Genomic DNA, 57,671 nt, shown 5'->3' with positions numbered 1-57,671 from the left:
GCGGGGAGGGCGGTAGCGGCGGCGCGACCGGCAGCGGTGGTAGCGGTGGTGCAGGCGGCAGCGGCGGCGCGACCGGCAGCGGCGGTAGCGGTGGTGCAGGCGGCAGCGGCGGCGCGACCGGCAGCGGCGGTAGCGGTGGTGCCGGCGGCAGCGGCGGTGCAGGCGGCAGCGGCGGCGCGACCGGCAGCGGCGGCGAGGGCGGCAGCGGCGGCGCGACCGGCAGCGGCGGCGCGACCGGCAGCGGCGGCGCGGGCGGCACTGGCGGCGCCGGGCCGGATTCGACGCTCGTCGTTCACTATACGTTCGACGAGGAGGCCGGCCTCGTGGCCCACGACGCGTCGGGGAACGGGCATGACGCCACGCTCGTCGGGAGCGCCGGATGGACGACCACCGGGCGAAACGGCGGCGCGCTCAGCCTGCAGGGCGCTGACCCGTACGTCGATCTCCCCGACGGGCTCACGGACTCCCTCGACGATCTCACCATCGCGACCTGGGTCAGGCTGAGCAGCATCGACATCTGGTCTCGCATCTTCGATTTCGGTGGCAACGGGTTCATGTATCTCACGCCGTCCGACGCCACCGGGGCCCTGCGCTTCTCGGTGTACGAGAACATGCACGAGGCGATCGTGACGGTCCCGAACCCGCTGCCCGTCGACGTCTGGAAGCATGTGGCCGTGACGATCGCGAGCGGCACGTACCGGATCTGGGTCGATGGTATCTCCGTCGCGTCGACCACTCCGGCTCCTCCACACGACGTGAAGCCGTCCCAGCTCGCGCCCACGGCGAGCAACTACATCGGCAAGTCGCAGTTCCCGGATGCGTTGCTCAAGGGCACCATCGACGACTTCCGGATCTACGATCGCGCCCTCTCGGCCGACGAGATCGCAGCCCTGGCCGCGCCGTGAGCGCGGTCCGGGCCGCGCTGTAGCCATTCGAAATCACGAAGGCGGCTTGTGGCACGGTGATCGCCAAGTCGCCCGCCCCATGGCAGGGAGCAACGCGGCGCCGGGAACGGGCTCGCCCGAGCACGACCACGCTCCGCGCCGGCCGACGGAGACGGTCCTCCACGCGATCGTGCGCGAGCACCTCGAAGCATTCCGCGCCCACGCCCGTGAGAGCTACGAGCGCGCTCTGCCTCGCTACGTCGAGCAAGCCTTTCGTGACTACCTCACGTGCGGCGTGTTCGCCCACGGATTCCTCCGTCTCCATTGCGACGCGTGTCACCCTGGTCCGCTGCCGTCGCCGATCTGCCGTGGAAGCGGGGGGCGCCGATTGGGGCTTGACGTCTCCGAGATGTTTGGATTTCCTTTCTCCACCATGGAGACGGCTTTCCCTCGCTTTCGACTCGTCGCAGCGACGGCGCTCCTCGTCGCGGCCGCCGCGGCCTGCAGCAGCGAAGATGCCGATCCTGGCACGCCAGGGTCGTCGGGCGGCTCGCCGCCAGCCGGCGGTCCGGGAGGGACGGGTGGAGCGGCCGCGAGCGGCGGTGGTGCGGATGCAGGCTCGGGCGCCTCGAGCGCCGGAGGAGCTGGCGGCGTTTCTACGGGAGGGTCGTCAGCCGTCAGCACCGGAGCAGGGGGCGGCGGATCGGCAGGCACGGCATCGGGGGGGTCGGGAGGGTCGGAGCCCGAGACGGGCGATCGCTCGGTGGAAGGCACCTGCGCGCGCTTCAACGCCGACACCGCCGACATGAGCGAAGGCACGTGGAGCGGCTCGTTGGATCCCGAGTGCGACCCGGGAGACATCTCTGCCGACGGTCGAGCGAATGCGCTCCGGCTCTTCAACCTGTACCGCTGGCTGGCGGACTTGCCCCCGGTCGTGACCGAGCCCACCCGCGACGCTCAGGCCCAGGCCTGCGCGCTCATGATGGCCGCGAACGATTCGCTGTCGCACGAGCCGCCGGAGAGCTGGAAGTGCTACTCGAAGACAGGCGCGGACGGCGCGAGAACGAGCAACATCTCGAGTGGCCCCGGCGTCGAGAGCGTCCTGGGCTATTTGATCGACCCCGGGAACGAGTCGACCTTCGGCCACCGTCGCATCATCCTTTCGAACGATCTCGGTCCGATCGGCCTCGGCTCTACCGGGAAGAACGGCGCCTCCTGCATGCAGAACACCGGAGGGACGGGGCGCGCCGGGAAGGAGTGGACGGCCTGGCCTCCGCCCGGGGTGTTCCCGATGCAGGCGTATGGCGACCGCTGGAGCTCACTCGGCGAGACCGGCTGGTCGATCCAGAGCGAGGACATCGAGCTCGAGGACGCCGAGGTCACGATCACGAACGGCGGAGCCCCTCTGGCCGTCGACGTGGGGCCGCTCCAGGGGCGCTACGGCTCCACGAACGGCATCCGCATCGTGCCGAACGGTTGGGACCCTGAGGCTGGCCAAACCTACTCCGTGAGCGTCTCGGGGATCTCGGCGACCATCGCCTACGACGTCGTGTTCGTCGACTGCGAGTAGAGGATTCTCGTTGCCCTTCAGCTCGGGACCGCGAGCGTTCGGGCGCGGCGCGGGATCTGTGGCGCGATGCCGGCCCGATGGTGGATACTGGCGCTGGCCTCCACCCTCTTCGCCGCGATGACCCAAGCTGCCACCTACGTCTACGTCTCCAACGCCGAGAGCTGCGAGATCTCGGTGCTGCGCCTGGACCCCGCCGACGGGTCGCTGGCGCCCGTACAGACCGTCAGCGTCGAAGGCCAGGCCGGCCCGCTGGCGGTCTCGCCGGACCGGCGCTTCCTCTACGTCGCGCTGCGCACCGAGCCCCACGCGGCGCAGAGCTTCGCGCTCGACGCGGCGAGCGGGCGGCTGAAGCCGCTGTCGACGGCGCCGCTGCCCGACAGGATGTCGCACCTCATCACCGATCGCAGCGGTCGCCACCTCTTCGGCGCCTCCTACGGCGGTCACAAGACAAGCATCAGCCCGCTCGGCAGCGACGGCGCGGTGGGCGAGCCAGCGGTGGTGTTGCTCCCCGGCCGCCACGCGCATGCCACGCTGGTGGATCCGTCGAACCGCTACGTCTTCGTCAGCGCCCTCGGCTCGGATGTGGTGGTGCAGTGGCGCTTCGACGCGGCCACCGGCCGGCTCACGCCCAACGATCCGCCGACGCTGCCGGTGCGTCCTCAGGCCGGCCCGCGCCACCTCGTGTTCGCTCCCGACGGGCGCTTCGTCTACCTGCTCAACGAGCTGGACGCGAGCGTCGACGTCCTGGCCTTCGACGCCGAGCGCGGGACGCTGGCGCCGGCGCAGCGCCTCTCCACGCTGCCCGAGGGCTTCTCTGGCAAGCCCTGGGCGGCCGACGTGCACCTCACGCCCGACGGCCGCTTTCTCTACACCTCGGAGCGCACGTCCAGCACGCTGGCCGGCTTCAGCGTCGATGCGCAGACCGGCCGCCTCAGCCTGGTCTCGCACGCGCCCACGGAGCAGCAGCCGCGCGGCTTCCGGATCGACCCCAGCGGCCGCTGGCTCGTCGCCGCCGGGCAGCTCTCGCATGCGGTGCGCGTGCACGCGATCGACCGCGCGAGTGGCCGGCTCACGCCCTTGAAGGCGTGCCCGGTTGGCCGCGGCCCCCACTGGGTGGAGATCCTGAGCTTCCCCTGATTGGAGCGCATGACCCTGATTGAGCCGGAGGTCGTTCACGTTGGATCCTACCGCCTTCGGCTGCCCGAGTTCTGGTACGAGCAGGGTGACGTCCGCGAGAAGCCCGGCTTCTTCGGGTACAACGCCGTCGCCATCGTCGGGGTGAGCTTCGACTTCTACGTCATCGTCGGGCGGGGGCGGGACGAGGAGGAGCGACGGCGGCACGTCGACGGGTTCGTGAAGGGTAAGGCACCGTTGCGTCACCTCCGCGAGAGCACGAGCTGGCAGGGCATGGCGTTCGAGCAGCACCGATTGGAGGAGTGCACGAAGCTCGCCCCCGGGGCGGTGTACGAGCTGTTCCTTTGCGAGGCCTACGGCGACCTGCTTCTGTTCGGTTTCGGCTTCGTCGCGCCGCTCGAACAGGAGGAGTCCCTGCGGATGCTCTTCATGACGATGGTGAGCGGCGCCATCGTGGAGCGGGGCTATTCGCTCCACGGGGAGGGCGCCGGGAGCGGTGGTGATGGCGGCGCTCCACGCGCCGCCGCAAAGCCCAAGCGAAGCTGGTGGACCCTGTTCCGGTGGCGGTAGCAGCAGTCAACCAGGCTCAAATGCCGGGCTGACGAGGTCAGGGAATGGATGCGCGCCGCCCTCGGTCATGCCGCGCGGCGGCGCGCACGCGTTCGGCGGTCGATGGAGTCGTGAAGCGTGGCGCCCTCGTGCTCCCGCGACCGGGAGCGCCGATCACAGTAGAAACGCGTAGCTGACCGTCAGGCGCATCTGCATCCCCCAGCCGCCGCGGCCCTCGCGGCCGTCCGGGCGGGGCAGGTCGTCGAGGCGCGTCACGCGGAAACCGAGGATGTCCATGGTGACGATCCCGTGCTTCGTCATGGTCGCGTCGAAGCCGAGCCCCGCGTGGCCGCCGAGGTACGAGCGGTCTTCGCTCCAGCCCTCGCCGAGCAGGATGGCGGTGCCGATGTTCGCGCCGAGGCGCACGTAGGGCGACATCCGCGAGCCGAACGGGTGGATCGAGAGGTAGGGCCACGCGTAAAACTCGTGGCGGTACGCCTCGAGCTCCGGCGGTAACGGCTGCCCGGAGCTCATTTCGTCGTCGGCGCCGAGGGTATAGGTGCCATCCACGCCGAAGCCGACGTAGGGCCAGGGCTGGAGGCGCACGCGCGCGCACTGGAGGAAGCGGACCTCTTCATCGGCAATGCCCAGCTGGAAGCCGATGCACCCGCCCACGCCGAGGTACGGGCGGAACCGGTAAGTCCAGATTTCGCCGCCGCCGCCGGAGTAACGCGGAGTCGGGGCCGGGGTCGGCGCGGGCTGGATGGGAGGCGGCGGCGGGGGGGACGGCGGCGGCGGGGGCGGCGGGATCTGACCCTGGGCGTGGCCGCTCGCCTGGCCCTGGGCGCCGGCGCCGGCCTGGCCCTGGATGACCACCTGGGGGATCCATTTACCCGTCCAGGGATCCCACACCACCGTGCCCCGTGTGCCGCCCTGAGCGCCGGCGCCGGCGTTGCCACCCGCGTTGCCCCCGGCGCTGCCCTGCGCGGGCCTGGGTGGAGGGCAGTTGGTGCCCCAGCAGAGCTGCGCGCGGGCTTCGGGCGCAGCCGCGAGGAGCGCCGCCACGGCGGCGGCAGCGCAGAGCCTGGCGCGGAGGCGCCGAAGAGAAGAAGGCGTGGTGTTCATGAGGTTCAGCGAGGAAGAACGCGTCTGCTTCACGAATACGCTGCCGACCGCGGAAGCTTACCTCGAAACCGCCGCCGCTTCGCCGGCCGCGAGGTCCCGGTCGGCCCGGGCGAGGCGCGAGGCGGTGGTCACGGCAGGATCGCGACGCGCCGAGGTGGGCGTCGGGCGCAGCGGCGGTCGAGCGCGCTCACTTCGCCCCACCTATCCGCCTCGAGCGTGCCAAGGTCTGGACGACGACGTGAGTGAGCGCTCCCTCCCGGAGCTCCTCGAGCCGACGAGGGCGGCGACCTCAGCCAGCCTCGATGTCTCTCAGGTAGGCGCAAAACATGTCGGCCATGGCGTTGGCGTAGGCCTCGATCTCTTCGGGGGTTCGAGGACTCTCCGAGAAGTGCTTCCCCACCGTGCTCAGCGTCGATGTGATCATGTCGCCGGCCAGAGCACGCGTCTCCTCGGATACGTTGGGTAGCGCCTCCTGCATGAAGAACTGGATCGTGCGGTCTCCCGACGCCCTCGCCTCCTGTGCCTCGGGCGCATCGCGATAGAGCGGGGCGGCGTCATTGAGGGCCACGCGCGCCTCGGCCTCCTCACATTCGGAGCGGATGAAGGCGTGGACCAGGGTGCGCAGTCGTTCAAGCGGAGGTCTCTCGACGTCCTCGAGGATGACGCGCAGCAACTCGGTCGTGTCCCGCCATTCGTCGCTCTGGAGCCGGAACAGGAGCGCCGCCTTGTTCGGGAAGTACTGATAGAGCGACCCGACGCTGACGCCAGCCTTCTCGGCCACCCGCGCCATGGTGAAGCGCTGCGCTCCTTCCTTCGCCAGAACCTGAACTGCGGCCTCCAGAACCGCGGCGACGAGTCCGGTCGAGCGAGCCTGCTTGGGCTGTTTTCTTGAGGAAATCTGGGGACTTCGTCGGTCGGGCATGGCGGGCGGACCCAATGCGAATCGCGAACCTGACGAATTAGTCGTATTCCTACTCAGGCGCAAGGACGCGCTGACCCCAGCCGGAGACCTACAGGACCACCCGACTACCACCCCGCTCGCGCCCCTGCGATCGATGCTGCGCTCCGGCGCCTTCGCGCCGACGACATCGAGCGCGATGCCGCCGCCGTACCCGACGTGCCACCCACTGCAATTCGCGTCGCGAAGCCCGCGCCCGGCGTGGACACGCGGGGCGCCGTCGAACTCGGATGAACCGGGAAACTGAAGCACAGACAACCAGACAAGGAGAAGGAATCGTGCGTATCTTCATTACAGGAGCCTCTGGGTTCGTCGGGTCCGCGGTCGTTCGCGAGCTCATCTCGGCTGGCCACGACGTCGTGGGGCTTGCTCGTTCGGACTCGGCGGCGAAGGTCATCGCCGACGCCGGCGCCGTCGTGTACCGCGGGGACCTCGAGAGGGCGGAGAGCCTGGAGCGCGGCGTCTCCGAGGCCGACGCCGTCATTCACACCGGCTTCAATCATGACTTCTCGAAGTTCAAGGCGAGCTGCGAGGACGATCGGAAGCTGATCGATGCGCTCGGCTCGGCGCTCGCCCGCTCGGAGCGACCGCTGATCGTCACGTCGGCGATCGGCGTGCTTCCCCCTGGAAGCGTCGTCACCGAACAGACGATGCCACTCTCGCCGAGCCCCAATCCGCGCGCAGCGACCGAAGAGGCGGTGCGCGCGCTGATCGACCGTGGGGTGAACGTCTCCGTCGTCCGCCTCCCGCCGTCGACGCACGGCGAAGGTGACCACGGCTTCGTTCCGATGTTGATCAAGATCGCCCGCGACCAAGGGGCCTCAGCCTACGTCGGCGAGGGGCTCAATCGATGGCCGGCCGTGCATCGGTTCGACGCGGCGAAGGTCTATCGCCTCGCGGTCGAGCGGGCGACGCGGGGGGGCTACTACCACGCGGTCGCGGAGGAGGGCGTGCCGTTCCGACAGATCGCGGAGGTCATCGGCCGACGCTTGAAGGTGCCCGTCGTCTCCAGGAGCCAGGAGGAGGCCGCCGCTCACTTCACCTCGTTCTTCGCGCATTTCGTGGCGATGAACGTGGCGGCGTCGAGCAAGCAGACGCAGGAACAGCTGCAGTGGCGACCGACGCTACCGGGCCTGATCGCGGATCTCGACGGGCCTCACTACTTCGCGTGAGGGCTCATGACGAACGTGATGATCGACGACCTCGTTCGAGGCAACATGACGAATCGATCGCATTCTGATCGTGTGGCGCGAAAGCCTCGACTTCAGACCGGAGACGTTTCGCGCCTGCGGAGGACCGCCGGCTCTCAGCCGAAGGCCTCGGCGACGATCCGGCCGACCTCGGCGTGCGCGGCGTTGCGCGCGTCGGCGCTCGCCGACGGCGCCTTGATGAAGCTCGCGATGACGATCGGCGCGCGCGACGGAGGCCACGCGACGGCGACGTCGTTCGCGGCGCCGTTCTCGCCCGTCCCGGTCTTGTCGCCGACGACCCAGTCTTTCGGCAGGCCCGCCCGGAGACGGGCGAGGCCGGTGGTCGACCGGACCATCCACCCCACGAGGCGCGCCCGCGAAGCCTCCCGGAGGGCGCGATCGCCGACCAGGAGGACGCGACTCGTATCGACCATGGCGTCGGGGGTCGTCGTGTCGCGGGGATCGTCGGGGATGTCCGTGTTGAGGGCCGGCTCGTTGCGATCGAGGCGCGTCACCTGGTCGCCGAGGCCGCGGAGGTAGGCGGTGAGGCCGGCGGGGCCGCCGATCTGCGCGAGGAGGAGGTTGGCGGCCGTGTTGTCGCTGACCTCGACGGCCGCGGCGCAGAGCTCCTCGACGGTCAGGCCGCCCTCCGCGAGGCGAGCGCGCGTGACCGGCGCGTGCTCGAGGAGATCGGACGCGCGGTAGGTGACGCGGCGGTCCAGCGTGAGCTGGCCCTGGTCGACCCGCGCGAGGATGCTCGCCGCGAGCAGCGCCTTGAAGGTGGAGCACATGGCGAAGCGCTCGGCGGCGCGGTGACCGACGCGGGCGCCGGTCGCCGTGTCGAGCGCGGCCACGCCGAGGCGGCCGCCGAGCTGCGCCTCGACGCGCGCGAGGGCCGCCGCGGCCTGCGCTTGCGGCCCGGGTGACGCTGTTTGCGACGAGGTGGTCGGAGCGGTCGCGGCCGCCGGGGAGGCGCTCGCCGAGCTCGCGCTCGACGCCGTGGCGCCGGTGGGCCGCGGCGGCTGTGCCCCTCCGCAGCCGATGAGGAGGATAGACGCGGCTCCACCGAGGAAACCGCGGCGTGACGAGGGCGGAAGTTCTTTCATGCGGGCTGACGTACGCCCGCGAAGCGAGGTGTATTCCCGCGGCGCTGCTGCCCCGCGCGGCTTGCTGTCCCTGCGCGATGGAGCGAGCGTGCCCCATGCCGAGAGGAGCCCCGCGCCCGGGGCGAGCGCACGGAGAGCTGCCGCCGCGCGCCGACGTCCTGGTGCTCGGCGGCGGCCCTGCCGGCGCTTCCGCGGCGATCGCGCTGCGTCGCCGTGGCCTCTCGGCGCTCGTCGTCGAGCGCGCCGAGGGGCCGGGCGCGCGGCTCGGTGAGCACATCGCCCCGCCCACGCTCCCGCTCCTCTCGCGCCTCGGCGTCCTCGACGGGGTCCTGGCTGGAGGGCACCGGCGCTCGGCCGGCGTCCGGTCCGCGTGGGGCGAGCCCGAGCTCCGGGACCGCGACTACATCGCCTGCGCCGAGGGCGAGGGCTTCCACCTGAGCCGCGCCTCGTTCGACGCCATGCTCCTCGACGCCGCCGAGGCGGCCGGCGCGCGCGTGATCCGGGGGGCTCACCCGCCGCCCCTCGTGAGGCGCGGGCCTTCGGGCTGGGTCGCCCGCATCGGCGGCGACGAGCTCACGTTCTCCGTGGTCGTCGATGCGACAGGGCGGACAGCGTCCTTCGCCCGAGCGCAGGGGGCGCGGCGGCGCGCCTTCGATCGGCTCGTCGGCGTCGCCGCCTTCCTCGCCCCGCGCGACGCCGTCGCGCTCGATGACGCGCTGTGGATCGAGGCGGTCGAGGGCGGCTGGCTGTACTCGGCCCCCCTCGCGGGCGATCGGCTGGTCGTGACGCTCTTCGCGGACGCCGACGCCCTGGCGGCGTGCGGCCCGGCGGCGCTCGCCGGCGCGCTCCTCGCGCAGAGCACGCACACGGCCGCGCGCATCGCGCCGTTCAGCCCCGCGCGCGAGTGGCACGTGCGCCCGGCGTGCAGCGAGGTGTCCGACCCGATCGCGGGGCCGGGCTGGCTCGCCGTGGGCGACGCCGCCACCGCGCGCGATCCGCTCTCCTCGTCGGGCATCGCGCACGCCCTGGAAGACGCGATCGACGCCGCCGCCGCCATCGAAGCCCACCTCGGCGGCGACGCGCAGTCCCTCTCCCGGTACGCTGCGGCCCGCCGCCGCGCGTTCGACGACTACCTGTCGACGCGGGCTCGATACTACCGGCTGGAGCAGCGCTTCCCGGGCTCACCCTTCTGGCGAAGCCGGTGGTGGTCCAGCCCGGAGGAGGCGCCGGTCTCGCTCGATCCGCGCGCTCGCCTCCGCCTCGCGCCCCGCGGCTTGCAGCGGGCGCGCGGCGCCTCCCCGGAGCTGCCGGCGGGCGTGGACGTCGAGGCGCTCTGCAGCGCGGCCGAGCGCGGCGCGCCGGCGCACGCCATCGTCGCGGCGTACCGGGCAGCCCACCCGGCCGGCGCGTCCGATCGCGCCGTGATCGTGGCCGTGCAGGCGCTGCTCGCGCGCGGGATCTTCGAGTCGGTCGGGTAGGGGGGGGCCCGGAGGGGACCGCGCGCGGGCGGGCGGGGGTCGAGCGAACCGACCCCCGCGGTGCTCAGTGCAGGAAGCCCTTGCCGCGGACCCTCCTCCCGACCTTGGCCTCTCTGGCGATGCGCGCCTCAGCCGTCGCGGGTCGGGGCGTGTCAGCGGCCGCGGCCCGGAGCACGTCAGCTGTCCGGCGGGGCGTGTCAGCGGCCGCGGCCCGGAGCACGTCAGCTGTCCGGCGGGGCGTGTCAGCGGCCGCGGCCCGGAGCACGTCAGCTGTCGCGGCCCGGCGGGGCGTGTCCACCGCTGCGGCCCGGAGCTCGCCAGCGGCCGCGGCCCGGAGCTCGCCAGCGGCCGCGGCCAGGGGCGCGGCCTCCTCGGGTGGGGCGCCTTCCAGCTGCACCAGCGTCTCGCCTGGCATCGGGCAGCCGCGGTTGATCCATGTGACGACCACGTCGCGGTAGCTCCTGTCCTTCCTGTCGGGCGACATCGCCTGGAACGCCCTCGACATCGGGCCGTTCCCCGAGAGCATCTGCATGACCAGCGCGCTCCGGCCGGCCGACCAGGGCACCACCCAGCCGTTGCCCGGATCTGCGAGCACCCGCATGAGCGTCAGCGTGCTCGTGTCGACCTCCTCGGGCTTCTCGGGCAGCTGGCCGGGCAGCTGCTCGTTCCGCGCTCTGCGCTGCTCCTCGGGCGGCTCCTTGGCCGGAAAGCGGGGGCGCTCGAACCAGGACGACAGCGATTTCACCGGGCACTCGCCCGGCTTCGCGTCCGGGTCGGCGAGGAGCACGCCGTGGCCTCCCGCGCCGGCCTGCCGCTCGCGGAAGGTGTCGAGCAGCCGGGCCATGGCGAGGCCCGCGTCGTACTTCTCCACGGGCCGCTCCTCGCCCCCGAGCGCGCGCGTCCAGTCCTTCCACACCTCGATCTGCTCGTCGGTGAAGACCTTGTACATGGGCCCTTCGAAGCTCGTGAGCTGGAAGAACGGGCTCAGCTCCGGCTCGCCTTCGACGATCATGCCCGAGCGCCGCAGCTCCCCGAGGAGTCCCTCGGGGTCGTCGAACCAGTTGTTCAGCAGGTTCGGGCCGAGGCGCTTGGTCCCGTGGTTGCGGCTCGCATAAGGCCTCTTCTGCTCGATGATCGCGACGACCTGCTCCTCCAGCGACTTGAGCCTGGTCTTGCGCCTCCTCATCTCGATCTTCTCCTGGATGTCCTGGTACAGCGTGCCCGTGGTCGCGAAGGCCACGTAGCCGTTCCAGATCCGCCGCCAGGTCTCCTGCACCGCCTCCTCGCCGCCCTGGACCCGCACGTTGTCGAGGTGGAGCTCCACCGCGGTCCTGGCCTGACCGCCGTGGCCGGAGACGGCGTTGTCGATGGCGATGTGCAGCTCGTAGAAGTGCGGGTCGATCCCGTAGCTACGGAGCTGCTTCCGCGTCATGACGAGCGAGGGAGCCTCCCACTCGAGCTGGAGCGTCATGCCCAGGATCTCGGGGAGAAAGTCCTCCGAGAACTGGGAGATGGCGAGCTGGAAGACCCCCGCCGTGTAGGCGGAGTCGAGCATCTTCGGGTTCTGCGCGTAGGCCTCGGACTCGACGGGCGGCAGGTAGAATCCGACGCTCTGGAGCAGCGAGGTGTAGATGTTGCAATGGTTCTTCGCCGGATCGCCGTTGCCCACCTCGTCGGACCAGATGGAGAAGAGGAGGGCGTGGACCTCGTCGATCGGGCCGGCGCGCGTCACGTTGCGCAGCCAGGCGCCGTCGAGCTGGTTGAACGGCGCGAACTGGTAGAGCCGATCGAGCATGTCCTCGTACGACTGGATCAGCTCGTCGGTGGTCGGGTCGTAGCTCGCGCCGTTGTCGACGTGCTCGTCGTAAATGGCCTCGAGCCGGGCGGCGAGCGCCTCCTTGCTGTACCTGAAGGGCAGGTGGAACGACAAGCACCCCGGCGACCGCTGCAGCGCCTCGGCCTGGGCGAGGAAGTCGAGCGCGAGCTCCCGCGCCTTGGGCAAGAAATCCTGGTTCTGCTCGATGTTCAGCAGGATGTTGAACCACGCCCGGTGGTTCTCCGCGACGTTGCGGCCCACGAAGGGAGCGCGCTCGGTCTCGACGAAGACCTCGTCGCCGTTCCGGCCCTGCTTTCGCACCACGAAGCCGAGCTGGTGCCAGAGCTCGACCATATCGTTGTCGCCGACGTAGTCGGGCTGCTCCTTGTCCTTGCTCCTGCCTTCGCTCTGGCTCTGGTCCTCTTCCTCTTTCTCTTCTGCGTTCGGCCGGAGGCCGCGATCCCAGCGAACGCGGCCGTCGAGCAGCTCCAGCAAGGTGCCCGGTGTGTCGTTGTCGCCGATGCGCGCCGAGATGCGCTCGAACTCGGCCTCGGTCGCGACGTCATCGGGCCGCTGCGCGGGCCACCAGTGCGTGTTGCAGTCGTAGAAGTCTGCCTGCCACGGGAGGGCCATGTACTTCGTGACGTCGCCGGGCCCGAAGGAGGGCGACAGCCGGAACCGCTCGCCCCACGAGCGCAGATCCGCGGCGATGTACGTCATCTCGATGCCCGGGTAGAAGGGCGCGCCGACACACCGCTCGAGCGCCGCGCGGTCGAGGGCCTCCGGCTGCTCGTGGACAGGGTAGCTCTCGAGCCGGGCCCTCGGCGCATGGCGCTCACCCGGCGTGAAGTCCCCTTCCGCCCAGCGGCGGAGGATCTCGTACTGGCTGGGGAGCAGGGTCATCCACTTCGTCGGGTCGCCCTGCTCGGGATCGCCGCCATCGCCGGCCAGGATGGGCATGAACTGCGCGTAGGCCTGTGCCTGGGCCTGCTCCCCGGTGGCGAGCGGCGTCTTGACGCGCGCCAACGCCGGCGCCGCATCGGCCTGCCCGGTGGCGAAGAGGGCGACGTCGCCGCTGGCTGGAAGGGCGCGCGCCGTGAGGTCCTCCGGGTGGAAAGGGACCCCGGCCGGGGCGCGGATTCGCTTGAAGACCTCCTGGCGGAGCGGCGCCGACCCGGCGCCCGGGCTGGCGAGCTGCTCCTCGACCTTGGGGTCGAGGAAATCGCCGCGGCGCCCGGGGCCGTGGCCGCGCAGCGCGTTCGCGTTGACCCAGCGCAGCGCGGCGATGCGCTGGAGGATCGGCGCGACGTCTCGATGAAAGGAGACCTCCGCCGGCGGGGCGGGGAACCATACCTCGCGCGCGACGTCGTGGAGCGTCACGATGTTGGTGAGGTCGGGCGCGAAGTCCGGCGGAGCGACGATGACGTGGGCGTCGCCGCGCACCTCGATCCGACGGTTGCCCGCCACGACGGTGGCGCTCACCGGTCCGTCGGAGGTGTCGTCGTACCAGCCCACGTTGTTGGCGTAGTTGTTGGGTGGCTGCCCGGTCCGTGTCGTCGCCGGATTGCCGACGGGGTTGTCCGGGAGCGCCGAGGCCGACTTGCCGAAGCCGCCGAGGACGAGCAGGCGGCCCTCGGCGTCCGTCTGCAGCTCGCCGAGGGGGACGTTCCGCGTCTCGTACGTGCCCTGTCCGAGCGGGTAGCGGAAGGCGCCGCTGTCGAAGCGGTGCGCCGCGCCGCGCACGCTCCTGCCGGTGATCTCGCGCGGCCCCGGCCGGATCTCGAGGCCCGCGCGATCCTCGCCCTTGACATCGGGATTGCGCTCTCCCTTCTCCGGATCCTTGTACTTGCCGGCAAAGTAGGTGAAAGACGCCTTCTTGTTGGCGAGCTCGACACGCCACGTGATCGTCGCGTGGGCGGCGGTCAGCTCGCCGAGGGCGCGGCCCTCTGCGTCGTAGGCATAGACGCGGAAGCGGGCAGCCTGGCGCTTGACCCGGCCCTGGGCGTCCTTGTAGCCGCCCGGGACCGCGGCGGGCGCGCCCGGGTTCTCCGGGCCGATGAAGAAGGCATCCGGGCTGTTGCCGACCCGGGCGACGCCGAGCCCCGGGTATATCCTGCAATAAGCGATCAAGCTCGTGTCCATCATCTCCCCTTCAAGGATCTCGATCACCCACGGTGAAGCGCGCCGTCGTCGGATGCGCCTCGCGAGAGCGGCTCTCCGGCGCGCCCGTCGCTCGATCGGGTGATTCTCGGTGACAGCCATACCACGGCCGCGCTGGACGCCGTGAGCGCCGATGTTCATCCAGTCATGGCGACCAGACAGAGCAGCGAGCGCCCTGAACGCTCGAGCTCGCGGAGCGCGGCGCCGCGCGCTCGAGCCCTGCGCCGCTCTTGACAGGCAGTGAGGGGGCCGCGTAGGGTCGAGGCACACAGCCGGAGCCTCTGTCCGCTGCGTGCGGTGCGCGCCTATGCAGCCTTCCGACAACATCTGCGCGGTCGCGGAGGTCGCGGCGGGACCAGAGGCCGCTCCGGCGCCGAACGGCACGACGCTCGGCTGGGATGGGCCGCCGGCCACACTGCTGCACTCCAGCCGCTCTCCGGCCATCCCTGGCTATGAGCTCGTGGAAGAGCTGGGCCGGGGAGCGATGGGCGTCGTCTACCGGGCCCGGCAGCTCTCGCTGGATCGGTTCGTCGCGCTGAAGGTGATCCTCGCCGGGAAGCACGCCGGCAAGCGGCAGCTCACGCGGTTTCGTGTCGAGGCCAGGGCGCTGGCGTCGCTGAGCCACCCGAACATCGTGCAGATCTACGATGTCGGCGAGGCCGAAGGGGTCCCCTATTTCGCGCTCGAGCTCGTGGAGGGAGAGACGCTGGAGCGGAGGCTCGATCGCGGGGCGTGGTCGGTGCGCGAGGCGGCGCGGCTGGTGCGGACGCTGGCGGAGGCGATGGCCGCCGCCCACCAGCGGGGCATCGTCCACCGCGATCTCAAGCCCAGCAACGTCCTGCTCGCGCGCGACGGCTCGCCCAAGATCAGCGATTTCGGGGTGGCCAAGCGGCTGGAGGGCGGCGCTGGGGAGACGCAGACAGGAGACCTGATCGGCACGCCCCTCTACATGGCTCCGGAGCAGGCCCAGGGCCGCAGCGCGGACATCGGCCCCGCGGCCGACGTCTACTCGCTGGGGGCCATCCTGTATGAGCTGCTCGCCGGCCGCCCGCCCTTCGTCGGGAACGGCCTTGTCGACCTCCTCCACAAGGTGCTCCTCGAGCCGCCGGTGCCCCCGAGCCGCGTGCAGAGCGGCCTCCCGCTCGACATCGAGGGGATCTGCCTCAAGTGCCTCGAGAAGGAGCCGCACCAGCGCTACCCCAGCGCGGCCGCGGTCGCCGAGGATCTCGAGCGCTTCCTCAGGGGCGCGCCGGTCCGCGGGCGCCCGCGCTCGACGTGGGAGCGTCTGGAGTCAGAGCTCTACTTCAAGAACATCGCCCTTGCCGAGCGCGAGTGGGCCGGCGGCCAGATGCAGCGCCTCGACGATCTGCTCAACGCGTGCCCCGCGTCGCTGCGCGGCTGGGAGTGGCACTGCCTCCTCGGGCTCCGCCAGGGCAAGCTGCTCACCGTGCGCGGCCACGAGGACGTGATCTACTGCGTCACGTTCAGCCCGGATGGCCGTCAATTCGCCACGTCGAGCGACGATCAGACGGTCCGCATCTGGGACGCGGCGACGGGCTCGCCGGTCCGGATCTTCCGCGGTCACACCGATCAGGTCTATGCCATGCGCTTCAGCCCGGACGGCGAGCGCCTGGCCGCCGCCAGCCAGGAGGGCATCGTCCGCGTCTGGGACGTCCGCGCCGGCTCGACGGTGCACCTCTTCCAGGGCCACACGGACGTCGTCGTGAGCGTCAGCTACAGCCCCGATGGTCGCCTCATCGCGTCGGCGAGCGACGATCACACGGTGAAGCTCTGGGACGCCGGCACGGGGAGCGAGATCCGCACCTTGCACGGCCACACGGACATGGTGAACAGCGCTGTCTTCAGCGCGGATGGGCAGCTCGTCGCCTCGGCCAGCTACGACCAGACGGTGAGGGTCTGGGACGTCGCGACTGGCCAGGAGCGGTATCGCCTGTGCGGTCACTCCGCGTTCGTGTGGGCGCTCGCCTTCAGCCCGGATGGGCGACATCTGGCCTCCGGCGGCGGAGACAAGATCGTCCGGATCTGGGACGCAACGACGGGGCAAGAGGTGCGCGCCCTGCGCGGGCACAGCGGCGGCGTCTTCAGCCTCGCCTTCAGCTCGGACGGGGCGCGCCTCGTCTCCGGCAGCGGGGACAAGACGGTGCGTATCTGGGACACGGCCACGGGCCAGGAGGCGCTGACGTTGCGCGCGCACGCCGACACGGTGAACTGCGTGGCCTTCAACCGCGACAGCTCGCTGCTCGCGTCGGCGAGCGACGATCGCACGGTGCGCGTGTGGAGCGCGGCGACGTCCGACGCGTCGAACGACGCCGTGCCGATGACGCTGCACGGCCACGACGCGAGCGTCCACGCCGTGGCGTTCAGCCCGGATGGGCGGCAGATCGCGTCGGCCGGCGAGGATCGGGCGGTGCGGCTGTGGGACGCCGATCAGGGGGAGTGCGTCTGGAGCGTGTCCAGGCACGCCGCGCTGGTGACCAGCGTGGCGTTCAGCCCTGACGGCCGGGTCCTGGCGTCCGCGAGCGCCGACAAGACGATCTCCCTCTGGGACACGGAGGAGATGAGCGGACTGCCCCTCTCCACGCTCCGGGGGCACACCGATCGGGTCTATGGCGTGGCGTTCAGCCCCGACGGCCGCGCCATCGTCTCGTGCGGCTGGGACCGGACCGTCCGCGTGTGGGACGTGGCCTCCGGCGAGACGAGGCGGGTGCTCCGCGGGCACACCAACTGGATCTGGAGCGTCGCCATCAGCGCCGACGGGCGGCTCCTCGCGTCCGCGAGCACGGACTGGAGCGTGCGCTTGTGGAGCCTGGCCACCGGGGAGGAGCTGCGTGCCCTGCGTGGACACACGCTGAAGGTCCTCAGGGTGACCTTCAGCCCCGACGGGCGGCGTGTCGCCTCGGCGAGCGCGGACCAGACGGTGAGGGTCTGGGAGGCGGAGACCGGCGCCGAGGTCTGCGCCCTGCGCGGGCACACGGAGCGCGTGTACAAGGTCGCTTTCAGCCCGGATGGCCGCTGCCTCGCCTCGGCGAGCGAGGACCAGACGGTGAGGGTCTGGGACGTCGCTGCCTGCCGGGAGCTGCGCACCTTTCGCGGGCACACCCAGGCCGTCAACAACGTGGTCTTCAGCCCCGACGGGCGCCGGCTCGCCTCCGCCAGCGATGACGGGACGATCAAGGTCTGGGAGGCGGCGCTGCGCTGAGCTCGGCGCCGTGGCCGCGCAGGCAGCGGTCGACTCGCCGCCGGAGCCTCGCCGCTCGCCGGCGCTGACGCTTCGTTCACGATCACGATCGAGCGGGAACGCCATCGTCAAATTCACCGCCTCGTGCTGCGCTCCGCTCCTCGCTCCTCGCTCCTCGCTCCTCGCTCCTCGTGCTCGACTCCTCCACGGAACGGTCAGTCGCCGATCGTGTTCGCGCCGTTCAGGAGCGGTACGCCGAAGTTCGGCGTTCCGTCTGCGTTCCATTCGAGCCGCTGGACGCGCGTGTGACGGTTCGGGTCGTAGAGCGGGTCCCCCGTGATCTTCTCGTAGTTTCGCGCGTGGTACACGAGCACGTCGATCGATCCGTCCGCCGAGGTCGTGAACGAGTTGTGGCCCGGGCCATAAAGCCCGTTTGCGCTGACGAACACTGGATTCTCGTTCTTCGTCCACGAGGTGGCGCTCAGCAGGTCGCCCGTCGCGCTCGCCGTGAGCAGGCCGAGGCAGTAGCGGGCGTCCGTCGCGCTCGCCGAGTAGCTGATGAAGACCCGCCCATTCCGCTCGAGCACGGCGGCACCTTCGTTGACCGCGAACCCCGCCGTCTCCCAGGCGTGCTCGGGTCTGGCGATCCGCACGTTGGGGCTGGCCAGCGTCCACGGGTTCACCATGGCCGCGATGAACAAGCTGCTGTTGTCGCCCCCGACGCCGGGGTCCTCCTGCGCCCACACGAGGTACCGCTTGCCGTCGTGCTCGAACGTCGTCGCGTCGAGCGCGAAGGTGTCCGAGTCCGTCACGATCTGCCCTCGCTCGGTCCACGTGCCATCCATCGGGTTGGCCGATGAGCTTTCGAGCGCATACATGCGGATGGCCCAGATGTCGGTCGAGCTTCCGGCGGCGAAGTAGATGTACCACTTGCCGTCGATGAAATGTAGCTCGGGCGCCCAGATGTGCGCCGCCATCGGGCCGGTCGCGTGCTTCGTCCAGACGACCTTCGGGGGCGCGCTGGCCAGGCCTCGTATCGTGGTCGCGCGCCTGATCTCGATGCGATCGTACGTCGGCACGCTCGCGGTGAAGTAATAGTAACCGTCCGTGTGCCGCTTGATGTGGGGGTCAGCGCGCTGCGAGATCAAATAGCCGAGCGGTTCGAGCGCGAACGACGCCTCCGAGCTCTCGATCGCCGTGCCGTCGAGCGCGTGCGCATAGATCTGGTCGTTCAGGCTCCGGAGATAACGTGTCGCGTCCGAGTACCACTGCAGCGAGACCATCGTCGGATCCCCGTTCAGCGCGGGCACGATCCGGAACGTGGCGTCCCTCCGGAACGTGGTGGTATCCGTGAACACGTCGATCCACAGAAGGTGACTCCTCTCTTCGGATGGGGTCTGCCAGAGCCCGTCAGCCCGGTTGGACGTCTCATTCTGCGGCGGGTACCGGGTCGAATTCACGCTGTCGACGTGCAGGTAGCGACCGCCGAAGCCCACAGACTCGAATGACACCAGCGTCGGATCATCCGGGTTCGCGAGGCCGGGCACCACTCTCCACTGGAAGTCGGCAGGGACCTGGTTGTTTGCCCTGTCGTCGAGCTCGGTGATCATCGCATGATAATAGGAGTGCGCGACGTAGAGCGGGGCGCCCTCCATGTCCGTCGTGCGAATCTGGTAGCCCCCTCCGACGTCGTCGTCGAGATTGGAGAGCTCGAGATCAGCGGGGGCGGCGAGGGCGGCATACCCGGGGTCCTCGCTGGCCGGTGAGCCGAAGACGACGCGTACGGGCTGAGCTCCGTCGGCCTGCCAGTCGTCGACGCTGCTCAAGGTCACGGTCTGCGCCGTGCTCCAGTTCGCATCCGTGAACGTCAGGTCCGCATGGTTCAGCGTCGCCTCGGTCGTGTCGCTGACGCTGAGAGCGATCGTCACGGGCGCGCTCGGCTGCGATGCGAGGAGCACGGTGAACGTCACGGGCGCGCCGCGCTCGGCGAGGGTCCCCGACGGGTCGCTGACGACGATCGCCGCCGTCCGTGGACCGTCGTCGTCCGTGTTCGTGATGTCCGCGGACTCCGCGACGAGGCCGTCCCACGCTGGGTCCACGGAGGCCGAGGGACCGAAGCGGACGCGGAAGATCTGATCCCCGTCGCTCTCCGCATCGTCCACGCCCGTGACCGTGATCTCTCGAGGGACGCTCCAGTCCTCCGCCGTGAAGGAGACGGTCGTCGCTGAGACGGAGCCTTCGGTCGCGTCCGAGCTCGAGACCGGCACCGTGACAGGCCCGCTCGGCGGGGCGTCGAGCGCCACGCTCACGGTCACCCGCGCGCCGGACTCCGAGGTGCTGAGCGCTGTGCCCGCCGTCGTGATCCGCAATGAACTGCTCGGTGATCCGGGCGACGCGTCCTGCGCCTGGGTCGAGTGCCCATCCGAGCACCCGACCACCACGAGCAGCGTGGAGAAGGCGCAAGCCGCCGCCGTCAGCGCGACGCGCGGCGCAGAGAGGGAAGTACACTCTGGGTGGAGAGATATCGGTGCGCGCATGATAAGGGGAAGCTCAGGTGCTGCGGATCCGGTAGAATGTTCAGTAGTGGGCGATGATCGCGTCGAGCTCCGCCTGCGTGACCCGGACCGCGTTCGCGTGGCGCACGCCGGACGGAAAGCGGTACTGCGCGCTCGGGAGCTCCGTCCAGGAGCCCGGATCCGCGTCGAGATCCGTCGTGCTCCAGCACCCGAAAACACCGCCGTTCAGGTAGTAGTCGGCGAACACGTACCATCGGCTCTGCCGCGGATCCTTGATGACAAACGGTCCCTCCGTCGCTCGTCTCCTGCTCTGGGTCGACCCGCGCGTGATGTAGTCCGGGCTCCATCGCGTGAACGTCCCCGGATCGAGCGCGAGCGTCGAGGAGCGCGCGATCTGGATGTCCTTGCCCGATCCGGTGAGCGCACCCCCGCTGCTGTCCGTCTCGTCCTTGAAGAAGAGGTAGTTGCGGTCATTCCATTGCGTGATCGTCGCGTCGATGACGCTGTAGCCCGGATCGAAGAGCACGTCGGGCGTCGGGTTGACGATGGTGACGAAGTCCTCGGTGTAGCTGACGTAGATGCGGTTCGCGCCCGTGGTGTCGTTTCCGGACCAGATGATCGCATAGAGCTTGCGATCGGGGTCGTAGTAAGCCTCCGGGGCCCAGGCGTGCATCGGGGTGGCGCTGGGGCCCGGAAGGTTCGTGAGCGTGATCAGCCGCGGATTCTTGAAGGTGATGAGATCGGTCGAGTCCGCCACGAAGATCTTGGAGCTCGGACGGTTCCAGTAGTTGGAGTCGTTGTTCGCGAGCGTCCAGTCCGTGGCGATATAGACGTACGTTCCATCATTCTTGCGGAACAGGAACGGATCCCGGATGTGATTCGTTCCCATCCCGGTGAGCTGGTACGCAGGCCGTCCATCGGCGAGGGTCGACCACTGAAGCCCGTCGGTGCTGTAGGCGAGGTGCAGCGAATCGCTCGGTACGTCCTGAGCCGGCCCGAAGTAGCTCAGCACCCAGGCGCCCGGGGAGCAGCTGGTCGCGTTCATCGTGGCCGTGTGCTCGCCGTTCGTACACTCGAGGCAGCTGCGGTCCGCGGTGCTGCTCCCCTCCGTGCCGACGTGCTCCCCTGGCACGCAGTCGGTCCACGCGACGCATGTCGTCGTGGGATCGGCGTCGTCGTCCCAGGTGCCGTCCGCGCAATCCACGAGCGCGGCGGTCCCGCCTGCGCAGTACGTGCCCGGCGAGCAGGCGTCACACTGCGCGGGCGTGGTGCTCGTCCCCGGCGCGGTCTGCCTCGTCCCCGGCGCGCAGGGCGCGTGCATCCTGCAGCTCGGCGCGTTCATCGTGTCGCTGAACGTGTCCTGCGGGCACGCCGCGCACCGCCGGTCCGCCGCAGGCGAGCCCTCGGCGCTCGCGAAGGTGCCCGCGGCGCAGTTTGACCATGCGACGCAGCTCGTCGCGCTATCGCCGTCGTGATCCCAGGTGCCCTCGGAGCAAGCGGGGGGCTCGGCATCGGGTCCTGCGTCTCCGCCGGTCGTCGTCACCGGGTCGCTGCACCCGGACGTCGACAAGAGCGCCACCAAGAATCGTGCTCTCGAGCTGCTTCCCAGACGTGCCATCTCGCTCCTCGGTCTCGTGCGTAGTTGCTGCTCCGATGGACGCCGGCGTGAGGTGCTCCGGCGCTCGAGCGGGCGAGGCGTTCACATCCTGGTCCACCGCTGGTTCGGCTCGCCGTCGCAGGTCCGGATGCTCGGCGGAGAGTTGTTCGCCGTGAGCGCGAGGTTGACGTCGAGGGCCTTGTCGGTTGTCTTGAACAAAGCGAAAGTGTCGTTCGAAAGCGATTGTGAACGCTCACAACGGCGGCGTCAATCGAAAATGGCCCGGCGACGAGCTCACGGCCACCGTTCCCCTGGGGCCCATCCACCTCGACGAGCGCGTGGCGTCGCCGTCCACGTAGAAGGCCCTGGCCTGTGCTCGCTCGATGCTGTCCAGCCACGCGGCGCTGGAGGCCATCAGGTCGATGAAGGGGATCCCTTTGTCGCGGGCGATCTGAAGCAACACCTGCCGGACATTCAGATCGTTATCGATGTGCTGTCGCTCGAGCGGCTCGCCGAGGCCGACCGCGGGATGTCGAGACCGTTCGTGCAGGGCACCACGGCCTCGATCTTCGCCGCGGAATACCTGACAGGAGATGTCAGGATCTCCATGCCACCCTCGCTCGCGCACTGGCAGAGGAGGATGGAGCATGAGCAGAGCACTTCACGGCAAGGTGGCCCTCGTGGCGGGCGCGACGCGCGGCGCGGGCAGGGGGATCGCGGTCCAGCTGGGCGCGGCGGGCGCGACCGTGTACGTCACGGGCCGCACGACGCGCGCGCAGCGCTCGGAGATGGATCGGCCCGAGACCATCGAGGAGACCGCCGAGCTGGTCACCCGGGCGGGGGGCGAGGGGATCGCGGTGCAGGTGGATCACCTGGAGAGCGAGCAGGTCCGGGCGCTCGTGGCGCGCATCGAGCGGGAGCAGGGCCGGCTCGACGTGCTGGTCAACGACGTGTGGGGCGGCGAGCACCTGTTCGCGTGGGACAAGCCGCTGTGGGAGCACTCGCTGGACAACGGAATGCGGCTGCTGCGGCTGGCCATCGATACCCACATCATCACGAGCTACCACGCCCTGCCGCTGCTCATCAGGAGGCCTGGCGGGCTTGTCGTCGAGATCACGGACGGCACGGCCGATTACAACGCCGGCCATTACCGCGTGTCCTTCTTCTACGATCTCGCCAAGACAGCGGTCCTCCGCATGGCGTTCGCCCAGGCGGAGGAGCTGCGGGCCCACGGCGGCACGGCCGTCGCCCTGACGCCGGGCTGGCTTCGGTCGGAGATCATGCTGGGGCACTACGAGGTCACCGAGGAGCGGTGGCGCGACGCGCTCGCGAAGCAGCCTCATTTCGCGATCTCGGAGACCCCCGCTTACGTCGGCCGCGCCGTGGCGGCGCTCGCCGCTGACCCCGACGTTGCCCGCTGGTCCGGAAAGTCCCTGTCGAGCGGCCAGCTCGCGAGGGTCTACGGCTTCACCGACCTCGACGGCTCCCAGCCGGACGCGTGGCGGTACCTCGTCGAGGTCCAGGACGCCGGCAAGCCCGCCGACGTCACGGGGTATCGCTAACCTGGCTCCGCGCGTCAGAAATCCTGCCGATTCATCGCGCTGATCGTCACCGGTGCGGCGCCGGGCGCATCGGTGCGGCGCCCTGGGAAGGGCCTGGCGCAGCCGCGACCGGGGCCGCCATGGGGTGCGACAGCCGGCGCGGCCCGCGAACCGTCGCGTACGCCTGACGTTGCTTCGGGGGATGCTGCCGCGGCCTCGGTCGCAGCCGGCGAGCACCAGCTCTACGACGGCAAGACGTACCGGCTCATCAAGGCGCTCGACATCTCGCCGGCGGACATCGAGCAGGTGTACTGGCACACATCTGATCCCTACGGCAAGAGCCGTTCGCTTCTTTTTACCGGGTGGTTTCTGGCAGCGCTGTTCGCCGGTGCGGGCGCCCTGGTGCTGTCCCTGGTACCAGGGCCGGGCAGCACGGTGCGGTTCGATGGGGACGTGTCGGTGCTGTATCGCGTCGGCTACGGGGCGATCGCTCTGGGCGTCGTGATCGCGCTGGGCACGTGGTGGGTCGTGGGCTCGCAGCCCGTGTTCGTGCTGTACCAGAACGCGATCCAGGCCCGGGAGCGCAAAGGCACCCGGACCGACTTCTACGCCGACATCGAGGATCTCTACACGTTTTACTTCGGCGGCATCGGCTACCGGGCGACACCACAGGCGCCGTGGGTCTTCATTGGAGCACGCACCTCGCGCTACGCCGAGCTGAGTCGGACGTTACGGATGCGCCATGTAGAGCAGCGCGGGGAGCGGCTCTACCGCGAGCTTCAGGCCGGCGGATCGGTCCGCTTCCGGGCTCTGCCCGACTGCGTGGCGCTGTCCAAGACCCTGTTCGCCTCCCGCAACATGGACCATCCAATGCGGATGATCGAGCTCACGCGCGGCCACCTCACGATCGAGGGGAAGTCCATCGCGAACGAGCGCATTGCCGACGTCGCATCCAACCTCTGGGTAGAGCGGTCGCAGATCCTGGATTTCCCGCTGCGCCTGCTCCGGATGGTCAAGGACGCCGCCCGTGAGGGCCGCGCGATCATGCCGGTCGAGCGCGCGATCCAGCGCCTCACCGCGGAGATCGGCGACTGGCTCGGGATCGACGCGGGCAGGCTGGAGGTCGGCGGGCGGGCGGACGTGGTGGTGCTCGATCCCGCGGGCATCGACGGCGAGGTGGATCGGGTCGCGGAGGCGCCGGTCGAGGGCTTCGATGGCATCGTGCGGCTGGTGCGCAGGAACGATCGCGCGGTGCGGGCGGTGCTGGTCAATGGCCGCCTCGCGGTGCAGGAAGGGCAGGTGCTGCCCGAGGCCTGGTCCTGGCGCACGTCGGCGATACGCGTGTGTACCTCTTCCGGGACGAGCGGCTCGTCCAGCTGACGCGCGATCACACGCTGGACGAGGACGTCCGCAGGGCGCTCGCGCTCTCTCCTGATGAGGCCGACTCGCTCCCGGAGGGGACACGCTTTTTGCGGGAAATGGCCGAGCAGCTGGCCGAACTTCCTCGGAACGTCATCACGCGCGCGCTGGGTACGGCGGATGCGCCCGTGGTCGATCTAGCCTGGGTCGCGCTGTGTCGCGGCGACAGGCTGGTCCGCTGCACAGACGGACTCCACGCGCTCGTCGACCCCGCTGCCATCGCTGCTGCGCTCCGTATGCATCCCGAGCCGGCGCCTCGTTCGGAGATGTGCTGCGTTGGTTCGCCGAACGGATCGGCCCGTCAGTGTCGAGTCCAGATGCGCTGGCTGGCGCGGATGAAGAGACGAACGAAATGGGGTACCTCATTGAGCACGTGTCCGGCTGAATTCCAGCTGGATCTTCGTGTCCGGCCGCGAGCGCGCGCTGGCCGAGTACCGGCGCCTGGGCGCGCTCGTATGGGCCGGCAGAAACCGGAGCATGGGCGCGGTGCGCGCGAGCGCCTCGCGCAGGTCCTGAGCTGGGCCGGCGGGCCGGTCGGAGCAGCTCGAAGAACCGCCGGCCTCGTTGGACCACGGGGTTCAGCGATGCGCTGGGGTGGTTCTGGGCCGAGTCGGCGTGGGGGACCATCGAGTTCCCGGACGTCAACGGAGACGGCAAGCAAGACGTGTGCGGCCGCTCGGCCGGAGGGCTCTCCTGCGCGCTGTCGAACGGGAGCACCTGCAACCCGTACAGCTTCTGGACGAGCGACTACGGCGACCCGGGCGGCTGGGGCTCGGCGGAGTTCTACTGGGGGACTCTTGGTTACCCGGACCTCGACCGCGACGGGAAGCAGGAGGTGTGCGGGCGCGCGTCCGGCGGGTTCTTCTGCGCGCGCTGAGCTGAGAGCAACCCACGCCGGCCGTCACCCAGCTTCAGGGGTCGAACTGGGCGAGGAAGATATTGCCGTTTCCGAGCCAGTACGAGGGCGAGTCGATCAGGGTGCTGCCGCCGAAGTCCGCGCTGCGGTAGAATTCGCCCGTGATCGTCACCTTCCCGGAGCTGTCCACCGCGATGCCCTTGCCCAGCTGGCCGCTGTCGCCGCCCAGCTGGGTGTTGTCGCCGCCATAATTGGCGCTCCAGATGTGGGCGCCGGTGTCATCGAACTGGGCGACGGCGACATCGACACTTCCCACGCTGGTCAGCGTCCCGCCTCCGAAGTCGATGCTGGTCCTGAAGTGCCCGACGATGCTCACGTTTCCTGCGCTGTCGACCGCCACGCCCGTGGCTATATCGTCGTTATCGAAGCCCGTGTCGCCGAACTGCTTGCTCCACAGATCGGCGCCCGCGGCGCTGAACTGCACCAGGAACATGTCGCGCGTAGCGTTTCCCGGGTGGGTGAGCGTTGCCGTGTTGCTTCCGAAATCGATGTCGCCGTCGAATTCGCCGATCACATCGATGTTTCCGGAGTTGTCGATGACGATATCGGTGCCGCTCGCGGAATAGTCGTCGCCGAACCTATCGCTCCAGAGGTGATCGCCGTCGGACTCGAACTTCGCCACGAACGCGTCATAGCCGGTCTCCCAGTAGATGGACGCCCATGCGCTGTTGCTTGTCAGCACGCCGCCGCCGAAATCCACGCTGCCGCCGAACCGCCCCGTGATCGCGTAGCTGTCATCGTCGGGATCCACCGCGATGCTACGGGGGCCCACGATGCCATCGCTGGCGAAGAAATCGACGAAGATCAGGCTTCCATCGCTGCCGTCGAGCTTCGTCACGTAGCCATCGGCATTGTATGTAAAATTGGTGGCAGTGTCGAACTCGACGTAACCGAAAGTGGAGCCGGTGACGAGCACGTCTCCCGCCGAGTCGACTGCGATGCCCCAACCACTTGCGAAATCCTCTGAGCCATGGCCGCTGAACACCCTGCTCCAGACGTGATTCCCGCTGCTGTCGAGCTTCAAGACGGCCACGCCTGCGCCGTCGCCGGCATAGAGGGCTCCTCCACCCAGGTCGACGTACTCCGCCCAGGTGGTGCCGGTGACGTAGATGTTGCCGCTGCTGTCCACCGCGACTTTGCTCAGATCGACGTCATCGAAGCTCTTGCCCCAGACGTGAACGCCGTACTCGGTGAACTTCGCGACATAGTCGGCCAGGGTGGACGTGCTCAGGGCCGCTGCTCCGCCCGCGCCGTCGAAGTCCACGGACCCGGCGTATCCAAGATGTCCGATGGTGATGATATTATCGGAGCCATCGACGACGACGTCGTCCCCGGTCTGGTACGCAGAGTCGCCGAAGGATGCGCTCCAGTTGTGGGTCAGCGGCTGCTCCGTGGTCGCGATGCTCTCCAAGGGGCCGAGCTCATCCTCGCCCGACGGCATGCCGTTGCAAGCGGTGGCCGAGGACGCTGCGCAGAGGCCGACCGTGATCAGTCGCTTCATTCGAACCATGATCATAGAACTCCTTCCAATGCAATCGGGGGAATCGACGGCAAGCGACCCGACCGTGATGAGCGCGTCGCGAGGCAAGGCTCGACGACGGAGGCCAGCGAGCGGGTGCGTTGCGTTCACGAGATCCGCGGTCTGCCGAGCGGGTGCACTCCCCGGCACCTCGCGAAACGAAGGCGTATCGCGCGAACGGTGGCGCAGCACGCCTTATATGACAGGCATGTCTCTGCGACACTCAAGCATGTATAATCTGCAACTTGTGTAGTACCCAATACAAAGTGAATTCGTGCATGTCAACCGTCTCGTGGGGCGCGGCAAGAATCTGACCGCCAGGGCGTCGCCTCGAGCGCCTCAGGGGCGCCTCGCGCGCGAGCCAGGTGCTCGGCATCACGCCGGGGTCCAGCGTGTAGGAGTGCGTGCTAGGATGGGTGCAATGAACCGCCGACCGCCGCGCCCGATCACCGAGGAAGAGATTCGCACTTACGAGGAGGATGGCGTCGTCCGCCTAGCCCCAATGCCGGTCAGTTAAGGCGGCCGCTGGCCACCAGCGATCGTGTAAGTGCCCGAAATCACTGGGAGCCATCGGGCCGCGAGGAGCTTAACTGACCGGCATTGGGGCTAGCCGGCATTGGGGCGAGCCGCGCCCGGGCCGCCAGCGCGCCCCGAGCGCCGTGCAAACACCACCATGGGAGAGCGATGATCGCCCCGCGGACCATCAATCCGGCCGATGCCGGCCAAAGGATGCCGCGCTCGCCGTATGTCCCTCCACCGCGCTCCGGCTCGAGCGCGAGCCGCCGCGGGCTCATCGCTCGGTGCGCCGGGGCGCGGGGCGTGGACGCGATCCCGTGCCGGGGGAGGGCGCGCTACAGCAGGCCCCCGAAAGGCCTCACATGCACGAACTGCTGCGGTGGGATGACGCTCTTCACCCAGTTGAAGAAGGTGTTCGAGGTCGTCGCGTACTCGACGTGCGTGGAGGAGCGGGGGATGGTGAGCTCAGCGATGTCAAAGCTGTTCACGCTGATGAGCGGACCACGGATGGCGCTGCTGCCCGAGGGCTGCCAGAAGCACCCACCCCCTTCGTCGGTCTGGATCAGGCTTTGCCCGGCGGCGTTGGCTCGGTACGCGTACCACGGTGTACCAGCGATGAGGTCGGCGTCGTCTTCGATGAAGTTGACGCCGTCTGCGTTCCCGGAGGGGCGGAAGCTGCCTCCTGCCGTCCGCGGGCCGTTGCTGACGCAATGGATGTTCCTGTCGGCCGGCGGCCACCCTTGCGGGAAAGCATACGCGATCGAGGTCACCACGCAGCCGTGCGTGGCGTCGACCCAGGGGCACGGCAGGTTCAGTTCGTTCACCTGGTTGGGCACCGGGGAGGCGAGGTGCAACAGCGCCACGTCCGCGGCGCTCGACGAGGCCCAGATCGGCTTGCCGGTCCAGCCTGGCATCACGTGTACGCTGGAGACGGCGCCGGCGCCTGACACGGAGAAGCGACTCGGGTCGAGCGGGATGCCGTCGGTGACATCCGAGACGCAGTGCGCCGCGGTGAGGACCCAGGCGCTCGCGATCAGCGTCCCGGTGCAGCGTGTCGGGATGAAGTGCGTGGTGGGGTTCGGCGTGATGTTGATGAGCATGCTCACGCGCGATACGCGTCGCTCGGGTCGGTGGTGCCGTTGATGATGGCGTCCTCCGACTCGCCAGTGAGCTCCGCTGCCTCTTCATCGTCCGTGTTCACCGCGCAGCCGAGGGCGCTGGACGAGGCCAGCAGGGCACCGAGCGTGAGCATCATCTTCGTCATCGTCATGGGTCTTCTCCTTGGCTCATCCAAGAGCGTCGTCGCGCCCTCGAGCAACCGTCGTGCGGATCCTCGGCGGACAGGGATGGGACTGGACGTTCCTCTCTGGCCAGTCCGGTTGGGTGACGCCTAGACCTACGCGCGGAGGGGACCGTGGTTTCGCAGGGGCCCCGCAGCGGGAAGAAGCGCCTGCTCACCGCGCTGCCCCAGACGGCCTCGATCTTCGCCGCGGAATACCTGACAGGAGATGTCAGGATCTCCATGCCACCCTCGCGCGCGCACCGGAACTGGCAGAGGAGGATGGAGCATGAGCAGAGCACTTCACGGCAAGGTGGCCCTCGTGGCGGGCGCGACGCGCGGCGCGGGCAGGGGGATCGCGGTCCAGCTGGGCGCGGCGGGCGCGACCGTGTACGTCACGGGGCGCACGACGCGCGCGCAGCGCTCGGAGATGGATCGGCCCGAGACCATCGAGGAGACCGCGGAGCTGGTCACCCGGGCGGGGGGCGAGGGGATCGCGGTGCAGGTGGATCACCTGGAGCGCGAGCAGGTCCGGGCGCTCGTGGCGCGCATCGAGCGGGACCAGGGCCGGCTCGACGTGCTGGTCAACGACGTGTGGGGCGGCGAGCACCTGTTCGCGTGGGACAAGCCGCTGTGGGAGCACTCGCTGGACAACGGGATGCGGCTGCTGCGGCTGGCCATCGATACCCACATCATCACGAGCTACCACGCCCTGCCGCTGCTCATCAGGAGGCCGGGCGGGCTCGTCGTCGAGATCACGGACGGCACGGCCGATTACAACGCCGGCCATTACCGCGTGTCCTTCTTCTACGATCTCGCCAAGACAGCGGTCCTCCGCATGGCGTTCGCCCAGGCGGAGGAGCTGCGGGCCCACGGCGGCACGGCCGTCGCCCTGACGCCGGGCTGGCTTCGGTCGGAGATCATGCTGGGGCACTACGAGGTCACCGAGGAGCGGTGGCGCGACGCGCTCGCGAAGCAGCCTCATTTCGCGATCTCGGAGACCCCCGCTTACGTCGGCCGCGCCGTGGCGGCGCTCGCCGCTGACCCCGACGTTGCCCGCTGGTCCGGAAAGTCCCTGTCGAGCGGCCAGCTCGCGAGGGTCTACGGCTTCACCGACCTCGACGGCTCCCAGCCGGACGCGTGGCGGTACCTCGTCGAGGTCCAGGACGCCGGCAAGCCCGCCGACGTCACGGGGTATCGCTAGCCTGGCTCCGCGCATCAGAAATCCTGCCGATTCATCGCGCTGATCGGCACCGGTGCGGCGCCGGGCGCGTGGGCGCGGCGCCCTGGGAAGGGCCTGGCGCAGCCGCGACCGGGGCCGCCATGGGGTGCGACAGCCGGACATCTCGCCGGCGGACATCGAGCAGGTGTACTGGCACACATCCGATCCCGAGGTCCCGTTCTACGTTGACGGCAAGGACCTCATCCGTTACCACGGCCGCACACCGTGCCCAGCCCCAGCGGCACGCGCGCCTTGCTCGGGAGCGACCGGGGCAACGGTGATACCGTCGACACCTGCGTGATCGAGCTACCCACCTGCAAGCCGTGATGACGGGCCGTGATGGCGGCGCGGGGCTCGCTCGATGCCTCACCTCTGGACGAGGCCCGAGGCGCCAGCGGGGAGACCCACGGGTGGAGATGACAGGGATGGAAGCATGCACAATCCAGGCGATGTGATCGGCACCTACGGCAAGAGCCGTTCGCTTCTTTTTACCGGATGGTTTCTGGCAGCGCTGTTCGCCGGTGCGGGCGCCCTGGTGCTGTCCCTGGTACCAGGGCCGGGCAGCACGGTGCGGTTCGATGGGGACGTGTCGGTGCTGTATCGCGCTGGCTACGGGGCGATCGCTCTGGGCGTCGTGATCGCGCTGGGCACGTGGTGGGTCGTGGGCTCGCAGCCCGTGTTCGTGCTGTACCAGAACGCGATCCAGGCCCGGGAGCGAAGAGGCGCCCGGACCGACTTCTACGCCGACATCGAGGATCTCTACACGTTTTACTTCGGCGGTATCGGCTATCGGGCGACACCACAGGCGCCGTGGGTCTTCATTGGAGCACGCACCTCGCGCTACGCCGAGCTGAGCCAGACGTTGCGGATGCGCCATGTAGAGCAGCGCGGGGAGCGGCTCTACCACGAGCTCCAGGCTGGTGGAACGGTCCGCTTCCGGGCTCTGCCCGACAGCGTGGCGTTGTCCAAAACCCTGTTCGCCTCCCGCAACATGGACCACCCGATGCGGATGATCGAACTCACGCGCGGCCACCTCACGATCGAGGGGAAGTCCATCGCGATCGGACGCATTGCCGACGTCGCATCCAACCTCTGGGCAGAGCGGTCGCAGATCCTGGATGTGGATGGCGGGGTGTTCCACGCCATGCACTCGAATGCCGTGATGTCGTTCGATGTGCTGGTGACGCTGATCGCGCGCTTGCAGCGGGACGCCGCCTCCGCAGCCCGCGTCTGAGAGCACGAAGCCCTCGTGGACGGCGACGATCTGCGAGACGGACTCTCCGACGTCGATCGCGAGCCCGGTCGTGCGCCCGGCCGCGTAGAGCGCGAGCGTGCCCGTCGGCGCGAGGTACATCGCGGGCACCTGGAAGGTCTCGAAGAGGATCTTGGTCCAGGTGCTGCTCGTCGGGTCATAGAGCTCCGCCGAGCCGAGCTCTGTCCCGCTCTGCGCTCTCCTGATCCTGCCGCCCGCCACGAGGACCTGGCCGTTCGGCAGGAGGACGGCCGCGTGACCGCGCCGGCCCTGGTAGATACGGTCGTCCTTCGGCGGCGTGCTCCGGAGCATCATCGAGGCATATTCATGCACCGAGGCGGCAGCCTCCGCTCCACACCCTGCGGGGCTGCGCGCGCCCGGGGGGCGCTGCGCTGGCGACGGGTTGGCCGCGCTGGTACATTGGCCGCGTGGCCAGGCTTGCCCTCGCCATGGCAGCATTCAAACGCTGGAGGTCTCCATGCGCCGCGAGCGTCGAATCGGGCTCGTTTGCCTGGCGTTCCTCGCCCTCTCCGGTGTCGTCCTGCCGGAGAGCGCCGATCGGGGCTCCGCCGCGCGCGCCACGCTCCAGCGCGCCGCGCCCTCCTCCGACCTGGACGCCCCCGGCCGTCGTGACGGGAAGACCGTCAAAGAGCGGACCACCGAGACGTGCACCACCGTCCTCGTGGGAAAGGGGCTCACCGAGAAAGGCAACCTCCTCCACGCGCACAACGAGGACCTCTGGTTCGATACCGCACAGAACCTGCTCTCCGAGCCGGCCAGGTCGGTCGATCCTGCGAGCGACGAGCGCTTCTACCGCGTCTCCGTGCCTTACGGCGTCACGAGCACGCTCGCGCTCATGGGCTCGTACAACTTCAATATCGACAACGTGCCAGGGGACATCGGGCTCGGCATCAACGAGAACGGCGTGATGATCACGACCAATACCGGGCATGCCCGGCCGGAGGAGCTCGGGGAGCCGCCGGCCCCGTTCGTCTATAGCGACTTCATCCGGTACGCGCTCGAGCGAGCCCAGACGGCCTCCGAGGCGGTCGATCTGATCGGCGCCGCGGTCGAGGATCACGGCATCAGCGGCGACCCGGGGTTGATGTTCTTCATCTCCGATCCGCAAGAGGGCTGGCTGGTCGAGGCGACCCCGCGTCACTGGGCGGCCGTGAGGTGCCCTGACGACGGCTACCTGGCGCGAGCCAACCGATACGGCATCACCACCGCCGGAGACCGCCGGTCGCCCACCCTCCTCTCCGACGCCATCGACAGAGGATGGTACGCGCCGGCCGATCCCGGTAACCCCGAGGACGGGTTCAGCTTCCGGGACGTGTATGGCGATCCCGAGTGGAACAGCGGTCCCTACGTCGACTACAACAAGCCGCGTGAGGAAGCGGTGCAGGACCACCTCGCCGGGCTGACGGCCGGCGGGGGGAAGGTGTCGGCCGAGGAGCTCCTCCCGCTGCTGCGCAGCCACTTCGAGGGGACGAGCCACCACGCCGAGCCGCCGCACGACCGCGCGGAGGACGTCGACTACACCGGCGAGACGGCGCGGCGCACTGTCTGCACCGCGCGGACGGTGATCTCGCTCGTGGCCGAGGAGGACGACACCCTCCCCGCAGGGATGATGGCCAGATGGTGGACCGCGCTCCCGGCGCCCTGCACCGGCGGTTACTTCCCGATCTACCTGGCGCACCTCGGCCAGCCGTTCCCGGCCAGCTATACCAACGCCGCCGTGGATGGCACGCCCCGACCCGACATCAACGCCTGGTGGGCCCACGCCGCCCTGGTCAGCGCGGTCGATCAGGACTACCCGGGCCGGCATCCGGGGGTGCGGGCGGCTTTCGATGCCTTCGAATCGGACATCCTGGGCCGGGTGACCTCCCTCGAGGCCGACGCCTCGGCGCTGTACGCGGCCGGCAAGGCCGCCGAGGCCGACGCGCTGCTCAACGGCTTCACCGATGACCGCGCCAGCGCCGCGTTCGAGGAGACGAAGCGCCTCGCGGCGGAGATCCGCGCGCCGAGGCCGGCCGACGAGGACAGCGCCGGCGGCTGCTCCTGCCGTCTGCCCGCGGGGCGACCCGCCCGGCTCCAGGGCGCGGCGTGGCTCGCGCTCGCGGGCGTCGCGCCGCTCCTGCGCGCCCGCCGGCAGGTGCGGCGCAGCTGATCAAGCAGGCGTGACGCCGCGGGCAGCGCCGGCGAGGAGGGGGAGCCCGGCGCACCAGTCGAGCACCTCGGAGAACCGGCGAGCGACAAGGACGCCGAAGAGCGGATCGCGCGCGAGCTTGGCCTGGGTGGTCGCCGGGCTCGAGAGGCCGCAGAGGAAGCGCGCCGCCTGGCGAGGGTGACCCAGGGCGCCCCCGTGCGCCGCGCGCAGCGCCGTGAACGCGGCGACGTCGAGCCCCGTCGGCATCGGCGGCGCGCGCGGCGGCTCCGGCAGCCTCAGGGCGACCCGGGTGCGGCAGAAGGTGCAACGCCCGCAGGCGGCGTCGAGGCGCTCGCCGAAGTACTCGGCGAGCGCGGCGGCGTGACAGCGCTCCGCGGTGATCAGCTCGAGCACCTGCCGCACGCGCGCGATCTCCGCGTCCTCGCGCCGCGCGAACCGCGCGAGGAGCTCGCCGACGAGGGCGGGCGCGTCGTCCGGCGGCGCGACGCGCACGAAGCGGTGCCGCAGGTCCGACGCCTTGAGCTCCGCGAGCCCCTGCCGCTCGAGGTACTCGAGCGCGCGCACCACCCGCTCGCGCGGCTGGTCCAGCGCCGCGGCCGCGGCGGCCGGGTCGATCGCGTACAGGACGCGCCCCTTCTTCGCATGGCCGAAGAGCGCTTCGAGGAACCGCGCCGGCTCCCCCTTCACCGTCGCGACGACCTCCTCGAGCTTGCGGTGGAGCCGCACCTCGTAGCCGGCGTAGAACGGCGTGAGCTGCCGGACCGCGCCCATCAGCTCGAGGTAGGTCAGCGCGGTGCGGAGCACGAGCGGCCGGACGTCGTGGCGCGTCGACACCGCCTGCAGGCCGATCTCCACCTGGGGCGCGTCGAGCACGGCGCCGACCACCCCGTGGAGCGCCTCCGCGGTCGGCGTATCGCCATAGGCGAAGTTCTCGAGGACCGGCAGGTCGTCGGCGCACACGAAGAGCTCGACCGCCGAGGGCGCCTGATCCCTGCCCGCACGGCCGATCTCCTGGCTATAGCTCTCCAGGCTCTTCGGGAGATTGTAATGGTCGACATAACGCACGTCGGCCTTGTCGATCCCCATCCCGAACGCAATGGTGGCGACCACGACGCCGCTGTCGCTCTGCATCCAGTCGTCCTGCACGCGCGCGCGCTCCGCCGCGTCCATCCCGGCGTGGTAGGCGCGCGCCGGCAGCCCCGCCGAAGCGAGCTGCTGGGCCACGTGCTCGGCGGTCTTCTGGAGCGTGACGTAGACGATGGTCGAGCCGGGCGGCCGGGATCTCAGGCGCTCGATCAGGATCCGGTCGCGCGCGGGCGCGCTCACCGCCGTCGCGCGGATCTCGAGGTTCGGCCGGTAAAAGCCGGTGACGACCGCGTGCTCCTCGCGGATCCCGAACGTGGCGCAGACGTCGCGCACGACCCCGGGCGTCGCGGTGGCCGTCAGCGCGAGCACGCGCGGCACGCCGAGCGCCCGGGCGGTGTCGGCGAGCCTCAAGTAGTCGGGGCGGAAGTTGTGCCCCCATTCCGAGATGCAGTGGGCCTCGTCCACCGCGAACAGGGCGATCTTGAGCTCCTTCAGCAGCGCCATGAACCGCTCGCTCACGAACCGCTCGGGGGCGACATAGAGCAGCTTCGTCTTGCCCGAGCGCAGGTCCCTGTGCGCCTCCGCCGCGTCGTCGGCCGACAGCGACGAGTCGAGCCGGACCGCGGCGATGCCGCGCGCCGTGAGAAAATCGATCTGATCCTTCATCAGCGCGATCAGCGGAGAGATGACGATCGTGACCCCGTCGAGGAGCAGCGCGGGGAGCTGGTAGCAGAGCGATTTGCCGCCGCCTGTCGGGAAGACCGCGAGCGCGCTGTGGCCCGAGAGCAGGGCGTCCATGACCGCGCGCTGGCCTGGGCGGAGATCGCGGAACCCGAACCGCGCCTCGAGCACGTCGAGCAGGTCCGGGCGGGGGAGCGTCGGCTGGTTCAAGGGGGCATCCTACACAGCCTGCACGCCGAGGGGGGCGGCTCGTCTATCCTCCGCGTCATGACCGGGCGCAGCAGGAGCGGGTCCGCGCCGCCACCGCCTTTCGTCCGCGTCACGCCACGGTGAGCACGACCTTCCCCGTGGTGTTGCGCCCGCCCATCGCCGTGTGCGCCTCCGCGGCGTGCGCCAGCGCGAACGGGGCGTGGACGGGCGTGCGCAGGCTGCCTGAGCGGGCGAGCTCGAACAGCGTGGCGAGGGTGCTCGACACCCAGGCTGGCTCCTCGGCGAGCGGCACATACAGGGAGAACCCGCTGATGGAGTGGCTCTTCCGCGGGAGCCCGCTGACCACGGCCTCGGTGATTCCGAGGCTGCCGCTCGCGGCGCCGTAGATGACGAGCCGGCCGCGCGGGGCGAGGCCCTCAAGGCTGGCCGCGCGGAGCTCGCCGCCCACCGCGTCGAAGACGACGTCGGCGCCGCGGCCGCCAGTCGCCTCGCGCACGCGATCGACCCAGCCGGCTTCAGCGTAGTTCACCCCCACGTCCGCGCCGAGCGAGCGCGCCAGGGCGAGCTTGTCCTCGCTGCTGGCAGCCGCGATGACCTTCCCCGCGCCGGCCCGCTTGGCGAGCTGGATGAGGAGCGCGCCGACGCCTCCCGCCGCGGCGGTGATGAGCACGGACGCGCCGCGCTGGACCTCGGGCGCGCTCTCGACCAGTCCTTGCGCCGTGAGGCCTTGCACGAGCAGCGCGGTGGCCTCGGCATAGCCGATGCCGTCGGGGAGACGCGCCGCCTGCTGGACCGGGAGCGTCGCGTACTCGGCGTAGCCGCCGCCACTCACGCGCAGGCCGGCGACGCGCGCGCCTTTCGCCAGGTCGTCCACGCCGGCACCGACCGCCTCGACCACACCGGCGACCTCCACGCCAGGAACGAACGGATACGTGACCGGCGCGGGGTACACGCCGGCGCGCTGGAGGAGGTCCATGTAGTTGACGCCCGCGGCGTGAACGCGAACGAGCACCTCGCCCGGACCGGGCTTCGGCGTGGGGACGTCGATGAGGCGGAGCTGCTCGACAGAACCAGGGGACACGATCTGGATGGCCTTCATGAGAACTCCTATTTGAAATCGATGAAGTTACAATTCTGGTCACGACGAGCCGCGCCGTGGCGCGGCTCTCAGGGAAATGCCCTCGGTTTTACGAGGCGGTGCGCTTCGCGCAGCCCTTGAGGCGAGCGCGGAGCTCGCGCTCCAGGTCCGCGATCGTGACCCGCACCAGGCTGTCTTTCAGGGCCTGCTCGGCCACGCCGAACACCTCGTCGAGGTATTCGGTGATCAGAGGGGCAATGTCGCAGGAGAGGCTTGGACCATGAGGGTTCCTGGCGATGATCTCCTCATCCTGCTCGACCGCCTCGTAGACGTCGCGCAGCGTGATCCGCTCCGGCGGCCTGGCCAGCGAGATGCCGCCGCCCACGCCGCGCTTCGTGTCGACCAGCCCTGCGCGCCGGAGGCCGCCCAGCAGGCGGCGCACGACGACCGGGTGTGCCTGGACGCTCTTCGCCAGCTCCTCCGACGTGAGCGTCGCCTGCCGCTCGCGCTGCACGAACGCCAGCTTACCGAGCACATGGATCGCCATGGCGAAGCGAGACGTCATTCGTAAACCTTTGGGTTACATATGGCGCCGCGAGCGTCACGTCAAGGGAGCGCCCGGCAGCAGGCGCTCCGCCGCCTGCGGATGTCCCGCTCGGGGATCGGTGTAGACTGCGAGGCCGGAGCCGGGCGATGGGCGGCAAGCTGTTCAACCTACCGAGGATGCCCCGAGGCGAGTACCTGGCGATCGAGGCCGAGGTGCGGCGCTACCTCGACGTCAAGCTGCCGGGGCAGTACCGCGTCCCGCGCTACTACGGCGACAAGCCGGACTTCGGGGATATGGATGTGATCGTCGCGTCGCGGCCGGACTGGGGCGAGGTGCGCGCCGAGATCGCGCGCGACCTCGGGGTCACGCAGACCAGGGCCGTGGGTCACGTGTTCTCGACGGTGTACCGCGGGCTGCAGACCGATTTCTTCCCGGTGCCGGAGCGCTACCTCGAGAGCGCGTACAGCTTCATGTGCTTCAACGACGTGGGGAACTTCATCGGGCGGATCTGCCGGCGCTTCGACCTGAAGTACGGCGAGCGCGGGCTCGCCTACGTGTACAGGCGCGAGGGGGGCAATTACCGGGCAGACCTGGAGGTGACGCGGGATTTCGAGCGGATCTGCGGCTTCCTCGGGCTCGAACACGCGGCGTGGCGGGCGGGGTTCGCGTCGCTGCCGGCGGTGTTCGACTGGGTGATCGCGAGCCCCTATTTCTCGGTGGCGCCCTACCTCGATGAGGGCGAGAGCCCGCTGCGGGAGCGCGCCGGCGTGCGGTCGACCGTCGCGCGGTTCATCGAGTACCTGGGCGCCCGCGGGATCGACAAGCGGCCCACCCTCGCGGACCGGCGGTCGTACCTGCCGATGATCCTCGCCGCGTTCCCGGAGGCCGATCTCGGCGGGCAGATCGAGCGCGAGCGCGCGGCCGAGGCGCGGCGGGCGCAGGTCGACGCGAAGTTCAGCGGGAAGCGGGTGATGCGGCTCGTGCCGGGGCTGGAGGGGAAGGCCCTCGGCGAGCTGATCACGCGGTTCAAGGGCTCGTTCGACGACTTCGAGGGATGGCTGCTGGCGACGCCGGAGGAGGAGATCGACCGGCGCATCACCGAGCTCGCCGCGCTCCTCGATGCGGAGCTGCGTCCTCCCGGCTCCTGAGCGTCCTTTCCCGCCCGCCGAGTGGGCTCGACGCGGCCCAGGCTGGATGCAACATCGAACGGCTGCTGATAGGATGGGTGCAATGAACCGCCGCCCGCCGCGCCCGATTACCGAGGAAGAGATTCGCACGTACGAGGAGGACGGCGTCGTCCGCCTGGAGGGCATGTTCGACGAGGAATGGTGCGAGCGCTCGCTTGCGGTCACGCTGCGCCTCATGGCGAGCGGCCAGGGCCGCCCGCGCGTCGTGACGAAACCGGGCAATCCGGCGCGGTTCTACGGGAACGTGTACATGAGCAAATTCGACGACACGTTCCTCTCGCTACGGAGCGAGTCACCGGCGCCCGAGATCGCCGCCACGCTGATGCGCGTCGACGCCGTCCGCTTCTTCTATGATCAGCTCTTCGTCAAGGAACCCGGTGCTGAGGCGCCGACTCACTGGCACCACGACCTGCCGTACTGGCCCTTCCGCGGCAATCACCTGATCTCCTTGTGGATCGCGCTCACGCCGGTGACGCGGGCGTCGAGCGGAGTCGAGTACCTGCTCGGCTCGCACCGGTGGCCGAAGTTTTACCGTCCGGTCACGATCGATGAGGACCCGGCCTTCGCCAATCCGGACTTCGAGCCTTGCCCGGATTTCTCGTTGCGCCGCGGTGAGCCGGGGCTGCGCTTCCAGTCGTGGGATCTGAAGCCGGGTGACGTGGTTTGCCATCACCCGCTGATCGTGCACGGCGCCGGCGGCAATACGTCGGCGACTCAGCTCCGCGCCGGCGTCTCGATCCGCTATCTCGGCTCCGATGTGCAATGGGACCCGCGCCCCTACACGATCCCGCTGGGCAAACCGAGCGGGATCTCGCCTGGCGAGTTTCCCGCCGACGACGGGCTGTTTCCGGTGATCTGGCGCAGATCGCCGTAGCGCCCGGATCCCTCGCCCCAGCGCGGATCACGGGACGAGGACCTCGGCGCCGGGCGAGGGGAGGCTCCTCGCGCACCGCCCTGACGTCTGACCATTGACCACCTCAGCCAGCGACGGCCTCAGCCGCGGCGCCCCCGGCCGCGGCGCCCCCGGCCGCGGCGCCCTCGGCCGCGACGCCCTCGGCCGCCACCGTCTGACCGAGGAGCACCACCCGGCCTTCCGTGCCGTCCACGAGGATCTCCTGGCCGTCCGCGATCCGCTCGGTCGCCCCGGCGGCCCCCAGCACCGCGGGGATCCCGTACTCGCGCGCGACGATGGCCGCGTGAGAGACCGCGCCGCCGGTGTCGGTCACCACGCCCGCGGCGAGGTTGAAGAGCGGCGTCCACGAGGGGTTCGTGTACCGGCAGACGAGGATTTCCCCCGCCTTGAACCGCTCGAACTCGCGCTCGTCGCGCACGATGCGCGCCCTCCCGCGGACCACCCCGGACGACGCCCCGCTGCCGCGGAGCTCGTTGCCCGAGGCGCCGCCCGCGCGCGCCTGGAACGCCCGCTTCTGCCACCTGCCGTTGACGACCCCGTACGTCGTGCGCCTCCGTCGAACGAGCCGCTTCGCCTCGTCGAGCGGCGGCGCCTCCCCGAGGAGCCACGCCCGGACCTCGGCCTCCGTCAGGTAGAAGATGTCGTCGGGGCTCGGCAGGCGCCCGCGCTCGTGCAGGCGGCGCGCGACCTCGGCCAGGATCGCCTGGAGCGCCGAGAAGGCCCGCATCAGGTCGAAGTGCGAGCGCTCCCGGAAGACGATCGCGCGCCTCAGCCGCTCGAGGGTGACGCGGAACGCGTCGGCCAGACCCGGCACGAAGCGGAGCTTGCGCGTGACCTCCTCGAGCGCCGCCCTGTAGCGCGCGAGCCCGGCGTCCTCGGACGGCGGCGCGGCGACGTCGAGCAGGCCGCGGAGGAGCCCCCACATGGGCGCGGGATCCTGCTGCCAGGTCGGCGCGGAGAGGTAGAACCCTTTGCTTTCGCGGTGGCCGTGCTCGTCCAGGAAGGCCTCGACCTCGGCGAGAAAGGCCCGGCCTGCCTCCGACGCGCGCAGATCCTCCGGGCGCCCCGCGCGGATCGGTCCAGATACCTCCCGCCCAGCGCTCACCGCCTTCCGCGCGAGGTGGAAGAGCGCGAGGTTGACGTCGGACGTGCGCGTGCGGAGGCCCGAGACGAGGTCGCCCATGATGGCGTCGGCCCGCTTCGCCCCCACGGCGACGGTCACCGGAGCCCGCAGCGCGACAGCGGCCATCTGGCTGGCGCTCTTCTCGAACCGCTCGCCCAGGACCTCCGTCGTGGTCGCCCCGATCCTGTCGGCGCGGCGGAGGAGCGCGGCGTCGTCCAGCGCGCGGAGGTCGACCGGCGCGCAGACCTCCTGGAGCCGCTTGAAGGCCTCGCCTTCCCACCACGCCATCCCGTCCTCGCGCAGGCTGGCCGCGACCTTCCCTGGCAGCTGGAGCAGCCGGAGGGTGGGTCGCACCGGCGGCAGGACGAAGAACTCCCGCCACACCTGGTCGATCAGCGCGCGCTCGTCGGCCTCGTCCACGTCGGCCCCGAGGAAGCGCACCGCGCGGACGAGCGCGGGGATGGTGATCCGGAAGCCCCATTGATCGAGCGGCTTCGGGGCGACGGGGAACCGGTCGTTGTCGTTCGCCTCGACCATCTTCCGCTGCATGCGGGTGAGCTTCGGGGGCGGCGGGAGGGGCTCGATCTCGGCCGCGCCGAGCGTGGTGATGGGGCGTGACTGGAGGAGGTGAACGGAGCCCCCCGCGAAGGCGAACTCCACGTCCTGAGGGCAGCCGAAATGGGCCTCGAGGCGGAGCCCGATGCGCGCCAGCTCGAGCACCAGGGCGTCGCTCGGCGCGGGGCGGCCTGCCTGTCGCCGGTCGCGCTCCTCGATCGCGAGCTCGTCCGCGCCGGGGCCCGGGGCGCCGTTCGGCCGGTCCGGGCGGGGCTCCGCGGGCCCGGCGAACGGCGCGCGCCGCAGGCGGTACACGTCGCCGGTCGTGTGCCCAGACACGACGGCCTCGCCGAGGCCCGGCGCGACCTCCAGGAGCATGCGGTCGGCGCGCTGGGCCACCGGGTCGACCGTGAACAGGACACCGGCGAAATCGGCCGGCACCATGCGCTGCACGACGACGGCGATGTTGACCCCGAGGTGGTCGATGCCGCGCGCCGCCCGGTACTGGAGGGCTCTCGAGCTCCAGAGGGACGCCCAGCACCGCCGCAGCGCGCGCAGGAGGTCGTCCTCTCCCGCCACGTCGAGGTACGTCTCGTGCTGTCCCGCGAACGAGGCGTCGGCGAGGTCCTCGGCCGTCGCCGAGGACCGGACCGCGACCCGCGGCGCGCCGAGCTCCCGGTAGGCGTCGCGGACCGCGCCCTCGATCTCGGGCAGCAGCGCGCCGTCCTCGAAGAGCTCCGCCACCTCCGAGGCCGCGGCGTGCCAGCCGCTCGAGGCGAGGTGCGCCGAGAGCCGCACGGCGAGCCCCAAGGCGCGCGCTTGCTCTGCGTACGCGTCGGCGCTCACCACGAACCCGGGCGGCACGGCGAGCCCGAGCCGGGTCAGCTCGCCGAGGTTTGCGCCCTTGCCGCCTGCCGTGGAGAGATCGGCCCGGGAAAGCTGGCTCAAGCGATGGACAAGCATCGTGCGTCTCCTTCGGCCAAGAGAGGTTGCAGGCCGAGCTGGCGCCGACGGCGGCCGTGGCGCCGCGCCCGGACGACGAGCGTCCCGGACGACGAGCGCCCACCCCCGGTCGTTGCCGCGTCTGCGAGTACGTATCGCGAGACTTACAAATGGCAAGAACCTGTAACACTTCCGACGCGAAGATCCTGGACGAGGCGCGCGCGTGCTCTCTGGCGCGCGGCGCGGGCGTCGACGGCGCTCGTCGCGGAGCGGCTCGGGAGCGAGCTGCCGGCGCGCCCTGCTCGCGTCAGCGCGGCGCGCTCGCGCCGGCGCCCTGCTCGCGTCAGCGCGGCGCGCTCGCGCCGGCGCGCTTGCCCACGACGATGTACTGCTCGGGCAGGTCCTCCGCGACGATCTGGGGCGAGAGGCCCCCGGCGCGGAGCTCGGCGGCGACCGCCTCGGCGGGGATGCGGTGCTCCTTCGGGGGGCCCTGGCGCGCCGCGTCCGTGAAGTCGACGACGACGACCGCCCCGTCCGGGCGGAGCGCGGCCTTCAGCTTCGCCGCGTAGGCCGGGCGGTCGGGGATGTGGTGCCATGTGTCGACCACGAGGATGCGGTCGACCGAGCCGGGCTCGAGCCCGGGATCGTCGGGCTTTACCTGGCGCGCGGTGACGTTGGCCAGGCGCTCGCGGGTGGCGCGCTCCGCCATGTAGCGGACCATGTCCTGCTCGATGTCCAGGCCGACGACCGTGCCGGTCGGCCCTACGGCGCGGGAGAGGTGCGGCAGGAAGTAGCCCGTGCCGGCCCCGAGGTCCGCGACCCGCATGCCGGGGGCGATCCGCATGGCGGCGACGACCGACGCGGGCTTCTGCCAGGCGTCGCGCTCGGGGCCCTCGAACCGGGCTACCCAGTCCTCGGCCCGCTCGAAGCGGTGCACGAGCGGCCCTGCGCCGTCCCCATGCCCGGCGTGCTCCGCGTGGTGGCCAGCGTGCTCTGCGTGGTGGCCGGCGTGCTCTGCGTCGTGCCCGGCGTGCTCTGCGTGGTGGCCGGCGTGCCCGGGTTCGCCCGCATGTCCGGCGTGACTCGCGTGATCCGCAGGGCTGGCGCCTACCGCGTGGGGGGCCTGCGCGTGGCTCGCGGGCTGGCGCGGTCCGCCGCTGGCAGGCGCGGCAGCGTCGGGCGTGGCGCTGCAGCTGCCGAGGAGGGCGGCGAGGGCCGCGAGGGTGGCGCAGTGGAGGCGGCGGTGCATCAGCGCTCCCCTACCACGATCGAATCGCTGGAGTCCCGCGCAGATCGCGCGAGCCCTCGCTCACAGGAGCGCCCCTCTGCCCGAGCCGGACGGCCCGGACACCGCGGACGAGCTCGAAAGCCGCAAGTCTCGCGTGGCCCGACTCCTGCCAAGCCCCGCCAGCGTGACACCCCTCCTCCGCAGCGCCGCGACAGCCGCCTTGCGATCTCATCGCTCATCGACGAGGCGTCCTCGACCCGGCGCTCGCCGCGTCGGCCGCCGCGGGGGAGGGAGCTCGTGCACGGCCGCCGCGCCGCCGGAGCGGCGAGGCGACATTGGAGGAGCATCATGAAGAATCAGGATCCCATCAAGAACACCCATCGTGCGTCCGTTCTCTGGCTCGCCCTCTCGATGATCCCGCCGATCATGGGCTTTCAGGTCATGGGCTGTCAGGTGGACGCGACCGACGGCGCCGCCGATCCGATCGTCTCCGACGCTCAGGAGGTGAGGGGAGACAGCGGCCGCGAGGGCTCCGCCTGCGGCGGCCTCGCCGGCCGCGGCTGCCAGCGCGGACTCTTCTGCAAGCACGACATCGAGGCCAGGTGCGGCGCGGCCGATTACGGCGGCATTTGCGCGCCCATCCCGCAGGCGTGCACGTTCGAGTACAAGCCGGTCTGCGGCTGTGACGGCAAGACGTACGGCAACGCGTGCTCCGCGAACGCGGCGAGCGTGTCCGTGGCGTCGCTCGGCGCGTGCCCTGCGCCCTCGTGAGGGAGCGCCTCGCGGCCGTCCGCCACGCCGGTGGAGGAGAGCGCGACCCGCGCCTTGAACACAGCGGCGCGCGGCGCCGCATTCGTCCCCGGCGTGCGCATTTTGTGACACAAACGTCGCACGATCGTCATAGGATCGCCGCCGGACAGCCGAGCTTAGGAGCGATCGATGAAAGTACGAATCCTGCACTGTCTCTTACCGCTCGCAGCGCTGGCTGCCTCGCCCCTCGTGGGCTGCGGCTCATCCGATCCCAGCTCGACCTCGGGGACGGGCGGCGCCGGCGCGAGCGACGGCACGGGCGCCGGCCACACGGGCCCGGGCGGCTCGGGCGGGGGCGGCTCGGGCGGCGGCACAGGCGGCAGCGACACGGGCGGCGGCGGTTCGGGCGGGGTCGGCGGTGACAGCACCGTGAAAGAACAGCCTGACTACGCCCTCGCGTTCCCGCAGGACCGGGTCCCCCGCATCGACATCACCATCGCGCCCGAGAAATGGCAGGAGATGGTCGACGACATCACGTCCATGATCGGCGAGTTCGGGGCGCAGGGCCCCGGCGGCTTCGTCCCGCCGCAGGAGTGGGTCGACGCCTGCAACGGGCTCGCGGCCGGCGACGCCTGCACGGTCGATCTCTTCGGGTCCCCCGCCGAGGGGACGTGCGGGGAGCTCCCCGGCGGCCTTACCTGCCAGCCGAAGCCCCCGGATCCCGGCGAGTTCGAGCCGCCGCAGGACTGGATCGACGCCTGCAACGATCTCGCGGCGTCCGACCCCTGCACGATCGACATCTTCGGGACCGAGACGCCGGGGACGTGTACCGAACAAGAGGTCGGCCTGGCCTGCATGCCCGCCGGACCGGGGCCGGGCGGCGATCTCGGGCTGATCAGCAGCGTCGACCTCATCCCGCGCTCGCCGGTCTACGTCGAGTGCGACGTCGCCACCGAGGACCGGATGTGGCAGCACGTCGGCGTCCGCTTCCGGGGCAATGCGAGCCTGCTCCTGCCCTGGGGGGCGGGTAACTGGAAGCTGCCGCTGCGCCTCAATTTCGACCGCTTCGAGGACACCTACCCCGAGACCAAGGACCAGCGCTTCTACGGGTTCGACGGGCTGGCGTTCACCAGCAGCTACCTGGATCCGTCGCTCCTGCGCGAGAAGCTCGGCACCGACATCTTCGCCAAGGCGGGGCTCCCCGCGCCCGCGACCGCGTTCTATCGGGTCTTCATCGATCACGGGGAGGGGCCGATCTACTTCGGGCTGTACACCGGGATCGAGGTGCCGTCGGACGACTCGTTCCTCGACACGCATTTCGGCGGCCACAAGGGCAATGTCTACAAGCCCGACGGCACCGGCGCGCGATGGGAGACCTGGGACCCCGACACCCTCGTCAAGGAGAACAACGAGGAAGAGGCCGACTTCTCGGACGCGCGCGCGCTGTTCGACGCGCTGCACGCCGACCGGACCGACGCCGCCGCCTGGCGCGCGGGGCTCGAGGCGCGCCTCGACGTCGACGGCTTCCTGCACTGGCTGGCGCTGAACACGGTGATCGAGGACTGGGACGTGTACGGCCGCATGCCGCACAACTACTACCTCTACTCGGACCCGGACAAGAACGGGCAAATCACGTGGATCCCGTGGGACCACACGTTCGCGTTCACGGATACCGAGACGCCGGGATCGACCCCGATGCCGGCGCTGCCCCTCTCGATGGACGGGGTGAGCGAGCAATGGCCGCTGATCCGCTTCCTGCTCGATGATCCGGTGTATCTCGAGGTGTACCGCGATTACGTGGCGCAGGCCGCCGCGGAGGAGTACGAGCCGGCCGCCACCGAGGCGTGGTTCCAGGCGGCGCACGACCTGATCGCGCCGTACGTCGTGGGGCCGGAGGGCGAGATCGAGGGGCACACGCACCTCGCGTCGCCGGCCGACTTCGACGCCGGCCTCGCCGCGCTGATCGCCCACACGAAGAAGCGTGCGACGGACGTGGCCGCGTACCTCGGCCAGTGACGCGGACGGCGGCGCGCGGCGCGGCGGCGACCTGGCCGGCCGCGCCGCGCGGCGCTCAGAGCGCGAGCTCCGCCCTGACGGTCGACTCCTCCAGATCCCGGGTCAGCCGGAACCCGAGCTTCTGCGCCACGCGCTGCATCTCCACGTTCTCGCCCATGATGTCGGCGCTGATGCGCGAGAGCCTCTCGTCCCGGGCGATCTGGACAAGGAGGCTCAGGAGCCTCGAGCCGAGCCCCTTTCTCTGGTGCTCGTCGCTGATCAGCAGGGCGAACTCCGAGTCGTTGGTGCCCGGCAGCTTGCTCAGCCGGCCGACGCCGATGATCTCGCGGCCTTCGCCGCCCGCCGGCGGCGCCTCGACGACGAGCGCCATCTCGCGGTCGTAGTCCGCGAAGCAGACGCGCGTCAGCCGCTCGTGCGCGGTGCGCAGGTCGAGCTGCATCGGGTAGAAATACCGCAGCCGCACCGTCCGCTCCGAGAGCTTCTGGTGGAACTTGACCATCAGCGGCTCGTCCTCGGGGCGGATCGGCCGGATCGTGAACACCTGCCCGTCCTTGCCCTTCAGCTCGGTCACGTACTGCGTCGGATATTCGCGGATCGCCGACCGGGGGAGCGCCGACTCCGGCGTCTCCGGCGGGTGCAGGACGACGCGGGCGTCGAGGGCGATGATCCGCTCGGCGCTCACGGCCAGCGGGTTGATGTCGATCTCGCTGATCCATCGCTGCTCGATCACCATCTGCGAGAACCGCACGAGCAGGTGCCCGAGCGCCTCGAGGTCGACCGGCTTCCTGCCGCGCACGCCCTTGAGGGCGCGGAAGATCTTCGTCTGCTCCATCATGCGGAGCGCGAGCGTCGCGTTGAGCGGCGGCAGGGCGAGCGAGCGGTCCTTGAAGACCTCCACGAGCTGCCCGCCGGCCCCGAACAGGAGCACCGGGCCGAACTGCGGATCGATCGAGCTGCCGAGGATGATCTCGTAAGCGTCCTTCAGCGCGATCATCGGCTGGACCGTCACGCCCTGGAAGTGCTCCGCGCCCGCCTTCTGCGCGACGCTCTCCTGGATCTCCGCGAACGCCCGGCGGACGGCGCCGTCGTCGAGCAGGTCGAGCTTCACGCCGCCGACGTCGGTCTTGTGCGTGATCGTCGCGCTGTACAGCTTGAGGACCGCCGGATACCCCATCTCTCTGGCGAGGGCCGAGGCCTCGTCCACGCTGCGGGCGATGGCCGTCCGCACCGTCGGGATGCCGTATGCCGCCATGAGCTGCTTGGACTCGAACTCATCCATGAGCGTCCGGCCGGACGCGCGGACTCCGTCGACGAGCGCCCTGGCCCCCTCGCGATCGACGTTCCGCGCCCGCTCATCCATGCTCGGCGTCTCGTAGAGCGCCCGCAGGTTGTACGAATAGCGGACCATGGAGCAGAACGCGCGCGCGGCGATGTCGGGGTAGTCGAACGTCGGGACCCCGGCGCGGTTCAGGATCGATCTGCCGGCCTCCACCTCCACGCCGCCCATCCAGCTGGCCAGGACCGGCTTGCCGTCGACGTGCGCGTGCTTGCGCAGCGCCTCGGCGGTCTGGGTCGATTCGGTCATGTCCTGCGGGGTGAGGATGACGAGCACGCCGTCGTTGTGCGGGTCCTTGGCGCAGGTCTCGAGGGCCCTCGCGTAGCGGTCGGCGCCGGCGTCGCCGAGCACGTCCACGGGGTTATTGCGGCTCCACGCCGCGGGGAGGAAGGCGCTCAGCTCGCTCATGCTCTCCGGCGAGATCGGCGCCAGGTCGCCGCCGTTCGCGATGAGCGCGTCCGTGGCCAGCACGCCCGGGCCGCCGGCGTTGGTGACGATGCACAGCCGGTTACCGCGCGGCCGCGGCTGCTTGGCCAGCGTCTCGGCCATCGAGAAGAGGTCCGCTATATCGTTCACGCGCAGCACGCCCACGCGCCGGAACGCCGCCTCGAGCACCTCGTCCGAGCCGGTGAGCGAGCCCGTGTGCGACGCCGCCGCCTTCGCCGCCGCCTCGCTGCGGCCGGGCTTGATCACGATGATCGGCTTGTTCAGCGCCACCTCGCGGGCGGCCGACAGGAACGCCCGCGCGTCGCCGATCGACTCCATGTAGATGAGGATGCTGCTCGTCTTGGGGTCGTTGCCGAGATAGTCGATGAGGTCGCCCCAGCCGACGTCGAGCATCGAGCCGACGCTCACGAACGCGCTGAAGCCGACCTGCTCCTCCAGGCTCCAGTCGAGCACCGCCGTGCAGAGCGCGCCGGACTGGCTGATGAACGCCACGTGGCCAGGCCGCGCCTGCCCCTTGGCGAACGTGGCGTTGAGCCCGCCGATCGGGTTCATGACGCCGAGGCAATTGGGCCCGATGATGCGCATCTTCCCTCGGGCGCGCTCCATGATCTGCTGCTCGAGCTGGACGCCCGGAGGGCCCATCTCCTTGAAGCCGGCCGAGATGATGATCGCGCCCGGGACCCCGGCGTCCACGCACTCGCCGAGGAGGCCTGGCACGCTCGCGGCGGGGGTGACGATCACCGCCAGGTCCACCCTGGCCGGCACGGCCGCGATGTTCGGGTACGCCTTGATGCCGAGGACGCTGGAGCGCCTGGGGTTCACCGGAAAGACGGTGCCCCCGAACGGATTGCTGATCAGGTTCCAGAGGAGCGTGCGCCCCACGGCCCCGCTGTTCTCGGTCGCGCCGATGACGGCGACGTTCCGCGGCTTGAAGATCGGGTCGAGGCTCTGAAACTCCTGGCGAAGCACGTCGTGGGCACGGTCCGTGGTGGGAAGCGAGTCAGCCATGGCGCTCCTTGGAGGGTGGTTCGGTGAGTGCGTCTGGGTCCGTCGTCCGCAGACGTCCGTCGTCCGCAGACGGCAATGGCTCTTTGCCACGCTGCGGGGTGCGTCGCCCGGGCCACCCGAGGCGAGCGCCGCCGCCCGCGGCGAAGGTCACCCGGCCCCGCTGCTTCACGGCGGCGTCACCCGTGCCAGCCCCGTTTGCGGCAGAGCCCGCATGCTTCGCTTGACGGCCTGCATCCTGGTTGATAGACAAGTCAATCAACGTCTCGGGGGAGCGTCCATGTGTCCTCGCAGCGCGGAGCGTTTCGAGCAGATCAAGGACGAGCGGCGCCGCGCGCTGCTCCGTGCGGCGCGCGTCGTCTTCGGCCGCAAGGGGTTCGCGGCGGCGAAGATCGCCGACATCGCGGCGCAGGCGGGGATCAGCCACGGGCTCGTCTACCACTACTACCCCGAGAAAGAGTCGCTGTTCTCGGCCACGATCGAGGCCTCGGTCGAGGGCTGGGACACGCTCATGGATCTGACGCGGGCGCAGGCGGGTACACCCTGGGATCGGCTTGTTTACGCGTGCGGGCAGATGATCGCCGGCCTGCGCGAGGAGCCGGAGCACCTCCTGATGACGGTGCACGTGTACGCCGAGGACGCGTCGCCCGGCCTGCGCGACGTGCTGAGGCGCTTCCGGCTGCGGGTCATCGGCGATCTCGAGGAGCTGATCCAGGAGGGCCAGCGCGCGGGGCAGGTCGAGCAGCGCGCCGCCGCGGAGCTCTCGCGCGCCCTGGTCGCCATCGTCCAGGGGCTCGCCATCAACCGCCTTGTCGAGCCCGACGCCCCGCTGCCGCCGCTCGACGTGGTGCTGCGCATCCTGAAATCATGAGCAGAGGACAAGGGAGGGACGCATGAAGATCGTTGTGGATGAGGAGCGCTGTGAGGCCAACGGCGTCTGCATGCGGGCGGCGCCCGAGGCGTTTCGCGTCGACGACGACGACCGCCTGCACCTGCTCGTCACGGATGTGCCGCCCGAGCTCCGCGAGAAGGTGGAGAGGGCGGTGCGCGACTGCCCGCGCGGCGCGCTGTCGCTGACGGAGCGATGACGCGGGCAAGAGAAGGTCGGACCGAACGCAGAGGGAGGTATTCGCATGTTGCAGCAGAGTTCACGTCCCACGGTTGAGTTCAATCCGTTCGCGCCCGGGTACACGGAGGATCCGTACCCCGTCTATGCTCGCCTGCGCGAGGCGCCCGTCCGGTACTGGGAAGAGGGGCACGGGTGGATCATCAGCCGCCACAACGAGATCCAGGCCATCCTGCGCGACAGCCGCTTCACGGCCGACCGGGCGGCGTGGGCGCACGCGTCGGCGTTCGGCGTGGGCAGCATCCCCGAGGTCGAGGAGCTGAACCGGCACGGGCTCTTCTCGCTGCCGGACAGGGATCACGCGCGGGTGCGCAAGCTGGTGAGCCCGGCGCTCACGCCGCGCGCGGTGGAGCGCTTGCGCCCGATGGTCCAGGCCATCGTCGACGAGCGGCTCGACGCCATCGCGGGCAAGGGCGTCATCGACCTGGTCCACGACTTCTCCGAGCACATCCCGGTCCGCGTGATCAGCAGCATGCTGCACATCCCGCAGCAGCACGACGCGGCGTTCCATCGCTTCGCCGACTCCGCGGTGAAGCAGCTCTTCATGATGCTCATGACGCCCGAGGAGATCCAGCGCATGGTCGTCGGCATCCGCGAGGGGATGGCGATGCTCGGCGAGGTGATCGAGGAGCGGCGCCGGAACCCGATCGAGGGTGACATGCTGACGAGCCTCATCCAGTCCGAGGAGCAGGGCGATCGCCTGAGCAAGCCGGAGCTCGTCTCGCTCGTCGCGGCGCTGCTCGTGGGCGGCTCCGAGACAACGGTGCACCTCATCGCGTTCATGGTGCTGAACCTCCTGAAGCGCCCAGAGGTGCTGGCCGAGGCCCAGCGGGACCCGGAGCTCATGAAGGGAGTCGTCGACGAGGTGCTCCGCTTCGACAGCTTCGGCAAGTTCGGCACGTTCCGTTACGCGACAGAGGACGTCGAGCTCGGCGGCGCGCGCATCGCGAAGGGGGAGATGGTCGTCCTCTTCTTCTCGGCGGCGCTGCGCGACGAGGCCGCGTACCCGGACCCCGACAAGTTCGATCCGCGGCGCGAGGCGGCCGGGAGCCTCGCGTTCGGCGGCGGCGCCCACTATTGCATTGGCGCGAACCTGGCGCGCCTCGAGGGGCAAGTCGCGGTGAGCTCGCTCCTCCGCAGGTTCCCCGGCCTGAAGATCGAGTCGCAGCCGACGTTCGGCCCGCACCCCGCGATCCGCAAGATGGATTCGTTCAAGCTCCGCCTCGGCGCCTGAACGCCGGTCTCGATAGAATACCCGCGCCAGGACGGAGCTCGGCCGCGCCTGGCAGGGCGACCCGGATCACGACGACCGCCAGGACGTCAGGAGAGCACGAGAGGTCTTCGCCGCGGCGTCTCGTCGCGTTCAGTGGCCCGGCGCACGTCCCGTGCGGCGCTGGACAGCGCGGCGCCGTTCGGGCGACACTCCGTCGTATGGGCCACGAGGGGGATGAGGATCGCGCTCAGCTTGTTCGCAGCCTGGAGGCGATGGAACGGGAAGTGGAGTCGCTGCGGGTGGACGCGTGCAGGTGGCGCGCGCTCATGGCGGCGCGCTGCATCAGCGTGTCGATCCACCGTCCGGTCGGCCAGACCCACAGCGTCAATGCCGGATGGGAAGCGCTCTGGCGAGCTCCGGCCGAGGAGTTCTTGCAGATAAAATACAACATGCTGGAGGATCCGCAGCTCATCGACAACGGCATCATGCCGCACGTCGAGCGGTTCTTCCGGGGCGAGGAGGTCGCGATCCCGCCGATCAGCTACGACACCGACGCTGTCGAGGAGCTCACGGGCAGGGCCGGCGGGTCGGTGTGGGTCTGCAGCTTCGGCGTACCGGTGCGCGGTGCGGCGGACGGCTTCGAGGGCGTGCTGTTCCAGTTCGCCGTCCCTGAGGCGGCCGAGATCCAGCACAAATACGAGGCTCTGATCGAGGAGCAGCGGGCCCTCCAGGCGTCTTTGGAGGCGCGGAACCGGGAGCTCGAGGAGACGGTGCGGCTGATCGCGGCGCAGCGGGACGCGATCCAGGCGATGAGCGTCCCGGTGATCCGCGTCGGGGACGGCGTGCTCTGCCTTCCGATCGTGGGCATGATCGACGACGTACGGGCCGCCGCGCTCCTGGAGCGCCTGCTCGAGGCGATCGCCGCGCAGCAGGCGGCGCAGGTGCTGCTCGACATCACGGGCGTGCCGGCGCTCGACGCGCGGGCCGCCGCGCAGCTCATCAAGGCGGCCTCCGCGGCGCGGCTCCTCGGCGCCTCCTGCACGCTCGTGGGCGTCTCGCCCTCGCTGGCGCGGACGCTGGTCGAGCTCGGCATCGACCTCGGCGGCCTCGACACCGCCTCCACGCTCGCCGAAGGGCTGACCCGGGCCCTCTCCGGGCGCCGCGGGGCGGCGCAGCGGAGCACGGCGGTCGCGGAGCGCGCGCCGGCGAGGTAGTCCGCGCTGATGAGCGGAAGGATGACGCCGGTTTCTTCGAGGCTGCTCGAGATGTGAAGCGGGCCTTCGCTGGCCGTGCCGCAGCTCACCAGCGGACCAGGCGCCGATCTGCCGCGGAGCGCGGAGCGCGGATGCAACGAGCGACGCCGGGTCCGCAGCGCGCGCCGAGCGCGTCGGTCCAGGTCGTTGACGCGCCGCTTCGATCCTGCCGATACTGCTCCGGTGCGGTGTTCCGTGATCTATACCGTGCATCGTACGGAGCGGCTGGTCGCTGTCGGGCTCGAGGGCCGGAGGGCGGCTCGATGACGAAGGGCCCCGCGAAGCCGGCCGGGAAGCGCTCTCCGCGCGAGGGGGAGGGGAGGGCGGCCGACCCGGCGCGGAGCCTGGCGCTGCTCTGGGGCTCTCACGGCAAGCCGGGGCGCTCGGGGCTGACGGTGCGCGCCATCGTGTCGGCGGCGATCGAGATCGCCGACGCGAAGGGGCTGGAGGCGGTCTCCATGCGTCACCTCGCCGACCAGCTGAACGTCGGGACCATGTCGCTCTACACCCATGTTCCCGGCAAGGCCGAGCTGACCGATCTCATGGTCGACACGGTCTGTGGCCAGCTCTACGACGACGTGGACGCGCCGTCGCGGCAGCCCGGGGGGTGGCGCGCGTCGCTCGGGTACATCGCGGCGCGGAACTGGGAGCTTTACCAGGCGCACCCGTGGCTGCTCGAGATCGTGTCGGCGCGCCCCGTGCTCGGCCCGAACGCCTCGCTCAAGTACGAGGCCGAGCTGCGGCCGCTCGACGGACTCGGCCTCACCGACGTCGAGATGGATTCGGTGCTCACCCTCCTCCTCACGCACATCGAGGGCACGGCGAGGGTCCAGGCCAACGCGCGGCGCACGCGGCAGGAGAGCGGCATGACGGACGTGGAGTGGTGGGTCGCCACCGCCCCGCTGCTCGACAAGGTGATCGACGCGAAGCGGTTCCCCGTCGCGACCCGCGTGGGGCAGTCGGCCGGGCAGGCGTATCAGGGGGTGTCGAGCCCCGAGCACGCCTTCCGCTTCGGCCTGGAGCGCATCCTCGACGCCGTCTCGCTCCTCATCGCGGAGCGCGGCGCCGCTCGGGTTTGAGGGAGAGCGAGAGGGAGGGGGAGAGCGAGAGGGAGGGGGAGAGCGAGAGGGAGGGGGAGAGCGAGAGCCCGGCGAGGTGAGCAGCGGAGGCTTGACGCCGACTCGCCACAAGGCCTAACAGGACCATCCAACTTGAACTAGGACCAGCGCTCGGAGCGCTGGAGGTCAAGGTCAACCATGCATCGTGTTCACGCTCTGGGCGTCGTGCTCGCCTTCGCTTCGCTCAACGCAGCCTGCAGCTCATCGTCCTCGGACTCGAGCTCCGGTGGAGGCGACGGCAGCGGTGGTGGAGCCACCACGGGGAGCACCGGCAGCACCGGCAGCACGGGGACCACCAGCAGCACGGGGAGCACCAGCAGCACGGGGAGCACCAGCGGCACCGGCGGCGGCGCCACGAGCAGCTCCTCGAGCGCCGGCGGGCAAGGCGGCGCGGGCGGCTCCGCCCTGGTTGGCTGCGCGTCCGGCCGATACACCCTCTGCGAGGACTTCGAGGACACCGACGTGGGCGGCGTCCCGCAGGGGTGGACCAAGCACGGTGATCCGGTCGCGGTGGCCGACGATCAGGCGGCCAGCGGCGATCGCTCGCTGAAGATGGGCGCCGTCGCGAACGGGGAGCGGCGCATCTACCACGACGCCTCGCAGCTCGGGAGCGGGCACTGGGGCCGGATCCGCTACCGGGTGCAGCTCCCGGTGCCCGACGCCTTCGTTCACTCGACCCTCGTCGCGCTCCAGGGCGTCGGCCCCACGACGGGCCCCCAGGAGGTCCGCGTCGTCGATACGGTGAAGGAAGACAAGGACGGCTGGGACAACGACGGCAACGGGTCGCACATCCAGTACCTCTACAACGTGCAGCCCCAAGGGGCGGAGTTCGGCAAGGGGAGCGATTACAACTGGTCCTACGAGGATGCGTGGCACTGCGTCGAGTGGCACATCGATGCGCCGACGCAGAGCTACGACTTCTACGTGGACGGCGTGCTCCTCGAGCAGATCAGCATCGCGAACGGGGCGGGCAACTACACTGGTTCGGAGATCCCGGACGTGTTCAGCGAGGTCCGGATCGGGTGGAACAACTACCAGAGCGCGCCGCCCGGGTTCACGGCGTGGATCGACGACGTCGCGCTGGACGACGAGCGGATCGGGTGCGAGGAGTGATGCGAGGCGTGACGGGAAGCGCGAGTCAGGCCTCGAGCTGACCGGGCTCCTCGCCCGCGGGCGGGCAGCGACGGGCACGCCGCGCCGCGCCCGCGCGGTTCAGCCGGGGACCGGCGCGCCGTAGCCGCCGCCCCCCGGCGTCTCGATCACGAACACATCGCCTCTGCCCATCTCGACCGACCCGATGTGCGACAGCACCTCGGTCGAGCCGTCCGCGCGCACGACGAGGTTGCGCCCGGGCTCGCCCGCGCTGCCCCCCGCCAGGCCGAACGCGGCCGTCGAGCGGCCGTTCGACAGGATCGACGCCTTCATCGGCTCGAGGAAGCGCACCGCGCGCGTGCCGCCGTTGCCGCCCGGGAAGCGCCCGGCTCCGCCGGAGCCCTCGCGGATCTCGTAGCGCTCCAGCCGGACCGGGAAGCGGTGCTCCAGCACCTCCGGGTCGGTCAGGCGCGAGTTCGTCATGTGCGTCTGCACGACGCTCGTGCCCGCGAAGCCGCGCGCGTCGCCCGCGCCGCCCGCGCGGATCTCGATGCCCGCGCCCGAACCGCCGGAGATCGTCTCGTAGTACTGGACCCTCTCGTCGCCAAACGTGAAGTTGTTCATCGTCGGCTGGCTGCTGGCCAGCACGCCGAGCGCGCCGTAGAGCGCGTTCGTGACGCAGGTCGACACCTCCACGTTGCCCGCCACGACAGCGGCCGGCGGGCGCGGGTTGAGCATCGAGCCCTCGGGGACGATGACCTCGATCGGCTTCAGGCACCCGGCGTTCAGCGGGATGTCGTCGTCCACCAGCGTGCGGAACACGTAGAGCACCGCCGCCATCGTCACCGCGCGCGGAGCGTTGAAGTTGTTGGTCATCTGGCCGGACGTGCCGGTGAAGTCCACCACCGCCGCGCGGCGCTCGCGGTCGATCCGGACGGCCACCTCGATGGTCGAGCCGTTGTCGAGCGGCACCGTGAACCGGCCGTCGCGGAGGAGCGCCGGGTCGAGCCGCGCGATCGCGAGGCGCACGCTCTCCTCGGCGTTGTCCTGCACGTGCTTCATGTAGGCCTGCACGGTGGCGAGCCCGAACTGGGCCACCATCGCGCGCAGCTCCTGCGCGCCCTTCTCGTTCGCCGCGATCTGCGCGCGCAGGTCGGCCAGGTTCTGCCGCGGGTTGCGCGCCGGGTGCGGCCCGCCGCCGAGCAGCGCGAGGATCTCGGCCTCCCGCAGCTGCCCTGCCTCGACCAGCTTCACGTTGTCGAGCAGCACGCCCTCCTCGTCGATGGTCCTCGAGAAGGGCGGCATCGAGCCCGGGGTGATGCCGCCGATGTCGGCGTGGTGCCCGCGCGAGGCCACGTGGAACAGCACGCGGCCGCCGTCCTCGTCCCAGACCGGCGTCACCACCGTCACGTCGGGCAGGTGCGTGCCGCCGTGGTAGGGGTCGTTGAGCACGTAGACGTCCCCCGGCCTCATCCCGGGGTTCCGCGCGATCACGGTCCTGATCGACTCGCCCATCGAGCCGAGGTGCACCGGCATGTGCGGGGCGTTCGCGATCAGGTTGCCCTCGGCGTCGAACAGCGCGCAGGAGAAGTCGAGCCGCTCCTTGATGTTGACCGAGTGGGCGGTGTTCTGCAGGCGCAGGCCCATCTGCTCGGCGATGTTCATGAACAGGTTATTGAACACCTCCAGCATCACCGGGTCGACCTCGGTGCCGACGGCGCGGCGCTCGGGCCGGGGCGCCACGCGGGTGAGCACCAGGTGGCCGAGCGCCGTGAGCTCGGCCTGCCACCCGGGCTCGACGACGGTCGTGGCGCTCGCCTCCGCGACGATGGCCGGGCCGTCGATCACCGCGCCGCGCTCGAGCCGCTCGCGCCGGTACAGCGCCGCGTCGCGGAAGGCGCCCTCGCAGAACATCCGCGCCCGCGCGTCGGCCTCGGGGCGGTGGGGGCGCGCCTCGGCGGGCTGCTCGTCGGCGGCCTCGCCAGGCCCGATCGCCTCGACGGAGACGCTCTCCAGGACCAGCGCCTTGTCGGGCATCAGGAAGGCGAACCGCTTGCGGTAAGCCGCCTCGAACGCCGCGCGGATCGCCTTCGCGCTGCCGTACGGCACGACCAGGGCGGTATCGGTGCCTTCGTAGCGCACGTGCGCGCGCCGGAGCGTCCGCACGCGCCCCGGGGCGAAGCCTTGCGCGACGAGCTCGGCCTCCGCCTCGCCGGCGATGCGCGCGAGCGCCTCGCGCGCCGCGCCGAGGCCCGCCTCGTCGAGGCGCCGCTCCACGGCGGCCTCGCGCATGGCGTTCTGGTCCGAGAGGCCCATGCCGTACGCGGACAGGACCCCCGCGAGCGGGTGCACGAAGACGCGGCGCATGCCGAGGGCGTCGGCCACCGCGCAGGCGTGCTGGCCGCCGGCGCCCCCGAAGCACTGCAGGGTGTACCGGGTGACGTCGTAGCCGCGCGCCACGGAGATCTTCTTCACCGCGTTCGCCATGTTGGCGACGGCGATCTGCAGGAACCCCTCGGCCAGCTGCTCGGGCGTGATCGGCCGCGACGTCTCGCGGCGCACCTCGTCCGCCAGGGCCTCGAAGCGCCGCGCGACGACCTCCCGGTCGAGCGGCTCGTCGGCGCCGGGGCCGAAGACGCGCGGGAAGAACTCCGGCTGGATCTTGCCGAGCATCACGTTCGCGTCGGTGATCGCCAGCCGCCCGCCGCGGCGGTAGCAGGCCGGCCCGGGGTTCGCGCCGGCCGACTCGGGCCCGACGCGCAGCCGCGCGCCGTCGAAGCCGAGCAGCGAGCCGCCCCCGGCGGCCACCGTGTGGATGCTCATCATCGGCGCGCGCATGCGCACGCCGGCCACCTGCGTCTCGAAGGCGCGCTCGAGCTCGCCGGCGTAGTGCGACACGTCGGTCGAGGTCCCGCCCATGTCGAAGCCGATCACCCGCTCGTGCCCGCCCGCGAGCGCGGTGCGCACCATGCCGACGATGCCGCCGGCCGGCCCGCTCAGGATCGCGTCCTTGCCCTGGAAGCGGTGGGCCAGGGTCAGCCCGCCGCTCGACTGCATGAAGTAGAGCGGCACGCCGGGCATCTGGCGGGCCACCTGCTCGACGTAGCGGCGCAGGATCGGCGAGAGGTACGCGTCGACCACCGTCGTGTCGCCGCGCGAGACGAATTTCATGAGCGGGCTGACCTCGTGCGAGGCCGACACCTGGGTGAAGCCGACCTCGCGCGCGATGGCCGCCGCCTGCCGCTCGTGCGCGGCGTGGCGGTAGCCGTGCATGAACACGACGGCGCAGGCGCGGATGCCGTCCCGGAACGCCTCCTCCAGCGCGCGGCGCAGCGCCGCGGCGTCCAGCGGCTCGACGACCTCGCCCTGCGCGCCGACGCGCTCGCGGGCCTCGATCACGCGCTCGTACAGCAGGTCGTGCAGCACGATGTGGCGATCGAAGAGGCGGGGGCGGTTCTGGTAGCCGATGCGCAGCGCGTCGCGGAAGCCGCGCGTGGTGACCAGCGCCGTGCGGTCCCCCTTGCGCTCGAGCAGCGCGTTGGTGGCCACCGTGGTGCCCATCTTCACGCAATCGACCTCGGCCGCGGAGATCACCTGGCCGGGCGAGAGGCCGAGCAGCCGGCGGATGCCCTCGACCGCCGCGTCGGCG

The 57,671-nt window shown here is 70.5% G+C and carries 41 protein-coding genes and 1 pseudogene (2 of these 42 only partly in view); 23 read left to right on the top strand and 19 right to left on the bottom strand.

Annotation, left to right across the window (positions count from 1 at the left end):
• The 4 genes from WME85_RS25655 to WME85_RS25640 all read left to right on the top strand — a co-directional run.
• On the top strand, positions 1-905 hold the 3' portion of the coding sequence (locus tag WME85_RS25655; RefSeq protein WP_437841951.1) for a LamG domain-containing protein. The gene continues 247 nt to the left of window position 1, outside the view; 905 of the gene's 1,152 nt are visible here — the last part of the coding sequence; the start codon falls outside the window, past its left edge; its stop codon occupies positions 903-905.
• A gap of 742 nt (positions 906-1,647) precedes the next feature.
• Positions 1,648-2,454: a CAP domain-containing protein gene (locus tag WME85_RS25650; RefSeq protein ID WP_437841949.1), complete on the top strand. Its 807-nt coding sequence runs from the start codon at positions 1,648-1,650 to the stop codon at positions 2,452-2,454.
• 66 nt (positions 2,455-2,520) lie between these two features.
• On the top strand, positions 2,521-3,591 hold the full coding sequence (locus WME85_RS25645) for a lactonase family protein (RefSeq protein ID WP_437841948.1): 1,071 nt from the start codon (positions 2,521-2,523) through the stop codon (positions 3,589-3,591).
• A 9-nt stretch (positions 3,592-3,600) separates the two neighbouring features.
• A complete protein-coding gene (locus tag WME85_RS25640) occupies positions 3,601-4,158 on the top strand; it encodes a hypothetical protein (protein ID WP_437841946.1) in 558 nt (185 codons plus the stop codon).
• 153 nt (positions 4,159-4,311) lie between these two features.
• Here WME85_RS25640 and WME85_RS25635 read toward each other — a convergent pair whose 3' ends face one another.
• Both WME85_RS25635 and WME85_RS25630 read right to left on the bottom strand, forming a co-directional pair.
• Complete coding sequence (locus WME85_RS25635) at positions 4,312-5,295, bottom strand: hypothetical protein (RefSeq protein ID WP_437841944.1); 984 nt, start codon at positions 5,293-5,295, stop codon at positions 4,312-4,314.
• A 256-nt stretch (positions 5,296-5,551) separates the two neighbouring features.
• Positions 5,552-6,184 carry a TetR family transcriptional regulator gene (locus WME85_RS25630; RefSeq protein ID WP_437841942.1) on the bottom strand — a complete coding sequence of 211 codons (633 nt, stop codon included), beginning with the start codon at positions 6,182-6,184 and terminating at the stop codon, positions 5,552-5,554.
• Between the two features lie 314 nt (positions 6,185-6,498).
• Between WME85_RS25630 and WME85_RS25625 the strand changes: the two genes are divergently transcribed.
• The gene (locus WME85_RS25625) at positions 6,499-7,392 is read left to right on the top strand and encodes an SDR family oxidoreductase (RefSeq protein WP_437841941.1); all 894 of its coding nucleotides are present in this window, start codon (positions 6,499-6,501) and stop codon (positions 7,390-7,392) included.
• A gap of 134 nt (positions 7,393-7,526) precedes the next feature.
• Here WME85_RS25625 and bla read toward each other — a convergent pair whose 3' ends face one another.
• Entirely contained in the window at positions 7,527-8,516 is a 990-nt protein-coding gene (bla, locus tag WME85_RS25620; protein ID WP_437841939.1) for a class A beta-lactamase, read from the bottom strand.
• 95 nt (positions 8,517-8,611) lie between these two features.
• Between bla and WME85_RS25615 the strand changes: the two genes are divergently transcribed.
• Positions 8,612-9,994 (top strand): NAD(P)/FAD-dependent oxidoreductase, encoded by a 1,383-nt coding sequence (locus WME85_RS25615; RefSeq protein ID WP_437841937.1) that lies wholly within the window; start codon positions 8,612-8,614, stop codon positions 9,992-9,994.
• Between the two features lie 64 nt (positions 9,995-10,058).
• Here the strand turns inward: WME85_RS25615 and WME85_RS25610 are convergent, their stop codons facing one another.
• Positions 10,059-13,979 (bottom strand): LodA/GoxA family CTQ-dependent oxidase, encoded by a 3,921-nt coding sequence (locus tag WME85_RS25610; protein WP_437841935.1) that lies wholly within the window; start codon positions 13,977-13,979, stop codon positions 10,059-10,061.
• Between the two features lie 298 nt (positions 13,980-14,277).
• Here WME85_RS25610 and WME85_RS25605 point away from each other — a divergent pair, with 298 nt between their 5' ends.
• Positions 14,278-17,190 (top strand): WD40 repeat domain-containing serine/threonine protein kinase, encoded by a 2,913-nt coding sequence (locus WME85_RS25605; RefSeq protein ID WP_437841934.1) that lies wholly within the window; start codon positions 14,278-14,280, stop codon positions 17,188-17,190.
• Between the two features lie 194 nt (positions 17,191-17,384).
• Here WME85_RS25605 and WME85_RS25600 read toward each other — a convergent pair whose 3' ends face one another.
• The 4 genes from WME85_RS25600 to WME85_RS25585 form a co-directional block, all read right to left on the bottom strand.
• Positions 17,385-19,706 (bottom strand): family 43 glycosylhydrolase, encoded by a 2,322-nt coding sequence (locus WME85_RS25600; RefSeq protein WP_437841932.1) that lies wholly within the window; start codon positions 19,704-19,706, stop codon positions 17,385-17,387.
• A 40-nt stretch (positions 19,707-19,746) separates the two neighbouring features.
• Complete coding sequence (locus WME85_RS25595; protein WP_437841931.1) at positions 19,747-21,264, bottom strand: hypothetical protein; 1,518 nt, start codon at positions 21,262-21,264, stop codon at positions 19,747-19,749.
• Between the two features lie 120 nt (positions 21,265-21,384).
• Positions 21,385-21,501: an RICIN domain-containing protein gene (locus tag WME85_RS25590; protein WP_437841930.1), complete on the bottom strand. Its 117-nt coding sequence runs from the start codon at positions 21,499-21,501 to the stop codon at positions 21,385-21,387.
• 34 nt (positions 21,502-21,535) lie between these two features.
• The gene (locus WME85_RS25585; protein WP_437841928.1) at positions 21,536-21,745 is read right to left on the bottom strand and encodes a hypothetical protein; all 210 of its coding nucleotides are present in this window, start codon (positions 21,743-21,745) and stop codon (positions 21,536-21,538) included.
• 184 nt (positions 21,746-21,929) lie between these two features.
• Here WME85_RS25585 and WME85_RS25580 point away from each other — a divergent pair, with 184 nt between their 5' ends.
• The 3 genes from WME85_RS25580 (at position 21,930) to WME85_RS25570 (ending at position 25,119) form a co-directional block, all read left to right on the top strand.
• Positions 21,930-22,844: an SDR family oxidoreductase gene (locus WME85_RS25580; RefSeq protein ID WP_437841926.1), complete on the top strand. Its 915-nt coding sequence runs from the start codon at positions 21,930-21,932 to the stop codon at positions 22,842-22,844.
• A gap of 72 nt (positions 22,845-22,916) precedes the next feature.
• The gene (locus WME85_RS25575) at positions 22,917-24,203 is read left to right on the top strand and encodes a hypothetical protein (protein ID WP_437841924.1); all 1,287 of its coding nucleotides are present in this window, start codon (positions 22,917-22,919) and stop codon (positions 24,201-24,203) included.
• A gap of 703 nt (positions 24,204-24,906) precedes the next feature.
• Entirely contained in the window at positions 24,907-25,119 is a 213-nt protein-coding gene (locus WME85_RS25570; protein WP_437841923.1) for a hypothetical protein, read from the top strand.
• Between the two features lie 34 nt (positions 25,120-25,153).
• Here the strand turns inward: WME85_RS25570 and WME85_RS25565 are convergent, their stop codons facing one another.
• The 3 genes from WME85_RS25565 to WME85_RS25555 all read right to left on the bottom strand — a co-directional run bounded on the left by WME85_RS25565 (position 25,154) and on the right by WME85_RS25555 (position 28,463).
• Positions 25,154-26,659, bottom strand: coding sequence for an SBBP repeat-containing protein (locus WME85_RS25565; protein WP_437841921.1), 1,506 nt, complete (start codon positions 26,657-26,659; stop codon positions 25,154-25,156).
• Positions 26,660-27,528: 869 nt separating this feature from the next.
• Positions 27,529-28,293 carry a trypsin-like serine protease gene (locus WME85_RS25560; RefSeq protein ID WP_437842356.1) on the bottom strand — a complete coding sequence of 255 codons (765 nt, stop codon included), beginning with the start codon at positions 28,291-28,293 and terminating at the stop codon, positions 27,529-27,531.
• 2 nt (positions 28,294-28,295) lie between these two features.
• Positions 28,296-28,463: a hypothetical protein gene (locus WME85_RS25555; RefSeq protein WP_437841919.1), complete on the bottom strand. Its 168-nt coding sequence runs from the start codon at positions 28,461-28,463 to the stop codon at positions 28,296-28,298.
• A 298-nt stretch (positions 28,464-28,761) separates the two neighbouring features.
• Here WME85_RS25555 and WME85_RS25550 point away from each other — a divergent pair, with 298 nt between their 5' ends.
• Complete coding sequence (locus WME85_RS25550) at positions 28,762-29,676, top strand: SDR family oxidoreductase (protein ID WP_437841918.1); 915 nt, start codon at positions 28,762-28,764, stop codon at positions 29,674-29,676.
• A 451-nt stretch (positions 29,677-30,127) separates the two neighbouring features.
• Positions 30,128-30,928 carry a hypothetical protein gene (locus WME85_RS25545; protein ID WP_437842665.1) on the top strand — a complete coding sequence of 267 codons (801 nt, stop codon included), beginning with the start codon at positions 30,128-30,130 and terminating at the stop codon, positions 30,926-30,928.
• Between the two features lie 51 nt (positions 30,929-30,979).
• On the opposite strand, the pseudogene WME85_RS25540 reads toward WME85_RS25545, so the two are convergent.
• Positions 30,980-31,258 (bottom strand): annotated as a pseudogene (locus WME85_RS25540) (kelch repeat-containing protein); the annotation flags it as partial.
• 166 nt (positions 31,259-31,424) lie between these two features.
• Here WME85_RS25540 and WME85_RS25535 point away from each other — a divergent pair.
• The gene (locus WME85_RS25535) at positions 31,425-33,116 is read left to right on the top strand and encodes a C69 family dipeptidase (RefSeq protein WP_437841916.1); all 1,692 of its coding nucleotides are present in this window, start codon (positions 31,425-31,427) and stop codon (positions 33,114-33,116) included.
• Here the strand turns inward: WME85_RS25535 and WME85_RS25530 are convergent, their stop codons facing one another.
• The 3 genes from WME85_RS25530 to WME85_RS25520 form a co-directional block, all read right to left on the bottom strand.
• The gene (locus WME85_RS25530; RefSeq protein ID WP_437841915.1) at positions 33,117-35,093 is read right to left on the bottom strand and encodes a RecQ family ATP-dependent DNA helicase; all 1,977 of its coding nucleotides are present in this window, start codon (positions 35,091-35,093) and stop codon (positions 33,117-33,119) included. It abuts the gene before it with no gap.
• A gap of 109 nt (positions 35,094-35,202) precedes the next feature.
• Positions 35,203-36,192 (bottom strand): quinone oxidoreductase family protein, encoded by a 990-nt coding sequence (locus WME85_RS25525; RefSeq protein WP_437841914.1) that lies wholly within the window; start codon positions 36,190-36,192, stop codon positions 35,203-35,205.
• An 88-nt stretch (positions 36,193-36,280) separates the two neighbouring features.
• Positions 36,281-36,736, bottom strand: a complete 456-nt coding sequence (locus WME85_RS25520; RefSeq protein WP_437841912.1) for an Rrf2 family transcriptional regulator — start codon at positions 36,734-36,736, stop codon at positions 36,281-36,283.
• 128 nt (positions 36,737-36,864) lie between these two features.
• Here WME85_RS25520 and WME85_RS25515 point away from each other — a divergent pair, with 128 nt between their 5' ends.
• On the top strand, positions 36,865-37,866 hold the full coding sequence (locus WME85_RS25515) for a hypothetical protein (RefSeq protein ID WP_437841911.1): 1,002 nt from the start codon (positions 36,865-36,867) through the stop codon (positions 37,864-37,866).
• A gap of 82 nt (positions 37,867-37,948) precedes the next feature.
• Positions 37,949-38,779: a phytanoyl-CoA dioxygenase family protein gene (locus tag WME85_RS25510; protein WP_437841909.1), complete on the top strand. Its 831-nt coding sequence runs from the start codon at positions 37,949-37,951 to the stop codon at positions 38,777-38,779.
• A gap of 103 nt (positions 38,780-38,882) precedes the next feature.
• On the opposite strand, the gene WME85_RS25505 is transcribed toward WME85_RS25510, so the two are convergent.
• Both WME85_RS25505 and WME85_RS25500 read right to left on the bottom strand, forming a co-directional pair.
• Entirely contained in the window at positions 38,883-41,459 is a 2,577-nt protein-coding gene (locus tag WME85_RS25505) for a PEP/pyruvate-binding domain-containing protein (RefSeq protein ID WP_437841907.1), read from the bottom strand.
• A gap of 322 nt (positions 41,460-41,781) precedes the next feature.
• Entirely contained in the window at positions 41,782-42,687 is a 906-nt protein-coding gene (locus WME85_RS25500) for a methyltransferase domain-containing protein (protein ID WP_437841906.1), read from the bottom strand.
• Between the two features lie 327 nt (positions 42,688-43,014).
• Here WME85_RS25500 and WME85_RS25495 point away from each other — a divergent pair, with 327 nt between their 5' ends.
• Positions 43,015-43,437, top strand: coding sequence for a Kazal-type serine protease inhibitor family protein (locus WME85_RS25495; RefSeq protein WP_437841904.1), 423 nt, complete (start codon positions 43,015-43,017; stop codon positions 43,435-43,437).
• A gap of 168 nt (positions 43,438-43,605) precedes the next feature.
• A complete protein-coding gene (locus tag WME85_RS25490; RefSeq protein ID WP_437841903.1) occupies positions 43,606-45,432 on the top strand; it encodes a CotH kinase family protein in 1,827 nt (608 codons plus the stop codon).
• 55 nt (positions 45,433-45,487) lie between these two features.
• Here WME85_RS25490 and WME85_RS25485 read toward each other — a convergent pair whose 3' ends face one another.
• Positions 45,488-48,223 carry a bifunctional acetate--CoA ligase family protein/GNAT family N-acetyltransferase gene (locus WME85_RS25485; RefSeq protein ID WP_437841901.1) on the bottom strand — a complete coding sequence of 912 codons (2,736 nt, stop codon included), beginning with the start codon at positions 48,221-48,223 and terminating at the stop codon, positions 45,488-45,490.
• Between the two features lie 277 nt (positions 48,224-48,500).
• Here WME85_RS25485 and WME85_RS25480 point away from each other — a divergent pair, with 277 nt between their 5' ends.
• From WME85_RS25480 to WME85_RS25455, 6 genes are all read left to right on the top strand, one after another.
• Positions 48,501-49,091 carry a TetR/AcrR family transcriptional regulator gene (locus tag WME85_RS25480; RefSeq protein ID WP_437841900.1) on the top strand — a complete coding sequence of 197 codons (591 nt, stop codon included), beginning with the start codon at positions 48,501-48,503 and terminating at the stop codon, positions 49,089-49,091.
• Between the two features lie 22 nt (positions 49,092-49,113).
• The gene (locus WME85_RS25475; RefSeq protein WP_437841897.1) at positions 49,114-49,308 is read left to right on the top strand and encodes a ferredoxin; all 195 of its coding nucleotides are present in this window, start codon (positions 49,114-49,116) and stop codon (positions 49,306-49,308) included.
• 45 nt (positions 49,309-49,353) lie between these two features.
• The gene (locus WME85_RS25470; RefSeq protein ID WP_437841895.1) at positions 49,354-50,580 is read left to right on the top strand and encodes a cytochrome P450; all 1,227 of its coding nucleotides are present in this window, start codon (positions 49,354-49,356) and stop codon (positions 50,578-50,580) included.
• A gap of 251 nt (positions 50,581-50,831) precedes the next feature.
• Entirely contained in the window at positions 50,832-51,773 is a 942-nt protein-coding gene (locus WME85_RS25465; protein WP_437841892.1) for an STAS domain-containing protein, read from the top strand.
• A gap of 302 nt (positions 51,774-52,075) precedes the next feature.
• On the top strand, positions 52,076-52,891 hold the full coding sequence (locus WME85_RS25460; RefSeq protein ID WP_437841889.1) for a TetR/AcrR family transcriptional regulator: 816 nt from the start codon (positions 52,076-52,078) through the stop codon (positions 52,889-52,891).
• Positions 52,892-53,068: 177 nt separating this feature from the next.
• Positions 53,069-54,043 carry a hypothetical protein gene (locus tag WME85_RS25455; RefSeq protein WP_437841886.1) on the top strand — a complete coding sequence of 325 codons (975 nt, stop codon included), beginning with the start codon at positions 53,069-53,071 and terminating at the stop codon, positions 54,041-54,043.
• A 99-nt stretch (positions 54,044-54,142) separates the two neighbouring features.
• Here the strand turns inward: WME85_RS25455 and WME85_RS25450 are convergent, their stop codons facing one another.
• Positions 54,143-57,671, bottom strand: the 3' portion of a protein-coding gene (locus WME85_RS25450; protein ID WP_437841884.1) for a hydantoinase B/oxoprolinase family protein. Its footprint extends 128 nt past the window's final position; the window shows 3,529 of its 3,657 coding nt (coding positions 129-3,657); the start codon falls outside the window, past its right edge; the stop codon is at positions 54,143-54,145.

This window comes from Sorangium sp. So ce1153, from assembly GCF_051521595.1.
In the GTDB taxonomy this organism is placed as follows: Bacteria; Myxococcota_A; Polyangia; order Polyangiales; family Polyangiaceae; genus Sorangium.
This window is presented reverse-complemented; position numbering and strand designations above follow the sequence as displayed.

Bases quoted from the DNA above. Each gene is read 5' to 3' on its own strand.
- WME85_RS25645 (WP_437841948.1), top strand. From the start codon at position 2,521: ATGCCGGCCCGATGGTGGATACTGGCGCTGGCCTCCACCCTCTTCGCC.
- WME85_RS25640 (WP_437841946.1), top strand. From the start codon at position 3,601: ATGACCCTGATTGAGCCGGAGGTCGTTCACGTTGGATCCTACCGCCTT.
- WME85_RS25630 (WP_437841942.1), bottom strand. From the start codon at position 6,184: ATGCCCGACCGACGAAGTCCCCAGATTTCCTCAAGAAAACAGCCCAAG.
- bla (WP_437841939.1), bottom strand. From the start codon at position 8,516: ATGAAAGAACTTCCGCCCTCGTCACGCCGCGGTTTCCTCGGTGGAGCC.
- WME85_RS25615 (WP_437841937.1), top strand. From the start codon at position 8,612: ATGCCGAGAGGAGCCCCGCGCCCGGGGCGAGCGCACGGAGAGCTGCCG.
- WME85_RS25605 (WP_437841934.1), top strand. From the start codon at position 14,278: ATGCAGCCTTCCGACAACATCTGCGCGGTCGCGGAGGTCGCGGCGGGA.
- WME85_RS25600 (WP_437841932.1), bottom strand. From the start codon at position 19,706: ATGCGCGCACCGATATCTCTCCACCCAGAGTGTACTTCCCTCTCTGCG.
- WME85_RS25580 (WP_437841926.1), top strand. From the start codon at position 21,930: ATGAGCAGAGCACTTCACGGCAAGGTGGCCCTCGTGGCGGGCGCGACG.
- WME85_RS25565 (WP_437841921.1), bottom strand. From the start codon at position 26,659: ATGAAGCGACTGATCACGGTCGGCCTCTGCGCAGCGTCCTCGGCCACC.
- WME85_RS25560 (WP_437842356.1), bottom strand. From the start codon at position 28,293: ATGCTCATCAACATCACGCCGAACCCCACCACGCACTTCATCCCGACA.
- WME85_RS25555 (WP_437841919.1), bottom strand. From the start codon at position 28,463: ATGACGATGACGAAGATGATGCTCACGCTCGGTGCCCTGCTGGCCTCG.
- WME85_RS25550 (WP_437841918.1), top strand. From the start codon at position 28,762: ATGAGCAGAGCACTTCACGGCAAGGTGGCCCTCGTGGCGGGCGCGACG.
- WME85_RS25545 (WP_437842665.1), top strand. From the start codon at position 30,128: ATGCACAATCCAGGCGATGTGATCGGCACCTACGGCAAGAGCCGTTCG.
- WME85_RS25535 (WP_437841916.1), top strand. From the start codon at position 31,425: ATGCGCCGCGAGCGTCGAATCGGGCTCGTTTGCCTGGCGTTCCTCGCC.
- WME85_RS25525 (WP_437841914.1), bottom strand. From the start codon at position 36,192: ATGAAGGCCATCCAGATCGTGTCCCCTGGTTCTGTCGAGCAGCTCCGC.
- WME85_RS25520 (WP_437841912.1), bottom strand. From the start codon at position 36,736: ATGACGTCTCGCTTCGCCATGGCGATCCATGTGCTCGGTAAGCTGGCG.
- WME85_RS25515 (WP_437841911.1), top strand. From the start codon at position 36,865: ATGGGCGGCAAGCTGTTCAACCTACCGAGGATGCCCCGAGGCGAGTAC.
- WME85_RS25510 (WP_437841909.1), top strand. From the start codon at position 37,949: ATGAACCGCCGCCCGCCGCGCCCGATTACCGAGGAAGAGATTCGCACG.
- WME85_RS25505 (WP_437841907.1), bottom strand. From the start codon at position 41,459: ATGCTTGTCCATCGCTTGAGCCAGCTTTCCCGGGCCGATCTCTCCACG.
- WME85_RS25500 (WP_437841906.1), bottom strand. From the start codon at position 42,687: ATGCACCGCCGCCTCCACTGCGCCACCCTCGCGGCCCTCGCCGCCCTC.
- WME85_RS25495 (WP_437841904.1), top strand. From the start codon at position 43,015: ATGAAGAATCAGGATCCCATCAAGAACACCCATCGTGCGTCCGTTCTC.
- WME85_RS25490 (WP_437841903.1), top strand. From the start codon at position 43,606: ATGAAAGTACGAATCCTGCACTGTCTCTTACCGCTCGCAGCGCTGGCT.
- WME85_RS25485 (WP_437841901.1), bottom strand. From the start codon at position 48,223: ATGGCTGACTCGCTTCCCACCACGGACCGTGCCCACGACGTGCTTCGC.
- WME85_RS25480 (WP_437841900.1), top strand. From the start codon at position 48,501: ATGTGTCCTCGCAGCGCGGAGCGTTTCGAGCAGATCAAGGACGAGCGG.
- WME85_RS25475 (WP_437841897.1), top strand. From the start codon at position 49,114: ATGAAGATCGTTGTGGATGAGGAGCGCTGTGAGGCCAACGGCGTCTGC.
- WME85_RS25470 (WP_437841895.1), top strand. From the start codon at position 49,354: ATGTTGCAGCAGAGTTCACGTCCCACGGTTGAGTTCAATCCGTTCGCG.
- WME85_RS25465 (WP_437841892.1), top strand. From the start codon at position 50,832: ATGGAACGGGAAGTGGAGTCGCTGCGGGTGGACGCGTGCAGGTGGCGC.
- WME85_RS25460 (WP_437841889.1), top strand. From the start codon at position 52,076: ATGACGAAGGGCCCCGCGAAGCCGGCCGGGAAGCGCTCTCCGCGCGAG.
- WME85_RS25455 (WP_437841886.1), top strand. From the start codon at position 53,069: ATGCATCGTGTTCACGCTCTGGGCGTCGTGCTCGCCTTCGCTTCGCTC.